Origin of the sequence: Flavobacterium gelidicaeli, assembly GCF_013294005.1 — a bacterium.
GTDB lineage: Bacteria > Bacteroidota > Bacteroidia > Flavobacteriales > Flavobacteriaceae > Flavobacterium.
Window position 1 is genome coordinate 57,672 of the sequence record NZ_JABSNK010000010.1, and the last position, 57,664, is coordinate 115,335.

The following is a 57,664-nucleotide window of genomic DNA, read 5'->3' on the forward strand; positions in this document are numbered from 1 at the left end:
TGTTGTAGGATCGATTAATATGAATTATGCGGTTAATGATAAAATTAATTTTACTGGTAGCTACTCTAATTTTTCAACTTATACTAATAAAAAGTTAGATCAGTTTGAGTTAATTAATAATCCTAATGTTGTGCCTGCTGATACTTTAAATTACAGGCAATTATCTCAAAATGCAAATATGAATGTTTCTTATATATTTGGACAAAAAAAGAATCAAAACTTAAATTTAAACTATAGTATTGCAGGACAAGCAAATGAGCAAGGTGGAATTATTAGAAGGGGTCAAGCCAGTACTATACAAAACTATAATTTAGCTCATTCTATAAATTTTATGGCTATCAAAATTAGTTTAAATAGTTCCCTAAATTACACCAATAATCAAGTAGGTATTGCTAATAACTCTTCGGCTGGGGCATCCGTGGGTGCTTCAAAAAAGTTATTAAAAGACCAACTTAATGTAAACTTTGGCTTACTATACAATAATTCTCAAGGAGACGGAAACTCCAGTTCAGTTTTTGGAATAAAAGCGAATAGTAGTTATCTATTAATCAAGAAACATAGTTTTAATATGAGTGTTATTTCTTTATTTAGAAGTAGCTCAAGTGCTGCAAAAAACAATGATTTAACGGCTAATTTTAACTATGCTTACACTATTGATAAATTAAAGTTACCTGAAAGAAGGCAAAGGGAAAAAGTAGAAAAAATAGCAGCTGATCCCATCTTTAAAATTAGCTATCAAGAACATACTTATGAGGGTACTCGTAATGAAATTTTAAAACAATTAACAACATTGCAAGATGCATTACGACCTATGCCTAAAGAGGATATTGACGAGCTAGCCCATTTGTTATTATTAACATCTTTAACTCCTGATGATAAAAGTTTTAAAGAAAAGGCAATTCTTTACTTAGAAGCATATGATGCAAACAACTCTATTTTAGATAGCTATAATGAATACATTTCTAAAACTTTAAAGAGCTTACAAAAAGAAATGATTCGTAAAGATGAAATTTTTGAAAACGGTTATGTTATTGCTTTAGGGGCTGTTAATAAACATAAAATGCATGGTGTGGCTGAAAATGATGTAACGAATAAGGTGAGTTATAATTCGTACTTAAAATTAGTGGATAGAAAAAACAAAAAATTAGCACCGTTATTAGTTCATAGATGGATGTTAAAAGAGTTATCGGGACTTGCAGCTACGAGTGTTGACGAATTTCATTTAAATGAAAACCTTTCTAATTTTAATAAACAAGAGTTGAGCACATTCTTTAAATTAATAAAAGAGAAAAAGACGGAGGGTGAAATAATTGAAAAATTAAAAATAAAATTGATTCCTTTTTACCATACTCTAGCAACTAATAATGTGACAGGTGATGAAGTTGAATTTAAATTTTTGAGATATAATTAATAAAAAACTGCAAATTCTTTAATTATCACTTAGAATATTGCTTTCAATAATATTTAGAGAAGTTTAGCTGATACTATCCTTCACAAACAATAAAGGTTATGCTTATGAAAAAGTTTTCTAGAATACATTTATCAATATTATTTTTCCTTTTTAATATTGCTTTCTTTTATGGACAAGAAGATACTCCTAAAGAAGTTGGAGCGGCTTCTAGCGCTATTGAAAAGATTCAGGCTGCTGATCGATGGGTAGATAAGTTTTCAAATCAGGATTTGGTTGAGTTACCTATTGGAGTTCGCAATACAGTGAATAATGTTCAGTATTCTATAGGAATTACAAAAGCTGTTTTTTCGGCTGAGTATACTACTTTGACTGTTTTTTGTAGGGTAGATATTCCGCAAAAAGATAAAAACGGACAACCGATGCAACTGTTTTTTGGTGCAGATAATATTAAATTATCACATTCAGGAGGTATTATTGGCGAAGCTAAATTAGTATTACTAGGTAATGTTGATATCCCTTTTAGCGAGAATAAATGGCAATTATCTTTATATGGTGGTTTTGATATGGCAACTGGCAATATAAATGATTTGACTTATGTTAAAATTGACTGTGATGGTTTCAAAGAAATGAAAATTTCTGGTGCTGTTGAATTTTCTAGAGATTTAATACTACCAATTGATCCTATAAGTAAAACAGTAAATGAAGGGCAAACGACTGTAAGTAAAACATTTTATAATGGTAAAACAAAGCAAATTCCTAATAGAGTAAGAGGAGAATTTAGTTTTACTGCAAGTAGCTGGAATGATATTTTAGTGAATGTTAGTTTGCAACCTTTTGTCTTAAAGGACAAACGAAATGGTAAAGATTTTGAAGGGAATTTTCAGTTTTTAGTAAGTAACGCTGTACTTGATTTAAGTGATTTAAAGAACGATCCTTCGGTGATTTTCCCGGAATATTATGCTAAAAATGCTCTTTTAGTACCTAGTGAACAATCTTGGAAAGGAGTATTTGTACAGGCATTTGATGTAGGTTTACCCAAGGAATTTCAAACTACAGATACCGCTTCAAAAAACGAACGACTTCATGTAGGTGCCCAAAATCTTATTATTGATAAATTTGGTGTGTCAGGAACTTTTTATGCTGATAATGTTTTTCCATTAGATAGAGGTATTACTAGTAAAGAGAAAGCTTGGGCTTATTCATTAGATCATATAGATGTAACTATTGCGGCTAATACTTTTGTAAAGGCTAATCTGAGTGGACAAATACTTTTACCTATCAGTAAAGCTGCTCCAGAAAAAAAGGAAGCTCCAGCAACAGTAACTCCGGCAACAACTCCGTCAGGAACAACAGCTGTAGTCAAAACACCAGAAACCAATAGAGCGGGTTTGTATTACAATGGGTTTATCTCTATGAAAGAACAACAGTTAATTGTTGTGACCAAAGATTCAATTGCATTTGATATATGGAAAGCAAAAGCATTGTTACTCCCTAATAGTTCTATTGAATTAACGTTGACAAATGGGAAATTCTTACCTAAAGCAAATTTGAATGGTACGATTTCATTTGGAACTAATAAAGGAGCAACAGATGATAAAGCTGTAGAGGGGAAACAAACTGTTGATTTTAAGGGAATATCTTTTGAAAATTTACAATTACAAACCGTTTCTCCTATTATTTCTGTTCGAAATATGGGGTATAAAGGTACAGTTGCCTTTGGTAATTTTCCCGTTTCAATAGGTAATATTAATGTAGCAATCAATGGAGATGATTCACGTATTGATTTTGATTTAGGAATCAACTTAATGGATGCTATTGGAGCAGGAGCAACCGCTCGAATTGGGATAAAAGGGAAAATGTATGATGATGGTTTTAGGCAAAGGTGTAAGTATGACGGCTTAGATTTATCTGCTATTGCTATTAATTGTAAATTTAGTGGATTGACCATAAAAGGAAGTCTTATCTTAATGGAAAAAGACCCCATATATGGTAATGGATTTAATGCTGATCTAGAAGTTGATGTAGCTGGTGTAGTTAATGTAAAATCGAAAGCAATATTTGGTCGAACAACCTTCAGATATTGGTATTTTGATGCGGCTGTAAAGTGGCCTCCAGTGCCATCACCATTTATGATTACTGGTTTTGGTGGAGGAGCCTATTACAAAATGCATCGAAATGAAGATATAGCCATTGGAGATTTTTCTCCGTCAGGATTGAGTTATACTCCTGATGAAAAAGTTAGTCTAGGAGTAAAAGCATTAATTTACTTTAATATTGGTTCAGAAGCAGTATGTGATGGTGAGGCTGGATTTGAAATTGCTTTTAATTCTAAAGGAGGTATAAATAGGTTAGCAATTTTTGGAAAAGCAAATGTTATATCTAAGATTCCAGGAGTAAAAAATATAGGAGGCTTAATGGCAAAAGTTGCATCCAATGCTGAAGCAAAGAAAAGTTTTATGGGGGTAAAAGATACTGACCTTGAAGGATCTTTTGCTAGTAAATATATTCCTAAAGCTAAAGAATCCATTCCTGGAGACTTGTCCGCTGAAGTAGGAATTAAAATGGCAGCAGCTATTGAATTTGATTTTCAGAATAATTCGATACACGCCACTACAGATGTTTATATTAATACGCCAGGGAACTTTTTATCAGGTATAGGACCGGGTGGACGAGCAGTTTGGGGAGTTTTTCACAAAGATTCAAAGGATTGGTACATGTACATGGGAACACCAGATGATAGATGTGGAATAAAAATAGGAGTAGCTGGAGTATTTTTAAAAACTACAAGTTATTTTATGGCTGGTACATTACTTCCTGGAAGTCCACCACCACCAGCAGTAGTGGCACAAATTTTAGGTGTAGATGCTAAAGAATTAGATTACATGCGTGACGAGAACGAGTTAGCAAATGGAGGAGGTCTAGCCTTTGGAGCGAGCTTAGAATTTGATACAGGTGACTTAAGTTTCTTACTTTTTTATGCCCGTTTTCAAGCAGGTATGGGATTTGATATTATGCTAAAAGATTATCAAGAAGCAAGATGTTCAAATACAGGAGATCAAGTGGGGATAAATGGATGGTATGCTAACGGACAATCTTATGCCTACTTGCAAGGAGAATTAGGTATTAGGGTTAAATTATCTTTTTTGAAATTTAAGATTCCAATTATATCTGGTGCAGCTGCAGTATTGTTGCAAGCTAAGTTACCAAACCCAGTATGGATGCGTGGCTATGTTGGAGGGAATATGAACGTTTTAGGCGGATTAATAAAGGGTAAATTTCGTTTTAAATTTGAAATTGGAGAAGAATGTGTGTTTGAAAATGCTTCACCTCTAGGAGGACTCAAATTAATCACAGATCTAACTCCAAAACAAAATGCAACTGATACAGATGTTTTTGTAATCCCACAAGCAGCATTTTCTATGAAAGTAAATGAAGCGTTTATAATTCCTGAAGACCAAGGTGATGTTACCTACAAAGTTATTTTAGAACGTTTTAAAGTTTTAGATGGTACAGTTGAAATACCTGGTGTTTTAAAATGGAATTTAACTAAAGATAAAGCGAACTTTGTATCAACTGACATCTTACCTCCAAATAAAGAGTTTAAAGTACAAGTTGAAGTTAGTTTTCAAAAGATGACTAACGGTGTTTTTCAACCTATCAAAGTTGATGGGCAAATAGCGAAAGAGTTTGAAGAAAGGTCTTTTACTACAGGTGGTGCCCCTAGTTATATTCCGCTTAGTAATATTCAATATTCGTATCCTGTTGTGGAGCAGAAATACTTTTTAGAGGAAGAATATCCAAAAGGATATATTCAGTTAACGCGTGGTCAAGATTATTTATTTGATGATAATAATTGGGAAACGAAGATCAAGTTAAATGAAGAAGGTTCTAATAATTCAAAAGAGACTGCTTTTAACTACGATAAAAGTTCAAACGAGGTTTATTACGAATTACCAAATATTAGTCAAGAAAAAAAGTATGGTTTTACTATTTTTAGTAGTTTAAAACAAATAGCAGAAGATAAAAATAATACAACAGCTGCAAAAGTGAACACAATTAATAATGATGAAAATGATATTCAAATTAAAGAAAATCAAGCAGACGATCTTTCAAAAGACAATGGAACTATTGAACGATTATCGTATTCATTTAGTACAAGTAAATACAAAACATTTGCATCAAAAATGAATTCGATAAACACTCAAAGTTATAATTTTGGAGTGCTGTATTCAGATGTAATTTACCTAACTAATACAATTTCTAGTCAAGAAGCTTTTGATGTGGTTGAACTTCAAGGAGTGAATTATAGTGATAATAAACCTATTGTTACAGCTAAGTCAAAATTAAATGATGATTATTATTTAAAAGATATTTATCCTTATTTATATAAAAACTACCCTATAAATAATGTTTATTCTATCAAATCGAGAGATACAGATGAGTTAGGAGTGATCCCATCAAAGGCAATACCTCTAAATGCATATTACATGACAAGTATTGAAAATGATATAAACCAATCTTGGACTAAAAGTAATTTTCCTTTTAAGTATAATATGCCTTTGGTTTACAAATCGGATTGGGTTGATTTAAATAATCAAATAGTTAATGACTATATTAATGGTATTACACAGAGTTATGAACTAGCTCAGTTTTTTATAAAAAACAACTATCTATTTATGAGATATGGAGATTATGAAATAACAATGCAGTATCAATTACCAGGAGATAAAAAGACAACTGATTATACTTATAAGTTTAGGAATAATAATAAGTTTAGATAAATTGTTATATTATAAAAATAGCTTTAATCATTTTAAAAAGACAGTTTACTAAATTTGTTTCGTCTTAAATTATTGAATAAAAAAATTATTAAACACTTGCAAAATATTTTTGCAAGTGTTTTTTATTGGTCATAGATTTGGATTTAAAACTTTGCAAATTATTGTACAAGTTTAGTAATTTGATAAATCTAGAACTGTATTAAATGGATGCAGTTTTAAGGTAGGGTTTAGATAAAATGAATAAATTAATAAGTCTATTTTTAATGCCATTGTTCCAGATTAAATCAATCGCAGGTTCTAGTACTTCGACTTCATTGTATCTTCTCTTTTTAGTCGTAAAATTAAATCACAAATGAATTATTTTTATTACCAATAACGAGTCTCAATTTAGTTTTTGGTACATGGAACGAAGCCGAGCTGTAATAGGAGGGGCTTAGCTTAGATCGAACTAATCATTGGATTTTTTATAAATTGTATTGACTTAAATTATGGATGCAATTTTTTAGATGAAAAACAGCTTTGAAAGTGACTTTATGATAAATTAATCTTAAAATAAGGTAAAATACCTTCATAAAAGGATTAAATTGTACCTTTCTTAAAATTTAAAAGAATTTGGTATGATCACATTAGTAGTTAATAAAAAGAAACACAGTCTAGACGCATCGCCAGAGATGCCCTTATTATGGGCATTACGCGATACATTGGGACTTACAGGAACTAAATATGGCTGTGGAGTAGGAGCTTGCGGTGCATGTAAAATCTTAGTTAATGACGAAGTTACCTACTCTTGTTTGACACCAGTTTCGGCTGCCGTTGGCAAAGAAATAACCACGGTAGAAGGAGCTACGCCTAACTTACAATTACTCCAAAAAGCATGGATCGAATTTAATGTCCCGCAGTGCGGATTTTGTCAGCCGGGTCAATTAATCGCTGCCACTTCCTTATTAAATTCCAATAGCAACCCTACTGATGAAGAAATCGATGACGCCATGAGTGGAAATATTTGCCGTTGCGGAACCTACCAACGCATCAAAAAAGCCATTCATCATACGGTTGAACTTAAAAAACAACAGAAATAATGAGGGATATTCAAAACATAAGCAGGAGATCATTTATCAAGAATATAGGATTAACTTCGGGTGCATTGATCATTGGCTCTCATTTGTCTTTGTTTGCCAGTGAAACAGAATCCGTTTTGGCAGGTGCTTTTCAACCCAATTTATTTGTTGAACTACTACCCAACGGTGACTTAATTTTAGTTGCTTCTCGTTCTGAAATGGGAAATGGCGTTCGTACTTCCCTAACCTCTGTCATTGCTGACGAAATGGAAGCAGATTGGAATAGAGTGAGTGTTGAGCAAGCCATTGGACACAAAAAATACGGTGATCAAAATACTGATGGATCTCGTTCTGTGCGTTATTTATACGAAGCCATGCGAAAAATGGGAGCGACGACTCGAATGATTTTGATCTCGGCAGCCGCTCAAAAATGGAAGGTTCCAGAATCAGAATGTCATGCAGAAAACCATTTTATAGTCCATAAAAACGGTAAAAAAATTGGCTTTGGAGTTTTGGTCGAAATAGCCAAAACCATTGAAGCACCAAAAGATATTATTCTAAAAGATCCAAAAGACTTTAAATACATCGGTAAAAACTTAAAAAGTATCGATGTCGAAAAATATGCCAACGGAAGCGCTGTCTTTGGACTCGATTTCCGTTTGCCAAATATGAAATTTGCTGCCATTGCGAGATGTCCAGTAACTTTTGGAACGGTAAAGTCCTTTGATAAAACCGAAGCCATGAAAATTCCGGGTGTCGAAGCTGTTTTTGAAATTGAACGCATTAAGACTCCTTTTGGCGCACTTGGCGGTGTTGCAGTTGTAGCAACCAACACTTGGGCTGCGTTTAAAGGAAAAGAAGCTTTGATTATCGAATGGGATAATGGTAAAAATGGCAGTTATGATTCGGTTAAATACATGGAAATGTTAACCGAAAACGTCCACAAACCTGGTGTGGTGAGTAAAACCAGAGGTAATATCGAAGCCGCTTTTACCGCTTCCGCGAAAGTGATCGAGAGTACCTACCAATTGCCGCATTTGTCACACGCACCCATGGAAGTGCCCAACACTGTGGCTTGGGTCAAGGAAAACAGCTGTGAAGTTTGGTGCCCAACGCAAAACCCACAAGCAGCACACGAAGAAGTAAAAAACTATTTGGGATTTGATGATGAAAAAGTAATCATCAACGTTACCTTACTAGGTGGTGGTTTTGGCCGAAAATCAAAACCTGATTATGTGGTTGAAGCAGCTATAATATCCAAATCCATAAAAGCCCCCGTTCAAGTAGTTTGGACTAGAGAAGATGAAACGCAACACGGTTATTATCACACCGTAAGTGCACAATATATGAAAGCGTCGCTGGACGAAAAAGGAAATGTAACCGGTTGGTTGCATCGTTTTGCTTTTCCACCTATCAAATCAACTTTTGATCCTACGGCAGATTATCCAAATGGTTGGGAAATCGAATCGGCTTCTGAAGTTCCTTTCGGTATTAAAAACTTTCAAATCGAAGTAGGTCAAGCGCCTGCCATGGTACGAATTGGATGGTTGCGCTCAGTAATTAACATTCCGCACGGATTTTCGATCAATGTTTTCACAGATGAGTTGGCCCATGCCGCAAACCAAGATCCTTTGGCTTTTAATCTAAAATTATTAGGCGAAGACAACACTCCAGAAAACGATAAAAGCAATAAATTCAGTGCTACTCGATTGAAGAATGTGTTGAAAAAAGCAGCAGAAAATGCGGGTTGGGGCAAGCCGCTTCCAGAAGGGCACGCTCAAGGATTGGCCGTTCATTATAGTTTCATGTCTTATGTAGCCTCAGTTGTTGAAGTTTCTATGGTAGAGGGTATTGTAAAAATTCACAAAGTGAATACCGTCATTGATTGCGGAATAGTAGTCAACAAAAACACGGTTATCGCACAAATGGAAGGTGCTGCTATTTTTGGAATGTCACTCGCTTTTTACGGAAAAATAACCGCCAAAGACGGTGCGATTGAGCAAAGTAATTTTGGTGATTATCGAATGGTTCGAATGAATGAAGCTCCTAAAATCGAGGTCGAAATTGTAGAAAGTACTGCACCACCAACAGGAGTGGGTGAGCCGGGTGTTCCTGTGATTGCTCCTGCAATTGTAAATGCTATTTTTAAATTGACTGGTAAACGTTATCGCAATTTACCCTTGGCTGATTATGAATTGGTTTAGATCGTCAAACCTTTATACTATTAACTAGTAAAAATGGTAGTAAAATCAAACTATTGACAATTTTGCAGCAAGTAAGTTGTATACTATTTTTCAATTGCCTCCAGCTTTAGCTGGAGCAAAAATGAAGAACACAAAAAAGGCTTTAGCCCAAAGCATTGTTTTATTTGGCTAAAGCCAATTTTAAATAATACCAATTTCACCCCAGCTAAAGCTGGAGGCAATTAATTTTAAAGAAACATCAGTACTGAACAGTTACTCAGTAGGACTTTGAAATCATAAACCATTAAGAAATAAAGATTCATTAAACCTGATTTTCTTAATTGTTAAAATAATCATTTTATACCAAACAAGATTTAAATGAACAATTGGCTTGCCTTATTACAAGATTTCAAAACCAAAAATACTCCGGTAGCTTTGGTAACTGTCACTCATATTTTGGGTTCAGCACCTTGTAGATTAGGTGCAAAGATGATTGTCGTAAATCATAAAGAATTTTACGGCACTATAGGCGGCGGAAAACTAGAATTTCAAGTTATAGCTGAAGCTGTAACAGCGATAAAAGAGAATAAAACAAAATATTTTAGTTATACTTTAGGCCCCGAATTTGAACAATGTTGTGGTGGAAAAGTAGCCTTATTAATTGAACCTATGAATCAATCTCCTCAGTTGCATTTATTTGGCGCAGGCCACATTGGCGTTGCTCTTTGCGACATTATGAAAGACACCCCTTTTGGGATTCATCTGTATGATACTAGAGAAAACTGGCAAGAAATCATTGCCATTGATTCTTCAATAGCATACCACAATGAACCGTTTGATTTATACAAACAAACCGTGGGCTGGGGCGATAACTGCTATGCGGTAATTATGACCCACGACCACAAATTGGATTTTGAAATAACCGCTTTGGCTTTGGCTTCCCAAACTAAATACATTGGTTTGATTGGCAGCAAGACCAAGAAAAATAGATTCAATGCTATGTTGATAAAAGAATTGGGAATGGCAGAAGGTATTGCGCCAGTACATTGTCCAATTGGACTAGACTTGGGGGGAAATACCCCCAAAGAAATTGCCATTAGCATTGCTTCTGAATTATTGAAGGTTTATTATGGAAAATGAAACTGCTTATATACTGTTGGCAGGAGGGAAGTCAGAAAGAATGGGTTTTCCCAAAGGTTTATTGGTGTATAATAAAACGATTTGGATTTTAGAACAGCTCAATCGAATTGCTAATTCATCTATTACAACAGTATATATTGGTCTAGGTTATTATCACGAAGATTATTTTAGCGTAGTTCCCTGGTTCAAAGAGGCACAACACCGTTTTGTAAAATACAATAATTTAAAAGTCAAAGTTATTGTAAACATTACTCCAGAAAAAGGCTCTTTTTCGACTTTACAAGCCGTTTTGGCACAAATTCCCGAAAATCAAACTGTTTTAATTCAGCCGATTGATGTTCCTATTTTGAACATCGCAGAGCTAGAACAAATAATTAGTACTACCAATACGATTGTCCAACCGCAATTCGAAGGAAAAAATGGGCATCCCATTCAGTTATCAGCTCTGTTTTGGAACCCGTTGTTGCAATTAAATACAACAGACGAACATTCTCGATTGGATTTTCAAATAAAAAAAAAGAATCCTGAACAGTGTACCGTAGTTGCTGTTCAGGATTCTTCTATAATTCGTAATCTCAATACGCCTGCAGATTGGGAAAATTATACTCAAAATGTAGAAGCTTCTATATAATAACTATCTTAATTTTTTTACCATTTCTGGCGTTACCACTGATTTGTTATTACCCCAGCTCGCGTATACATACGTAAGCACATCTGCGACTTGCTGGTCTGACAATTCTTGCTTTGGCATTGGCGTAGTGTATTTTTTACCGTTGACAGTTATGGGACCATTCGAACCATTCAAAATTTGTTTGATCGCTCTGTTGACATCGGCGTTTAAGTAATCTGACTTTGCCAAAGGTGGAAAAGCACCTGTGATTCCGGTACCATTCATTTGATGGCACGACATACAGACTTTGTTGTAAATCGATTTTCCGTTGTTTGCTTGTTCTGGACTTACTTTAATATCTTGGTAAGTAGGAACCGAACTGAAACTAAACAACATAAAAGCGGCAACGGCCATTCCTGCGATATATTTTTTCATATTCTAATGCGTTTTTAATTTAATTTTTCATTTATAGTAAAAACTACTCAAAAACCAAGCCATCGGTAGGGTATGTCATAGGATTGATAATTTTCAGTTAGTAACGGGTAAACAAAACAACTTATATCAACCAAGCCGATTAAAAGCAAAGAACTGGATTTTTATAAAAACACCACCGAAGAAGAATGTTGTTCTTGGTGGCATTTCCCTTTTTTATTTTTTATAAAAAACATTTTCAATTCCTTGTCTGAAAGCTTCGTCACCTACTTCGTTTCGCTGCGCGTACATTGCTTTTGCATCAGCGCCAGCAACATAGCGTAAGGTTGATTTTCCGTCAGTTGCGGCTTCATAAACGACAGCTGCAATTTGTTCCGGTGTTGAATAATCTTTGGCTCTTTCTGGATCCATAAAAACGGATAGGACTTTGTGCATCTGTTCTTGGTAAGCAGGATGTTGTGTCATCACTAAGGAACGACCCGCAAAATCAGTAGCAATTCCGCCTGGTGAAACTGTTTTTACTGTGATTCCAAATTCTTTTAATTCGAATGCCAAACTTTCACTCCAACCTTCCAACGCCCATTTTGTAGCGTGATAAACCGAATTAAAAGGCAACGTAATCAAACCGCCAATAGAAGTTGTTGTTATAAATGTACCCGCTTTGTTTTCTCTAAAATGTGGTAAAAACTGTTGTGTTACTCTCATTACACCCAAAAGATTGGTGTTCAATTGATTTGTTAATTGGTCATCTGTTGCTCCTTCAAATGGGCCAGCCAGTCCGTAGCCTGCATTGTTAAAAACCACATTTATTTTGCCAAATGATAAGGCCTTTTTTACCGTTTCCTCGATTTGCTCCACATTGGTAACATCCAATGGCAAAAGCGTTATGTTTGCTACTTCAGCGAGTGCTGTTTCGTTTTCTGGTTTTCTCATGGTAGCGATAACATTCCAGTTATTTTTTGCAAAAAGTAAAGCTGCAGCTTTTCCTAAACCAGAAGAAGCTCCGGTTATAAAAATTGTCTTTTTCATACTAATATTATTTTATGTTTTAATTGCTAAGGATTTGTGGTTCTTATTTGGCAATAACCAGCTATACTGATGCCTATTTTTAAAAGGCAAAAGCATAAATTAATTACAGTAAAAACCGGATTATTTGGGTGTAGCCAAACAGAACGTTGCTTAATTCAAGCTTTGCCTATACTCGTTCGGGCTCATAGCCGTTTTCTTTTTGAACATTTTACTAAAGTATTGCGGGTATTCAAATCCCAATGCATGGGCGATTTCGCTAGCGCTTTCTTTGGAATTGAGCAACTGGTTTTTGGCTTTTTCGATTATAAATTGATGAATATGATCTTGCGTGCTTTGGCCGGTTTCTTTTCGCAACAAATCACTTAAATATTTGGGCGACATATTCATCGCTTCGCCGCAATATTGGACTGTTGGGATTCCCAATTCAATTTGTTTATTGGTTTTATAATATTCCTTTATTACTTGCTCAAATTGACTCACAAAATCCTGATTCAGATTGGTACGGGTAAAAAACTGACGGTCGTAGAATCGCAAACAGTAATTGAGTAACAGCTCTATATTCGAAATGATTAAAGTCTGACTGTGCGCATCGATGTTGCTGTTGTATTCGCGTTCAATTTTCAAGGCAATTTCAGTTACCGTTTGTCGCTCTTCGTCTGAAAGATGCAGCGCTTCATTCGATGAATACTCAAAAAAAGAATACTTTTCGATTTGCTTTCCCAATTCTGATTTTCGAATTAAATCCGGGTGAAAAACAATACTCCAGCCGGTGTCTTCGCGATTTACATTTTGTTTTTCTACTTCCAAAACTTGATTTGGCCCCATAAAAACCATTGAACCTTCTTGGTAATCATAAGAGTTTCTGCCATAATTGGTGATGGTAAAAGGGCAATTATCTTTTAGACTAATTTGGTACAAACCTACCGAATATTTGAATTTTTCAATTTCTAAATCTTTCAACTCTTTGGCCAAGCGAACCACCGAAACGAGTGGATGCTTTGGCTTTTCTAAACCAAAAAAGTCATGCAGTTCAGAGATGGTGTTTATCGTGATGATTTCCTTCATAGATTTCGAATAAAATTAAATGACTGTTTCTTTGTAGCAACATTGAGCAAAAATGGAACGCGGATTAAACGGATTTTCAAACGCTGATAAAAACGGATTTTTTAACAAATGCAATATAATTTTGTCAAATCGAGCGCAGTTGAGATGCAATGCGTGGTTCTCGACTTCGCTCGAACTGACAATAGGACTGTTTAAAAGCATAATACTATTAATTAGAAATCTGTCTTTATCTGTGTCTTCGCGATAGTGAATCAGCGTCATCTGCGTACCTAATTCATTGTGTATTATAAATTTTGCCACCAATTGCTGTAGGTACTGTTTCCTTGTACTAAAATTTCTTGTCCAATTTTTGGCGTGATTACTTCTAGATTTAGCTCTTTGGCTTTGGCTTGTACTCGGTTGATTGGGTCTTTCCAATCGTGCATTGCCAGTTTGAAACCTGCCCAATGTATCGGCATGATTTTTTTAGCTTGAACATCAACACCTGCTTGAGCGGTTTCTTCGGGCATCATGTGTATGTCGGACCATTTGTCGTTGTACTGCCCACATTCCATTAAAGCCAAATCGAAAGGGCCGTATTTATCGCCAATTTCTTTGAAATGCGATGCGTAGCCGCTGTCACCACTAAAAAATAATTTCTCCTCTTTGGACTGAATCACCCACGAACACCACAGCGTACTCTGCCCATTGTTTAACTTTCGACCTGAAAAATGTTGGGCTGGTGTACAACTCAAAGTTAAGCTATCAAATTGAATATCATGCCACCAATCGAGTTCGGATATTTTGGAAGTTTCAATTCCCCAGGCTTTTAGGTGCTCGCCAACGCCAAGCGGTGTGTAAAAGTGTTTCGTTTTATCTTTTATCTTCATAACCGTTTCATAATCGAGATGATCGTAATGGTCGTGTGAGAAGATCACGGCGTCAATATGCGGTAATTTTTCGATAGCGATAGGCAATTCGGCATTAAAACGGTCGGCACCTAGCATTGGGTGCGGTGCTGCGACTTTACCAAACATCGGGTCTAGCAAAATCGTTTTGCCATCCATTTGTAATAAGAAAGCCGAATGTCCAAACCACACCAATCGTGCTTTTCCTTTGTAATCGGCTACATCAATCGAATCGATTTTTTGGACTTTTAAATCTTCTTTTGGTCGGCCATTTTTTACTTTGTTAGTAAAAAAATAATAAGCCACATCTAACTTTTCCGAAAAGCTAAGTTCTTTGGGAACGGCCTTGGTATTATTGAATTTTCCATTTTTGTATTGTGCCGATTTTTGGTACGCAAGTTGTTTTTCTTTCGAAACATCTCCTCCAAAATTGGGATAGAAATTCGTGAAAGCCAAATAAACAACTACCAAAAGGCTAATTATTAGGAGCGTTAGTATCATGATTCTTTTTATAATTCGTTTCAATTTTCTGTTCTTCATTTATTTAGGACAAAATTAAACGAATTATAGGGTATAGCTGTATACTAATTACTTTTCGTTGTATGCTTATTGCTGAAATTGGTGGTTTTTGAATTTTATACTTTATAGTTTAAACCTATAAGATTATAATAAATAGAAGTATATATAATTTTTAACGCTTAAAAGCACTCAACGGAACGCAAAGCAAATCTACCTAGTTTGTCATTCTGCAAGAATCTCACACACGCATACACAACGAGCATCCGCAATTTGGGTCATTGCGAGGAACGCGGCAATCACGTACAGTGCGTCACTTTTTATTGATTTACAAATTTGATTTTAAAGGATTATTATTGGTGGTTTTTGTTGTCTAGTAACGGACTTGACTACTGTAATTGTCAATAGGAATGGGCGCAAAGTCAGAGACATTTGCGCAGCGTTCACGATGTAATTACTGTTTAAAAATAAAATTGGGAATTACAGTTTGCGGATTGGGGCGAGATTTAGCGTGGGCTCGACATCAGTTTAATTCTATTTTAAGTTCATGAAGTAACTTTAATTGTCTATCTGTTAGTTTATTATCTTTAAAAGCTCTCTTTGTCCTTGATAAGGATTGATAAAGATTACTTTGGAGCCTGTCCTTTCCATTTTTAGGATAGTTATTATTTTTGTTAATAAATTCTGCAATCTCTCTTATCATATTTGCCCATTTTGTAAAACCATCTTTAGAACCAGACTTTAAAGCAATTTCTTCATCAATACCAAAGTCCTTTAGTTTTTGAAGGTATACTGGCAATAAATTTCCGTTTTTATACTCATATTTTTGTTTAGCCCACCAAGCATAAAGTGAATTTCTTTTTCCATTTATCATTGAAGGAATGCTAACACTTCCATTTATTATGTTCAATTGTGAAAATTCCAGAAACCATTCATCCCATGTCTTATCATCTTCTTTATTATTCCAAACAAATTCAATTGATTCAAGTTTGTATACTTGCCATTGTTCTAATGGTTTTCTTTTTCCGCCTGAGTGTGTGCCTGCTTGTGCTTGACGTTGAGCCTGACACCAATTATACATTCGCCCTTCAATTCCATTTACACCAAATTTTGGCCAACTATCTTTTTCTGATTTTAACGATTTTACATTTTCAAACATTTCAATCCACCTAGCACGTTCATTTTCTTTTCCTTTAGCATCTAGATCATATCCGATTGATTGAAGAGCCTTAATCTGTTCATTTGACAACCTCCCATTCTTGTGTACTGACCTTTGAGATCCAAGCCATGAATTATAGTCTTTTTGTGTTGTTCTAGTTGGAAGCTTTCCATTCTTGTTAATCCATTCCTTGATTTTTTCAAAGATTTGTTCCCAAGTCTCAAAGAAACGGTCAAGTTTAAGCTCTTCTATTTTCTTAAACTGATAATGAGTAAGAGTTCCTTCTTCAAATCTCTTTTGATTTCTATAAATCCATGAGTATTCATTTCCTCCAATTTCTTCAATTGAAATGGTATTGCGATTTTCTAGCGTCTCCTTTATTCTATGCCAATATTGAGTCCAATTATCAGTCTTGCCTTAAAAATTGAAATCAATTTCAGCCATTTTTTCAAACCAAAAGTTACCTAAATCATTTTCTCGATATCTGGTTCTCATTGTTTGGCAATAGACATAGAGTTTATTTTCGATAGAGGTGCTATCTTCTCTATTATATTGGGGCCATTTCGAAGGTTTTTCTTGTCTGAATTTTACAAGGTCATTGTATGGCTCAAACCATTTTTTCCTGATTGAAGGACCTTCAAAACTTTTGTCAATTGCAAGAAAACGTTTTTTTTGTTCTTTGGAAATGATTTTGTTTTCTCTTACACAAATTGATTGATACTTACACCATTTAACTAATTCGTCGTCATCTATACCTTGACATGGTGGAAATACATTGTCCTTTGCATATTCTTGAAATTGCGAATACATTTTTTCCCATTTCCATTCTATGATACTCCAAGCAAAATTTATTGAATTTAATTTTCGCAGTTCTTCATTCTTGAGTGTACCGTTTTTCTTTCTATTACGCTGGTTAGCAATCCAATTGTATAAATCTTTATCATCCTTTTTGCTAGGATATTCTTGATTATTACTTCTCAAATAGTTTTTCAGATTCAAGAACCATAAATCCCAATTATTAGAAGACTTCTCTATAATTTGATCAAAAAGAGATTTTCTTAACTTTTCTTCAAATCCTTCTAATATAATTTTGTCTTGTTGTTCCAAAAAGCTTGAACCGATAATGTCAATCTTATTTATCTTTCTAGTGCCTTTTCCGTAGGCAATAAGATTAATTTCATCTTGAAGCCTTTCATCTTGGTCGCACAAAGACCGAATAACTTGCAGCAAATTTTTAAATGAACTTGTACTTATTGCGTTTTCTAGGCTGTCATTTTTGGAATGATAGATTGGAACAACTATTAGACCTAATTTCTTTCCTTCTTTCTTGCGCAGTGCTCTTCCGACCGCTTGCACAATATCAACTTTGGAGTTTTTTGGGTCACAGAAGTAAACTAAGTCAATGGTAGGTACATCAACACCTTCTGTTAAACATCTCGCATTAGAAACTATTGCTTTTTTTGAATTTTTAAATTCTTCAAGTACTAAGTTTCTAAAACTTGTTGGCTGTTCACCGCTAACCGAAAACGTTTTTGTGTCTGGAAATAACTGCCCGTGTCTCATCGCAAATTCTTGAGCTAGTTTTACTCTTGAGTGGAAAGTTAAACCATGATTTGCATTGTACTTTTCCATTATATGTTCAAGAGCATAATTATTTGCTAATTCATCAATGGAAATATTTTTATCAATAAATTTTCTTTGTTCAATATATTCTTTAACCTCATCACTATTTACACCGATTGCTACAATTTTGTAATCCACAAGAATTTCTTGTTCTATAGCATCCTTAAACGTCATTCTATGAAACTCATAACCAAATATTTCTGGGTCGTTCATATCATAAGCATACTTTAAATCCTCTCCGAGTTTCTTTTTCAATGACTCTTTTACAATTCTAGGTGTAGCAGTTGCATATAATCTGTATTTTGAAGGAATACGATTGTTATTATGAACTAGGCTGAATTTATTATTTCCAAGACCTGCCGTTTTATGAGCTTCATCACAAAAGGTAAAATCAAACTCAAAGTCTATCTCTTTGATTGCGTCAGCAATAACTTGAAGGGAATGATAAGTTGAGAAAATTACTTTCTCATCAAATGGTTTTAGAAGAAAGGATTTAATATGTTCAGAATCAGTAGTAACTCTTGTATCAATTTCATAGGTATGAGTAACAACAGTATCTGTTGTGTCCTTGTCAATGTCTGTTTCAGAACATACACATAGATACTGATAAACTATTTTCCGCTGTTTTGACCACTCATTTTTTATTTGTCTAAGCAGAGCGAGAGAAGGCACAAGCACCAATGTGTTTTTACTTTGTAGTTTTTCCTTAATCCAAAGTGCTGTAAAGGTTTTACCCGCTCCACATGGTAGAATCAACTGACCCCTTGGTTCATCACCTTCTGTGAACCATTGTGTACACTCTTGTATTGCAATCTTTTGGTGCGGAAGTGGGTCGAATAACTTTCTTTCTGTTAAATGATTTTTGGTGAGTAAACTATTAATAGAGTTGAATGTCTCTATATCGATTTCATTTAAGTTGGCAACTCCGTAAAAAGTAAAATTGTCATGCCTTGTTTTTGAAACATTGTCTAGGTCAATTGCATTGGAAAAAACGATGTATCCATCTGCACTAGGACAAAAAGCAAAAAGGTTAGCGATTTTATCGGCTGACCAATTTAATTTGCTGGATTCGTCATTTTTGTACTTGCATTGAACAACAAAATACTTGTCTTCTAAATCTTGTAGAACCAAGTCAACCCCATAATCCTGATTGCCTAAATTGAGTTTGTTTCGGACTTCAAGCGGAGTTTCTTCAAAAAGCCAAACATTTTTAAAATTGTCTTTTTCGGTTGGAGAAACAAGAAAGTAGTTTTTTGTGAAAACTTCGAAAATTTTACCTGCCCTTGTGTCTTTCTTGGCTGTCTCTGTTGAATGTACATTGTACTTTGAGAGCTCAGTTTTTAGTTCTCTCCATGTTTCTTTGTTCTTGATAAGTTCTGTCAGTATGTTCTTGTACTCTGTCATTTTCTTTTTTTGTGCGTTGGCAAAAAAAACAGCTCTTTTGGTTTTTTAGCGTTGGTTTTCGTGTCGGTTAAAACCAAATTTTCTGTTTGTGCGGTTGGATTTTACAGTGAACGATAACTCCTTTATATTTGTGACAAAATCATACAAAGCCACCCAGTTCTGTGTGTAAGAGTATCACACCTATGATACTTTAATCATTATGCTAATGTAAGATAAAACAATGAAAATTTTCACATACATATTGTGTAAAACAAAGTTATGTTAAAAAAAAATTTCTTTAATCCCAAAATCCCTAGCCCAGATAGCAGTGGAAATCCTTTTGGAAAGGCGTTTTTTAGCCTTGCCAAAAGATTGTAACGCATAGCTGGAATTAGCTCCAAAAAAAAGAACAAAATGAATACCAATTTCGAATTGGAATTATCTTCAAGTAGCCTTAATTTTGTAGTAATTGCCAAAAGAGTTAGACGGCTCGAATTTATCTGTAGCCAGCTGGCGAAATTTATTCCGCGCCCATTACAGCTGGAATGCTGTAAATTAGCGCCCAATGGAGTAAAAACCAGTCAACCGCTAAAACAATTGTTTCACCAATTAATTACTATGAAAAGCTTTATTTGTATGATGACACTATTTTCTTCTATGCCTCCACAGCTACTTTTTGATTTTACAAAAAAATCTAACATTGAAGATTGGCGCGTTGTCGATGATGTGGTGATGGGAGGCGTTTCGGCGGGTAGTTTTACATTAGATTCGGATGGATTTGGTGTGTTTGAAGGTGCTATTTCACTGGAGAACAATGGTGGTTTTTCGTCTGTTCGTTATCGATTTCCAAAGGTGAAAACAGCAGGATATAGCAAGATCGTCATCAAACTTAAAGGTGATGGCAAAAAATATCAATTTAGGATAAAAACTAATTCGGGAGATTCGCATTCGTTTATAGCTCCTTTTTCGACTTCGGGAGAGTGGGAAGAAATCGAAATTTCGCTTCAAGATATGTACCCTGCCTTTAGAGGTAGAACACTGGAACAGCCCAATTTTTCGGATGCTTATTTTGAAGAAATTGCTTTTTTGATTGGCAACAAGAAAAAGGAACAATTTAAACTCCTCATTGACCGAATAGAATTGAAATAAAGGAGTTGATCGCAAAAATAACTTCGCTTACATGGATTTTACCTGTCTAAAAAAGAAACAAAGTTGAGATAAACCTTGGCTTGAATTCTCATAGCATGAGGAATTATGATAGTTTAATTCGCTTTTAAACAATTATATAGTAAATAAAATTGAACATTAACAACTCTATCGCGCAGATTTGCAAGAAATTATAGTTTGGAAATTTTTCTGTGCCTTCAACAATTAGAATGCACCCGAATTGCAATTCTGAAATAGTCAACAGCACACGAATAACAAGTTCGTTTGCTTAATAAAACAGTGTATTAGTAACTGCTTTAGAAATTTTATTCCATAAAATAAGGAATGCCAGAGTTAACACTGCCGTCATAATTAAAGTAGATTGTGCCATGAATAAGGTTAGTTCTGGGGAAGGTAAATTAGCTACTTCCATTTGCTTTTCAATTATAGTTTGTAAAGGCTCAGTAAGTGTTAATGACCCAAAAAGTAACATAAATACAGCTGTAGTTCCGGTTAGAAATCCGTTTGATTTTTTCATTTTATAAAGTCAGCTGCAAATAATCCAATCCCAATTGTGTTACCAATCCATATAGAAATAAGGAACTTACAAACTCAAATGATTTCTTTTTTACGTTTAGGTCCGTGAAATAGTAGTTGAAGTAGATGCTTTTTGAAAGCACATCATAAGACTCACAAAATGCTTGGGCATCAATTTGTTCTTTGTACAGTCCTTGTTGTTTGCCGTTTTCGATATTACCGACAATAAACTGCAAAATGATAGTGTCACTATAATTTATGGCATTAAAAAAGCTATTAGCAGGCCCTTTTTTAATTTCGTTTTTGACCATTGGATAAACTCGATGCATTTTTTTGTTGATGTAGGTAATAAAATACATCAATTCTTCTAAGGCATTGTGCCCTTTCTGCTGAATTTTACTGATATTTTTCTTGAGTATTTTGGCTTGTTTTTGGATCGTTTTAAGGACTAAATCTTCTTTATTTTCGAAATATTTATAGATTGTTTTTTTCGAAATCCCACATTTTGAAGCAATATCATCTAGGGTTACATGGTTGATTGCGCTGCTGTAAAAAAGTACAGCAGCGTTTTTCAATATTAGGTTTTTGGTTTGGTTTTTCATTCCAATTATTTTTATGTTATTCTAAACTTGAAGTCGCTTTCTTGTAATTGGCTTCGCTAATTTTGAATACTGCTTTGGCGTCAATCACATCAGAGAAAGCGGTTTGCCACATCACTTGTGCTTCTAGAACATCTTTTCCTATCACCGTTCCGGCATCAAAACGGTCATTGTTTAAGCGTAAGTTTTCATCTGCTTGTGCCAATGATTTTTGAGTGATTTCTATACGCTCTTTGGCACGAAGCATGTCAAGTTTTGCATTTGCAATTTCGATAGCTACTAATTCTTGGGTTTGTTCCAATTCAAATTTTTGTGCTTCTACTTTATAATCCTGTTCTTTTACTTTTTGTTTGCGTCCTCCCCAATCAAAAACGGGAACTTTCACGCTCAACATGGCATAGTACGAACTAAAATTATTATCGCCTGTAGCAAAATTAATTCCTTTGCCCAGACCGTATAATCCGCTTACGTTCATTGCTACTGTTGGTTTTCTGTCTGCTTCAAGTAATTTTGATTTTAATTCTTCGATAGAAACCGCTTTTTCAATTATTTTAATTTCAGGACGATTTGCGATCGCGTTTTCCTGTGAAATCTGACTTTCGATTGCATTAATCTCGATCTCAGCATCTTCAATGGTGAATTCTGTTTCTTTCGAACCAATTAATTGCGCCATTTTTAAATTTAAAATGGTCAAAGCATCTTTGGCTTTCGATAAATTCAATTGCGCTTGATTGAGTTGCACTTGTACACGCAAAACATCATTTTTGTAGATGATTCCGGCATTGTACGAATTGTTTAAATCCTTCAATAATTGACTCAACATTGCATTGGACTTAGTTGCCAAATCGATTTTACCTTTGACATTGATAATTTGCCAATAAGTGGTCTCTACATCAAGAAGCACTTCGTTATTGGTCAATGTTTTTTGTGACGTATAAAGCGCCACTGCGGCAGTACTAATTTGTTTGGCGGTATTAATTTTGCCACCTGCATAAATGACTTGTGTTACACCCAAGGTTACACTAGCATTGTACTCTGGTAACAATGCGCTCAACGGTTTACCCACATTTAGACCAGTTGCACTCGCTTCTACACTTGGTTTGTTAGCTGTAAAAGCACCTACTTCAGCGGCAGTGGCTGCATCGATTGAAGCAGTAGCTTTTTTGATTTTTTTATTGTTCGATAAAGCCTCTTTTTTAGCAGTGTCAAGGGAGAGATTTCTCCCCTGAGCAAAGCTGTTTGTGGTAAGGCTGGCAGCCAATAGCGTGAAAGCTACTATTGCCATCTTTATATTTTTTGCAGACATATGATTATTTCCTTTTTTTTAATTTGTATTTAAAGATGTTTATTCTACGCACTAAATAGTTTTTCTTAGGTTTTGGTTTGTATAGAATGGGTTCAAAAGTTTCAGCATTAGGATGCGGATGTTTTTCTGGTGACACCTCAATGTCTACATATTTGTAATAAAGTACAGGAACAATAAACAAGGTCATTACCATAGAAACTAGTAATCCAACAGCTAAAACACTACCCAAAGGTGCCCATAGCGGTGATTTTCCGGCAATCATAGGCACAACACCTATCGCTGCTGCAACAGAAGTCAAGAAAATAGGACGCATACGTCTTTTTCCGGCTGCTTTGGCGGCTTCAAATTTAGAATAGCCATGTTCTAAGATTAGTTCATCGGCATAATCGACTAGTATGATTCCGTTACGAACCACAATACCAATCAAACTAATCACTCCCATAAATGCTGTAAATCCAAAAGGGTTTCCTGTAAGATACAATCCTAAAAAGGCACCTAATAAACTTAACGGGAACGTAGCAAGAACGATTAATACCTTTGTAAAGTTTTTGAATTGAAATAAGAGCACTAAGAAAATAAGAATCAAACTTATTCCCATTGAAGAAGCCATTCCAGGACCCGTTTCATTAATGTTTTCAAATTCACCACCGTAATTAATACTGATTCCGTCAGGCAATTTAAGGGCCTCTATTTTCGGCATAATTTCAGCTTGAATAGTTGCTGCTTTCACACCCAATTGTGCTTCTGCTCGTACTGCTAGTGTACGTAAACCGTTTCTGTGCGCAATAACTCCTGTATGCCATTCTGGAGTAATAGTAGCAACTTCTCTTAGCGGAACTTTAGTCCCCAAAGCGGTCGAAATATTTAAAGCACCAAGTTCACCAACATTTTTTCGATCATTTTCATCATAACGCATTACAATATCAATCGGTTTATCACCTTCATAAATAGTGCTCACCGGATATCCTTTTAATCCTGCTCCTAAAGTTTGAGAAACAGCAGTATTGGTAACTCCTAATCTATTGGCAACATCGTCTTTTAATGCTACTTTGGCACCCAGATAATCGTCTTGATAAGTGGTTCTAATCCAATTAAGCCCTTTGGTACCGGCAAGAATTTCTTCTATTTGTGAAGCGACTTGCTTTTGTTTAATCATGTCATCGCCAACGATTCTCACTTCAATTGGTGAAGGCGCTTCGTTCAAAGATAATTGACGCACTCTTATGTAACCATCTGGTACAAAGTTTTTAAACTTATCCATATATTCTGCGGCTAGTTCAGTCGTAGCATCTTTACCTGTTGTGGTAATGAATATTTGAGCAAAGTTTTTTCGTGGAAATTCTGGTGCATACGTAGAATGAAAACGAGGAGAACTTGTCCCTACAAAACTGGCTACATTTACCACTCTGTCGTCTCCCTTAATTTTTTCTTCCACACGTTTTACAACGGCTTCTGTTTGTTCTAAAGTCCCTCCATTTGGCAACCAAACCTCTATGTTAAATTGGTTTCTCTCGGCTGTTGGGAATAATTCTTGTTCTAATTGTGAAGCGACTCCAAATCCTAAGAAAATAGACAAAAGCCCCATTAGCATGGTTACATTTGGTCTTTCGAAACAAATATCTAATATGCGGTTGAATACATTTTGCAAGCGATCCAACATGCTTTCTTTCTTATTAGGATCTTTTTCTTTGTCCTTTAATCCTTTTTTAATGAAGATGTAACACAAATAAGGTGTTAATAAAAGTGCTACTAATAAGGAAGCAAATAAAGCGACAGCCACCGCAATAGGTAAGGCTTGAATAAATTCTTTCGAAATTCCGTTTAAGAAAAAAGCCAAAGGTAAAAACGAACAAATAATAGCCATAGTTGCTGTAAAAACAGGCACCATTAATTGTGTCGCACTTTGCCAGCCTGCCGTCCACGGATCTTCGCCTTCGTCTAATTTTTCGATATAATTATCAACTACGACAATGGCATCATCAACCACCATTCCTAATACAATAATTAAGGCCGCTAGCGTTACTTGATGGATTTCGATTCCCATCATATTAAGTATTCCAAAAGTGATAAATATAGATACCGGAGCCGCAACGGCCGATACTATTGCAAATCGAAACGGAAGCAATAGGATTACTACTGAAATTACCGCTAAAATGGCAATGGCAAATTCTAGCATAAAGTGACTTATACTTTCTTTTACCACCTCTGGCTGATTTACAATCGTTTGCACTTGTACATCTGGAGGTAACTCTTTTTTTATTTTGTCTAAAGCTAGTTCTACCTTTTCACCAAATTGTACAATATTGTTTCCTGGTTGCATTTCTATCGCAATCATGGTCACTTTATCGTCACCTACTTTTATATAGCTGGCTGTTTCTTCATAACGGCGTTCTATAGTGGCAACATCTTTTAAACGCACTACTTTTCCTCCGGCTGTGCTGTAAACAATTTGATTGCTTAAATCAGCTGCATTTTTATAATGATTTTTTGCAAATACCGAAACCTCCGAGTTTTTTAATGTTATTCCACCAGCAAAACCAGTGTTATTTTGACTTTGAATAACCTGTGCAATCGTAGAAAAATCGAAACCATACTGTCTTAATTTTTCATCTTTTACAGTAACGTATATTTGTTCTTTTTGTCCGCCATATCGTTTAATTTTAGACGTTTCCGGAATGGTTTTAAGTCCGTCTTCTAACTGATCCAAATACGTTTCTAATTCTGCATAACTTCTTCCAGGAGCAGAAACCGTAATCATTTGAGAAACAACATCTCCAAAATCACTATTCACCATCGGCCCAATCATCCCCGGAGGTGTTGGGAAATTTTGTGGAAAAGTAGTACTTAAACCGCGTTGTAAAGTAGACCAAAATCGATCAGTATCTTTTACGTTTTCGTTTAATTCTACAGTAACAACAACCTGACCTTCTTTGGTATCAGAAAATGTTTTTTCTTTTCTAATTTCTTCAAAACTAAATAAGTATTGTTCTAATTGATCGGTCAACTGTTTTTCTACTTGTTCCTCGTCTGCACCAGGAAAAGCAGCGATAACCAACCCTTTACGTACTGTAATTTGAGGATCTTCACTACGCGCCATTGTAGCTAGTGAATAAATTCCCAAAATCATAAGAAGTGCCGTAATTACAAGCGTTACCTGATGGTATTTCATAGAGGCTTCTATGAAATTTATTTTTACTTTTTTCATTTTCATCTTATCTTTCAGTTAAATTAAAGGCTAATGGCCTGACCTTCTTTTACATTCTTTTGGCCTTCAATTAGCACTTTATCGCCTATTTTTAATCCGGAAGTAATGATGATATCATTGTTTTTAAAATCACCAACAGTGACTCTTTTTTTAATCGCTTTTCCGTTTTCTGCTACATAAACAAATAGGATATTGTCTGCATTTCTAACTATAGCTACAGAAGGAATGCTAATCACATCCACAACATTTCCTGTTTCGATTTTGATGGTACTAATCATACCAGGCAAAAGTTGGTTGTCGCTGTTGTTCAAACGCACTTTTACATTAAAGGTTCTCGTTAATTCGTCAGCGCTTGGATTTAAAATATCTACTTTACCGTTGAAAGTTTTGTCTAGTGAAGCAATGCTTACTGTTGCTGCTTTACCAATTTTTAATTTCGCGATTTCTGACTCGGTTATCGAAGCTTTTGCATACACTTTATCCGTTTTCATGATGGTAAATGCAGGAATACTTGGTGCAGCAGTGGCACCAACTTCAGCTGATTTTGTTGTGATGATTCCTGTGAAAGGAGCGTACAATTTGGTATCAGAAAGATTTTTGGCAGCCATACTTTTGTTAGCATTTGCTTGAGCAACAGCTACTTTTACGGCAATAAAATCACGTTCTGGTAAGCTTCCTTTTTGGTACAAACCGTTCAATCTTTTATAATTATCATTATCTTGTTCTGCGCTTGCTTTGGCGATATAAAAGGCATTTTGGTAAGTAGTTGCATCGATTGATGCTAGTAACTGTCCTTTTTGAACTCTTTGTCCTTCATCGACAACTACGCTTGAGATTCGTCCTGCAACGGCAAAGCCTATCGAAACAGTATTGTCTGCTTCGATTGTTCCGCTGTAGTTAAGCGTTTCATTTTCAGATGTAGTAGTGATTTCTTTTACGCTAACCTTTGCAGCGATTTCTTCTTGTTTTGTTTCTTTTTTATCGGCACAACTATTTAGTAAAAAAATAAAAGTGGCTAAGAGAGCTAATTGTTTCATAGTGGCAATTATGTGAGTATTTATTTTAAAAAAATTTACTCTGCAAAATTGCTACAATACTAGCTGTTACAAAAGGTCTAAAAAAGGGGAGTTTTGGTCAATATCGATTATTTAAAAAATAATGATAGTAACTTATTTACCATAAATAGGTTTCTACACTTGGTTTATTGGTCTAAATACCGTGTTACGATATGTTTTTATATTTAGAAGGAGAAAAACCGGTTTGCTTTTTGAAATATTTTCCAAAAAACGACTGATCGCTAAACTTCAATTCGTCTGCGACTTGAGCAATCGTTAAAGAAGAGTTTTCCAACAAAAGTCTGGCTTCCATGATTACGGAATCCTCAATTAATTGGCTTGCTGTTTTTCCAGAAACATCTTTCAATACTTTGGATAAATGACCAGTAGTCACTGCAAGTTCATCGGCATAAAATTGCACGGTGCGTTCTTTTTTGAAATTAAGATTCAAAATAGATAGAAAACGTAGTGTAAGATCTTCTTGTCGAGAAAACTCGGCTTCAAGATTAGGATGAGCGGTTCTGAATATTGCTGCTAAATGATACATTAAGGTAATAAATCCATGTCGAATTATTTCTTTTCGAAAAGGCATAGCAATCTCTGTTGTTTGGTTATTTTTTGCCAATAGTTTAGCCAACGAAAGGGTAGCCACTCTTTCTTCCTTAGATAATTTCAATTTCGGAATGTTGCTTGCTGTGAAGAAATTCAAAGCATCATAATCTGTCTTTTTAAAATTATTTTGAAGAATGAATTCATTCGAAAAACAAAAGCCTACCAACTTTAAGTCAATGCTCATTTTTAAGATATGCATTACAGTGTGCGGTTTTATAACCACCATTTCATTCGCACCCAACACATAGTGAATCAGATTCAGCTGAATGTGAACTTCGCCTTTAAGGATTAACATGAAGGTATGATTGTCTGTTCGAAAGGGATAACTAACCGGAATTTCGTTGAATTCGTTTTTCGAAATATACACATGCAGCCCTTCAGATTCTTGAGGTAAGTCCCCAAAAAGCCCAACAATATCATTGGTTGAATGGTGTTTTATTGTAGATGGATGCATATGGTATTTTGTTTTTTTTGATGGTTACAAAGATAATACATTTATCTATAGAACTATTTCTATCGAAAAATCAATTATTGCTTTACTATTGACCGAATAGAATTGAAATGAAATGAAGGAGTTGATAAATCACTAAATTAGCGAAACAGACATCATCTGAGTTTCTACCTTACTAACTGATACAAATACCTTATGGAGGAAGATCACTCTAAGTAACTTGGTAACTATCGTTAATTGAAAAAACAGCCAATTTTAAACCTTCATCTTTTTATTCAAAAGACTGTAAATTAGACAGGCTTACTTTTTATTTTTAAAATCCGTCATCATTTCTAAAGCAGAAATATGGGGTCTTCCCGCTGCTTTCTCATAATCCGAAGGAACATCGTTGGCTCCCATTCTAATTCCTTCATAGATGCCTGCGATTACTGTTCCCATAAAATCGCCTAACTCGGCTTTTCTTTCGGTTGCGTAGTCCGCTACAGAAACGGAATTGTAAACCAAATCAGTTCCAAAAACCGTATTTATGTCGGTTGCCAATTGGGCTTGGTTGATGCCGTTGCCAACCAAATTATATACGTGTCCGTTATGTTGGTCTTCCACTAGCATTTTCGCGTAAGCGTAACCCAGCTCTTGCCTACTCGTATAGGTGCATTTGCCGTCGCTTGCACAATTGCGAATTTCGCCGTCTTTTTTATAGGTGTCTATATATTCCAAATCGGGCTCAATATAGATTCCGTTGCGACCAATAACCCAAGATAATCTAGATTCTTGCACGTCTCTTTCGGATTGTCTGTTGGTTTGAACAATTGGGCTAAAAGCGTTGTTTTCTTCGGCACCTACGATACTGGTGTACACGATTTTTTTGACTCCTGCGCTTTTTGCGGCTTCAATCACATTGCGGTGTTGCTCGATTCTTTTTTGTGGTTCGTCCATGCCCGAAACGAGTAAAACGGTAGTTACGCCTTGTAAGGCTGCATCAAATTCAGAGCGATTGTTGTAATCGCCTTTTCGAACTTCGACGCCTAGGTGGGTTGCTTTTTCGACTGTTCGGGCAATGGCGATGACGTTTTCTTTTCCGATTAAGTTACTGAGGTGTTTGACGATGGAAGCGCCTAAATGTCCACTTGCTGATGTTACTGCTATTTTCATATTATATTGTATTTATTGTCAAAAAGAGACACGGTTTTTATATTGTATTGTGCTGAAAAAGGGGGACACATATTGTTATTACTTTGATTGTGCTGAAAAAGTTAGACACGAATTACACTAATTGTCACGAATTATCAGTACTTAATTTAATTGCACGAATTTTTCCGTTGATTTTATTTGACTAATCGAATTCAAAATTCTATTACAAAGATGACAGTTTTCTACTTAGTGGTTTATATCAATCTTTGGCTAATAATGGTAAATCTGAGACTGTTATTCTGTTTGTGAAATGGCTTGTTCTATTTGAAGTTGTGCCATGTCTATGATTCGGTTATTGTCGGTTGGTTTTAATATCGACAATTCTGTACAGGCGAGTATTACGGGGAAATTTTTGGTGTATTTGTTTAGTATCGAATGGTAGGACGCTATCAAATCTGGGGTTTCAGTTTCGGCATAGGTTAGTTTTCGAACTTCGTCTATAAACAAACGGTCTTCTTTTGACGGAAGTTGGATTTCTATTCCTTTGGCGTTGAAATACGAACGTATGTAATTCGATTCCATAGAATGGAGTGAACCAAATAAAACGATGGTGCTCCAATGGTTTTGCTGGATTTTTTCCACTGCTAAAGTTAGTGGGTGAAGAATTTTTTTCTGAATAGCTAAGCGGTCAATGGTTTCATGCAGCGTTATATTCGGAATCAAAATAGTAGTAATGGCTAACTTTTCGAGCTCATCTATATACGCTTTCAAAACGACATCCAAAGCCTCCGAAGTATTGGGCAAAAGCGGATTGATTGTATCAAAATCGGCATTAATCATCACAAACGGAAAAGTGCTGTATCCGCCTTTTTTTTGATTATACAATCGGTTTAACTCCTTGATGTAGTACAAAGTAGAGTGACTGCCCAATCCCAATAGTCCAACGGTTGCTTTGCTCATTTTTTTTATTTATTTAAGATGTAGTACCGTTATTATTTAGGTAAAATACATATCTTGTTTATCCGATAAATTTAAAATTTAATTTCTGTTAGTTCTAAAATGCATAATTTTATTTTTCACGAATGGCAAACGAAGAATAAATCCAATACCTACTATTATTCCATAAATAAGCCAAGTTTTTTTGAGAAGTAGTACGTGTAACAAACTCAAAACAATAGCTCCGTAAGCATAAGTTTGAATTTTTTTCCAGTTCTTTTTTAATTTCTTCATTGCTTTTCTATTTGAAGTAAAAAACAACGGAATTAAAATTAATACAGCTATAAAACCTGCAATATAATTGGCTTCGGTAAAGGTTTCTGCAAATCCTTCGGCAGCAATAAAGATTATATAATGAACAAAACTCCACACGGCTGCTGCGATACCCATGGCTTGACGCACAAATAAGTTGTTGACCCCAAACAGTATAAAAAAGGGCGTACAGCTAAGCACAGCTGTCATCCACCTTATGGCAAACTCGCCCGAGATATGGTACAGCATTTCTAGGGAAGACTTGCCTTCGCCAGCAGTTCCTTCTGACAAACTAATCGAAAAACCATTGGAAAAATTTAGGGTAACCAAATTTAAAAGTGGGATGATCGGCAAGACAGCAATTAATGCGACTAGCATCCAACCGTAATTTTTTTTAATAAAACTCATTTGCTATTTTGATTTAAAAGCTGCTAATTCTTTTTCTAAAGCTTCTGCTTTTAATTTGAATTTTTCCATCGCATTTTTTAATTGACCAACTTTTTTTAGTAATTCATCATTTTGAATAGCTTGATAAGTTATTTCTCCGTTGGCTTCTTTAATTTTTGAATTTCCTCCACATGTTGGGCAAACTGCTACTTGACTCATAATTTTTAATTTATTTTATACAAAATTGCATCTATATAATCATTTTATAAAGGTAAATCCTCGGTTAAAAATGGTAAATATAAGCCTTTACTTTTTTTACTGTAATAATTTCTATTTATCAGGAAAGACGCCTCAGACTAAAAATAGGCAGGAAGATTTTTAAAATTGCAGTAGAATAGGGTGGGGGGGACTGATTTGCTGAAATCAGTAAAATCTACGGGCTAATTTTTAAGCAAACGACACACAAATTGGTGAAATTGGGCTATGATAAAGTTTTGAATTCTTTAGGAGTGAGATCTGTATGTTTTTTGAAGAATTTAGTAAAATTGGTTACCTCATCAAAACCAACTGCAAAGGCGATTTCTTTAAGACTAGTATTGGAACTCACCATCGCTCTTTTGGTTTCGAGAATTACAAAATCGTCTATGAAATGTTTGGCGGTGTTCAAGGTGAATTCTTTGACTACTTGGTTTAAATGTTTGGTCGAAATAAATAATTTATTGGCGTAGTCTTTTACGTTGCGAGTGCTTGTATAATGGGCTTCAACCAAGTTTTTGAACTGAATAAAAATAGCGTAATGGTTTAAATTGTTATTTTCTAAGGTATCATTGAATTCTCGTTCCAATCGCAATAAATACAAGTTGAGCAAAGCGGCAACAATATTTTCTTTGGCGTACTTATTTTCGTTTTTTAGCTCTACGATTAATTGGTCCAAAAAGATTCTATTTCCCGCTTCATTACTAAATATAGGCGACGAAATATGGTAATTGTACAAATGCGAAATCATATTTATCGAAGATTTCGAGAAGTGACTCACCACAAAATCTTCGGTAAAAATGATCAAATAGCCCTCATATTTTGCGTTTTTCTGAAAAGCATGTACTTGTCCTTTCGCAATTTTAAGGGCTGTGCCTGCTTTTAAATCGTATTCTTTTAAATCTATTTGATGGGTACCAAATCCTTTAGTTACTAATAATAAAGCAAAAAAGGATATGCGGTGCGGTTGCGTAGGATTGTGATCGACAATATCGGGCATTCTGGCAAATAAATCGGATAGATTCAAAAACTCAAAATCTTTTGATTTCTCGACACTATGAAATGATATATTGGGAATATTTTTCAACCGCTATTTTTTTTGCAAATTACTAAAAATTTTTGCGTTTTGGAATAGTGGAAAAAGAAGAATTCATAAAAGGTTTTGAAAGTTGCTATTCGAAAAGATAATTGACTACTTCCTATATCAACAATAGACTTTTGGCCTTTTCGATCCCATAAAATGAATTAAAAGGAGGTGGTTTGATGGATTTTGCTAAATTGTGCCCAAATTGAAAAGAGAATCAACAGTTCTGTTACATTCGATTGGGAAAAACATAAAAAAACAAGGCTTAAAATGGAAGAGTATCTACAAAAATTTAATCTATTTACCAGTCAAGAAATAACACAATTCTTAGCTCTTTGTGAATACAAAACGATAAAAAAGAATGATTATTTCTTGCAACAAGACGAAATTTGCGACAATCTATCTTATGTGGTTTCGGGAATTTTTCGGTCTTTTTATTATTCGAATGCTGACGACCAAATTACCTATTGTTTTACTTTTCAAAATAGTTTACTAATGGCGTACTCTTCGTTTATATCTGGAAACAAATCTCAGGAAAACTTGCAAGCTATTTCCAATTCTGAGATTATTTCGATCCCAAAAAAGAAGTTGGAAGAGTTAGCTAAGTCAAATACTAAATGGTTGGAATTTTTAAGAATCATTGCAGAAAATGAGTATGTTGATCTTGAGAGTTGGATTTTTAACCATCAAAAAGATAAGGCACAGCAACGTTACTTAGATTTATTGAACAAGCAACCCAAATTAATACAAGAAATACCTTTGCAACACATTGCTTCCTATTTAGGAATTACCCAAAGACATCTAAGCCGCATTAGGGCCAATATTACTTATTAGACAAATGTCCTAGTCCTATTCTTTACGTCCTTCATAAATTTGCATATAATTTAAAACAAAAAATATATGAAAACAATAATTTTAATAGGAGCAAAAGGAAAAATGGGTCAAGCAGCTTTAAGCGGCTTAGGAAAACACAAAGTAATCACTGCAGGACGTTCGGCTGCTGATTACGATTTTCAAGTAGACATCACAAGTGAGGAATCTTTAAGAAAGTTATACAAAGATGTAGGCCATTTTGACGCCGTAGTAAATACTGTTGGAGTTTGTGAATATGCTAATTTCACTGAAATGACCGAAGAACAATGGATGACTACCATTATGAGCAAAATGATGGGGCAAATTAATCTTGTACGTATTGGTCAAGAATACATTGCTGATAAAGGTTCGTTTACGCTAATTACAGGGATTTTAAATACAAAACCAATTCCGTTTGCAATTGCCGATGCAACTACAAGTGGCGCAATAGATACGTTTGTTAAATGTGTTGCTTTTGAAATGCCTCGTGGTATTCGTATCAACTCTATAAATCCAACGGTTCTAGAAGAAGCTTGGGATGTATATGGTGAAATGATGCCTGGATTTGAACCCGTTCCTGGTAGATTAGTAGGGAAAGCTTTTGAGCGTTCAGTTGATGGTTTCATCACTGGTCAAGTACTTTTTGTTGATGCTTATTAATCAATATTGAAAATAGAAAAAGGCGTTTGATATTTTAATCAAACGCCTTTTTTTTGTTTATTTTAAATTTTAGGATCAATTCAACTGCTTGCGATACGCCACAGGAGTTTGTCCTGTTTTGCTTTTGAATAATCGGCTAAAGTATTGCGGATATTCGAAACCTAAATTAAATGCTATCTCCGAAACGGAATTATTCGTATTAATCAATAAATTTTTAGCCTTTTCGATCATATAAAAATGAATATGGTCTTGGGTATTTTTACCAGTTTCCTTTTTCAATAAATCACTCAAATAACTGTCCGAAAGATGCAATTTTTTAGCAAAATAATGCACCTTAGGCAAGCCATTCAAACGAATGTCTTCCGACTCAAAATAGCTCTTTAGTAAACCATTGAACTGACTAAGAACCGTTGTGTTTTGGGACTTTCGAGTCAAAAACTGCCTGTTGTAAAAACGTTTTATATAATTGAATAACAGTTCGATATTCGAAACCAAAACATCTTGACTAAACTCATCTAGGTTTGCGCTATACTCTTCTTGGATTTTTAGAACAATACCATTTAGCGTTTGCTTTTCTTTATCCGAAATATGAAGCGCTTCGTTGGTGTCATAGCCAAAAAAACCATAGTCTGTCAATTTTTCCATTAATCCAGAACCACGTATTATATCCGGATGAAAATAAAGTGACCAGCCTTCCATTTCGCCTTTCTCGGATATATAATCGATCTCAATTACTTGATCTGGTCCTACTCCAAATAGTGCTCCTTCGGTAAAGTCAAAATAGTCTCGACCGTACTTAAATGCGTTCGAAGTTTTTGTTTTTAAAGTAATATTATAAAAAGGGACACTCACTTTTTTATGCACCACTTCATCAGTAAAAGCAACTTTGGACAAATCTAAAACAGTAATTAAAGGATGACATGGTTTTTCATATTCTAAAACATCATGCAATTGACTAATCGTTTTAATCTTAAAAAATGTGCTTTTACTTTCTTCCTTTTTGTTTTCCATTTTTACATTGTATAAAGTTAAAGCCTTTGGGGCTATAAGGTATTTGCGTTAACAGCAATTAATGATTCTCGGTTTATAAACAAATATAGAAGAAAAGAACAAAATTGTAAAACTTGCTCTAAACTGCTATTTTCATATGTAGTTGTAAGCTGTTATTTTCAATTATAACAGAAAAGCTTAAACTAAAATCTAGATTTATCTTTTTATTTATTTAGTGTTTTTTTATACCAATCTACAATACCTTCTCCAATTTCGTGTGGATGCGATTCTTGTAGATAATGCTTTCCTTCACCTAAATCTACTGCCGTAATATTTTTCCAAGTTGCAGCTATATGCTCACCTAATTCTCGATTAATTATTAGACCTGGTTCTGCATAGAATAACAACTTAGGAACGTCAGAATTTTTGTGGTATTCATTGTATGAATTAACAATGTCTGTAGTGAATTTTGGAACACCATCAAACGAAATTTGACTAGGCCACATAAACAGTGGTTTACGGCTCTTTTCTTCCAAATAAGGCGCTCGGTAATGGTCCATTTCTTCTTGAGTTAATTCTCTGCCCGCCATCATGGGTAGCATAGCTTCAATAAAGAAGTTGTTTTTAACGATCATATCATGTCCTTCTACAGGGTCACGAAATTTTTTGAATAGTGCTTCGGTCTCTTTAGTCGTATTTTTCCAATAAGAAACTTGAACCATAGCTTCAAAAAACACAATTCCTTTTACATTTTCTCTATGCTGATTGGCATAATTGAAACCTAAACCAGAACCCCAATCTTGTATTACTAGAATGACGTTTTTTAGCCCTAACTTTTCAACAAATGCATCTAAATAAGCAATATGATCTTTTAATGTATAGTCTATATCTGGCTTGTCAGATTTACCCATTCCAATAAGATCTGGAACAACTACACGACCTAAGGCACTTACATACGGAATAATATTACGCCATAAATAACTTGATGTAGGATTACCGTGTATTAGTAAAAAAGTATGTTCTGAATTTTTATCTCCTTCATCTACATAATGCATTTTAGAATCTAATACTTCTTGAAATTTAGACTCAAAAGGAAACGCTGCTGATATCTGTTTTTTGTTTGTCATATTTTTTTACTTTTTAAATTTTTAAATTGAACTTTTGCGGTTTAAAACTCTTCCCACTTTTCTAATTTCCTTCAGTTTTTCTCGTTTTGTTTTATCCCATTTTTCCGTACCTGCACTATATCCATAAGCACAAATTTTAGTTGCATTTTCAAATAGAAATTCTTCCTGCTCTTTAGGATATATATTTCCTATTTCTCTAAGTGTCCAACCTACTCCTTTCTCTACATAATAAGCTTTGTCAGAAATTAAAGGTGCTACCAAATCTATAAGTACTTGAAAAGGTAAATAGTGTTTTCTATGTACGCTATAATAAAGTAAACCTACTATGCTTTGTCTTCTATGCCATGGGTTTTTAGAAGTATTCCATTTTTTATACGTTGGCAAAATTAGTGCTGCATCATATTCTACTAATTGCGCATATATTTTTGAAATACTATCACTAGTTTCCCAACGATTAATTTTGTCTTGCCATACTTTAATCGTCGACCAAGAAGCAAACATTTCTTCTTTGTTTCTAATATGCTCCTCCAAGAAATACAAACAAAACATTTCTGTTCTGTACTCTTGAGTATTTTTCCAAATAAAATCCCATATCTCTAGTTGTTCACTAAAAGTTAAAAGGCTAAAACTAAAGCCGGCATTAAAAGCTTTCCTTTGTAAAGGAACGGTTTCACCTGCTTTAGAAGTGATTGTTTCTATTTCTTGAAGATAGTTTTGCATATTATTATAAAATTCTTGTAGGAATGGCTTCTTTCGCTAATGTAGATTTAAAGAAATGACCAACCGTTTGTGATTTTATATTTTAAATTCCCCAACAGCTTTTTCACAACCATTCCAATTGATAGCTACATTAGATTCATCAAAAAGTAGTTCTTCTGGTTCTAACAAATTAGGAAAACCACTTACACCTTCAGTTGGTCCATAAAAATCACCAGATTTCGCTTCTTTATCCATAGCCGCTCTAATAATTCCAGCCGCACCATCTTCTGCAGACTGTGCTTGGCTCATAACTCCTCCGTTAACATCCATTCCACCTGTTTTAGATGAAGTTGATTGAAGGTTGGTTATTGCTACTCCAGGATGCGCTAATAATGAAATAATATTTTTAACGTTAGCTTCTGAAAGTTTCTTTTTTAAACCATATGTAAAAGTTGCGTTTGCCAATTTACTTTGGTGATAACGCTCCCATCTAGCACCTTGAAAACTTGCATTTTCTTCCTGTGTGCCATTGCCTCCTAAATTACCTCCATTTTTTTCAAAATATGCAGATTCTAATGGTCCACCTAATCTAGATATCGACGATTGGTTTATAATTCTAGCTTCACTACTGTTTTTAAGCAAAGGATATAATTCTTTGGTTAAAAGAAAGTGTGATATGGCATTTGTTTGCATCTGAACATCATACCCATCTTTAGTCGCTTCATCTTTTACAGCCATAATACCTGCATTATTGACTAAAACATCAAGAACATTATATTCCGATTTAATTTTTTCTGCTGCTTGTTTCACACTTTCTAAATCTTGCAAATCGCAAGCTATAGCTTCAAATTTACCGTTTGGAACTGCTTCGGTTAACTGCTTATACGAATTTTCTGATCTTGCACTTGTGCGATTAAGCAATAGGACTGTAGCCCCTTTTTTAGCAACTTCTCTTGCGAATACAAATCCGGTACCACTTGTTGTGCCTGTAATGGCAACCACCTTATTTGTCATATCTTGAGCATGTTCTTCAAGTACTTTATTAAGGTGTATTGTTTTATTTTGAGTCATAATTTTTTATTATTTTTAATTCTTATTTTTAATTCTTATTATTAAGCTCCAAGTACATTAGCCACGTTGAGTCTTAAACTTTTAATACGCCATCCATTTTTTGTTCTAACATAGTCATTATCATAACTAGCAAGCATACAAATTACTTTTTCACCATCAATAGCTGGAGAAAAAAGTATCCATTTTGCAGTAGCTTTATCTTCATTAATTTCAATAATGGGGTTCGTAAAACTATGAATGAAAAATTTATTTTCTGCATCAAAAGATGTAAAGGATTCCATTATTTCTTTGTGTCCATTAGCTAGCACTCCAGCTTCTGGGGCTTCCCATAAAGCATCTTCCGTAAATATTTCAGCAAGCTTCTCAATATACATTTCCTTTCCATTCCAACCTTTATCTACATAATGACCGTAGGTAGCCTGTAGTGTTCTTATAGCTTCTAAATCTTCTAATTTTTGAATTCTTTGTTCTAATGTATTTTCCATTATTGTATTTTTTTATGAATTCCACAGGTACTAAACTCTTGTTTTGTACCCAAGGAAATACTAGTTCATTAACTTAGAGATTCTCTAATAGATTCTTCTCCGCTAAATAACTCAACTGTTTTGCCTTTTGTAGCGTTATTTTCTAGACAATACGCAATTACATTAGCGACATCTTCTCTAGGAATGACTAGCTCTTTAAAATTTTCAGATCTTGTAGTTCTAATTAAACCCGTTGCTTTTTCATTGATTAAACTACCAGGTTGTAAAATCGTATACGCTAAACCACTTTCTAATAAATAATAATCGGCAAAATACTTCGCTACTAAATATGGTTTTAAGTCAGATACAAACTCGTTAGGATCACCAGCACCCAGACCACTTACCATAATAAAATGCTGTATATCATTTTTTATAGCATAATCAACAGCCTTTTTGGCTGCCCATAGATCTATTAAAAGTGTTTTATCGTAACCTGTATTACCTCCAGAACCAGCACTAAATACTACTTTATCGCAATCTTTAAAAGCGTGTTCAAAATCGTTTTCAAGGTCTCCAACTACAATTTCTGCACCTAGTTTTTCAAGTTCTTGCCCCTTCTGTTCATTACGAACCAAGGCAACTACAGGATTTTCTTCTTTGAGCAATTTTTCAACAAGCATTTTGCCTATTTGCCCACTTGCTCCTATAACTAAGGTTTTTTTCATAATAGATTTTATATCATTAAAATTCCTGTACTGTTGGACGAATTACCAACTCATTAATATCTACATCATCAGGTTGCTCAATAGCATAAGCCACTGCTTTAGCAATAGAAATAGCAGGAATAGCATCTTTATATACTTGTTGAACAAACTGAGATGTAGCCTCGTCTGAGCTTCCTAGTTGCAATTCAGAATCTATTAGACCTGGTGTAAGTATAGTGGTTCTAATGTCCTTACCTACTTCTTTTCGTAAGCCTTCACTAATCGCTCTTACGGCAAATTTAGTCCCACTATATACGGCTCCACCTGGGCTCACATTTAATCCGGCTACGGAAGCAAGATTTATAAAATGACCTGATTTTTGTTTCTGAAATTCTGGTAATGCTGCAGCAATTCCGTATAACACCCCTTTGATATTTACGTCAATCATGCTGTCCCATTCGTCTACTTTAAGAGCAGCTAATGGTGCTAATGGCATAATACCCGCATTATTTATCATTACATCAATTTTACCAAAACTATCAATTGCCATTTTAACCAATGCTTTTACATCATTAGCTTTGGTAACGTCTGTTTTTAAAACTTCAATCGCTCCTCCGCTTTTTCTTATTTCATCAGCTATTACTTCTAATTTATTTAATCTACGAGCACCTAAAACTATTTTGGCTCCTTTTTCTGCTAAATAACGAGCTGTAGCTTCTCCTAATCCACTACTTCCTCCTGTAATTACTACTACTTTACCTTCTATATTATTTTTCATCGTATTTGATTTTTAAGTTTTTTTTAATTTGTTTTTCCTACTATTAATTTTGAAAATGGTATTCCAGTAACTTTTACACTACCAATTATGAAGACAATTGCTAATACTAAATCCATAAATGAGATAGCCACCATTTCTGTAGCGACTCCCTCAAAATTTGCGGAAGCATATTGCACCAACGAAAACCCTATAAGTCGAACTAAACCATTCCAAACAATAATAGACGCTCTATTTTGAATATCATTTGAAGCCCAAACAAGTGCTGCTCCAGCAAAAAGGATAAAAGAACCTGTTACAGCCCCCGTAATAAAAGTGTCTGCTGTGGTATTTGACAGCGCCTGATAGAACATTCCAAGACCAATTGGAAAATTAAAAATACCTGTAATAAGGACTAATTTTTTAAACATGTTGTTTGAATTTTTCATTTTATTTTATTACTTTTTTGCTAATTCATTAACCTGTTCATTTTCTAAAAGTTTGTTGTCGGTTCCAAAAAGAACGCTATTAATCATAGCGAGACCAACGTTGACACTTGTGGTGTTATTTTTCTTTTTTTCTAAAAGTCCAAAAAACGGACGAGCGATAAAATAGAATGCATTTACCCAAGCAGTTTTGGATTTCACCCCTTTCAAAGGAAGAATTACTTGAAGTCGAAACATATAAGCATCTTTAAAGCCCATATTCAGAATCATATTCTCGGTTTTTCCTTTTACACGGGCCCACATCAATTTTCCTTTTTCGGTACTATCGGTTCCTTCACCAGAAACATAATTGAATACCATTTGTGGATTACTAGCATAAAGCGTTTTAGCCAAAGCTTGGGTAATTCCATAAGTAAATTGATAGTAATCTTCCTCTTTCATTCCAATTGAGGAAACGCCCATGCAATGAAAACAAGCATCATACCCTTGCAATTGATCCTTAATAGCTTTGAAATCGAAGAAGTTTTTATGAATAACTTCTTTCAATTTTGGATGCTGCATTTGCAAAGAGCTTCGGTTTATGACCAATACTTCTTGAACATTTGGAGATTCTAAACATTCTATTAAAACGCCTCGTCCCACCATACCCGTGGTTCCTGTTATAATTACTTTCATTTATTATTTTTATTTTTTTGAATTTCTAAAGAGACTTTAGCCCAAGCAATAACTTGGTTAGCATCTTCCAGAATTTCGATAGGAACTTCATAAAAAGAAGCGACCACACTGTTATTTTTAAAAAGTTTTAAAGCTTCAGAACCAGCTGCTAGATAGTCCGCTTTATTGTTTTCATCTACTTTGAAATAGAGTACTTCTTTTGAAACAATTCCGAACATCAATTCGTCTGCATACAGACCTATACAACCGAACATTCGTTTGCAATGAATCATTTTCCAATTGGACAATTGATCCAAAATAAAGTCTAAATAATCAGTTGAAGCAGCCATTTGTATTTATTTTGATTCTAAATTTTTCAGCATTCTTCGTAAAGATAACACAAAACTCTCGGGACTATCTTCTTGTGTAAAATGACCCGCTTCAGGAAGTAATTGCACGGCTGCATCAGGAAAAATAGAACGCCATTTATCTTGAATCTCTTTAGAAGCAACAACGTCATCTTTTAATCCGAAAATAAGTTCAACAGGCTTTTCTTGAAGTGTGCTTAATTTCCCTTCTAATTCTTCAAGCCAATCAGCTGCCAAGGTAATTTCTGCCGGAAAAACAGCGGTTCCTTTTCTAGACTCTTTGGTTGGAAAAGCCATTGAATATGCATCTGTAATGGCTTTGTTACTGCTTGATTTGGAATTAATCGAGCCTTGCATTAATGTAGTTGCAAAAAAGTTTTCGTCTATAATTTTTGCTTGCATTTCTGGCGTTCTCATGTACATGGAGAATTCGACCATTTTACCTTCCGCTTTCCAAGCCCAAGTATTGCTTATCACAACTCCCAACACTTTATCAGGATTACTAGTAGCAACAGATAAACCTGTTGGACCTCCCCAATCTTGAACAACAATAATAAACTTATCTAGTTTTAAATGTTCAAAAAGAAGAGCACTAATCCATTGTGCATGCTCTTGTGGCGTAAAACCATAATTTGCTGGTGTGTCCGAAAAACCAAAACCAGGTAAATCATAAGCGATTACTCTAGCTTCACCAGAAAGTTCTTTAATAATATTTCGATTCAAAAAAGACCAATCTGGGTTTCCGTGCGTCAATACAATCGGAATTCCTTCGCCTTCATCAATATAATGCATAGAAACTCCGTCTCTTTCGAACCAATTACTTTGAAAAGGATATTCCGTTTTATCCACTATAAAAGGTCGCTGCTTTTTGTTGTTTCTATCTCTATTGAAAATTACCGGATCAGGTATTTGAGTGTTTATTTTGTTTTCCATGGTATTTTTATTTAATGTAAATGGTTATTTCTTTGCTGATTTTATAATTTAAATCTATAAACAAACGCTAACAATTTGTCTAGCACAAAGATAAGCAACACTATAGACTCAAAATTTATACTAATTCTTGAATGTTGTATACTTTTTAAGGAACGCAGTTGCAACGCTGTAATCTAGATCGTATTTAATTCACTACGAGTTAGTTACTGTATAATAGTAATTCATCATTTACCGATAATAAAAAAGCTGAGACTATTTTTGTAATAATCTCAGTGCTCACGATGTAATTGAATTTTGAAAATCGAATTCGGAATTATACTTTAGGGATTGGGCTATTAAGTTGATTATTTTTTTTGATATAACATTTTTGCACTTCCTAACAGGTAATTTCTCCATCCAAAATTAGGATAGGCTTTATCCATTTTCTGAATGAATTCTTCTTCATTCTTAGCCGAAGAAAGTAGTCCTTTCATTTCTTTAAGATAGTTAATTTTAAGGGTCACATCTCCCGAAGTTTCCGGTGCACTGTGTGAAGAAAAATAGGTGGTATAGCCTTTTTCTTGAAAAGCAGTAAGCTCTTTAATTACCGTATCTATAAATTTAGTATTGAAAATCATAGTATGGTTGTCGTGCCCAACCATATGTAAGTGAACCGCCTTTATTTCTGGCATTTCTACATCAAAACCAAAACCGGTAGGCGTAATAATAAAAGGAATCCCTGAAATCTCTTGAGCTCCCGCCTTTAATAAATCGGTTGGTACAATTGTAGTTTCGTCAAGATCTTGTCCTGAGACTTTTTTCAAGACAGATAGCGATTCATTTCCGGAATTCTTCATATAATCCAAAGATTCTTGATTAGAATAGATATGATTGAATTTTAGCTTGTCAGTATCAAAAAAGTGCTTTCCAATTAAATGATACGAAACCATTACATCAATATCTTTGTAACCCAAGCCAACAATATAATCCACTAGTTCCTTGTAATTATCTTTCATTGGAGGAGTCTCTATTAATACCCCTTTTCCCTTCTTTTCGATAAAAAAAGCGTGAGTATTAAAAAAGCCTTTCGTTTCATAAACGTGAACTTTCGTTTCTCCGTAATCAAAAATTTGCATAGTACCCTTTTTCAATTGCACTGCTTTTATATTTTCATTAAAAGCTCGCATACTTGGTTCTTGAGCTGAAACATTCTGAATTCCAAATGATACTATAAATCCGTAAACTATTGCTGTAATTATATTTTTCATCTTTAACTAAATTATATTTCTGTTACAAAATTCATGTATTGTTTTAAATCTCCATCTACCGCTTCCTCCAATAATTTTCCTGTTTTCATGGCGTACGGTTGATGAAAATGAATGTCCCAAACATCAGATTCTTTTCTCCAATGCTCATAAACAGCCAAAGTATCTTCTTGCCCATCAACAGTGTATAAATCGAACAGGATGTTTCCTTCTTCCTCTTTTCGAGTGTTGGTAATATGATCTTCAAATTGGGCTAGAATTTGCTTTCTATAAGCTGGATCGAACTTAAAGATGAAGAAAATGATGAACAGTTCGTCATCTGCATTTGCAGATTTAGAACGATCTGGTAACGGGTTTGTATCTCCTAAAAAATAAAAATCGGGTGCCGTTGCCAAGGCTGTTTGGCCTATTTGCATTAACTTTTGCGTATGAGGCTCTTTGTCATGAGATTCGATGGCTGCTTTGTCTGCCCAACGTTCGTACACAAAAAACACATTGGAATCAGCTTTCGATACAAAAACTTTAATTTCGTGATTTCCAGCTTCTTTTTGTGTTGCCGCTTGCGCTTCTTTTAAAGTTGCTGCAAAACTAGTTGCGTGTTCTGGTTTTGCGGTGAATTTTACTATGGTGCTTTTCATGATGTTTTTTTTTTGATTTAAAAATTACTTATAAGATGGTGATTACTTCTTCCTCTGAAAATCTAGATTTTGGAAGGCTTGCATTAAAATCAGTATCTTTTCTATATCCCAAAGACACTACAGCTAAAGCAGTATATCCTTTTTCACGTAAACCAAACTCTTCGTCTAAAGCTTTTACATCTACACCTTCCATTGGGCAAGCGTCAATTCCTAATGCAGCAACTCCTAATAAAAGGGAACCCATATTTAAATACACTTGTTTTTCCATCCAATGTGGTGAATCTTTAAGGTCGTATTTATGAATATCTGCAAACAACATACGCCCACCGTGCATTTGGTCTTTAAATTGTTGAGCCGCAAAACGACCGTCTTTATCTTCTTGTTCTAAAATGCTATTCATATAGGCATCGTCTGCATTTGTGCGCGCTGCAATAACAATTACGTGAGACGCATCTAAAACCTTTGGTGTATTAAAATGATAGAAACCTTGAGTTCCTTTTGCAATACGTTCTTTTCCTGCTGCAGTGTCTGCAATTAAAAAATGCCAAGGTTGTAAGTTTACACTTGAAGGGCTCAAACGCAATACATCTTTTACTTGTTGGAAATCTGCCTCTGAGATCTTTTTAGTAGCATCAAATTCTTTTACTGAGTAGCGGTTGTTCAAAATTGTAGTTAAGTTCATGTTTTTATATTTAGTAGATTATTTATACTATCATTTTTATAGTGGCAAAAGTATGTATAGTTTACAATGTACACAATAACGGTCATAAAGTATAGTATAAAATAAATTTTTAACTAGCTATATTTCAATTGTTTAAAAAATAAAAATAAACTATAAAAAATATAGTTGCACACTAATAAATAGCGTTATATATTTGCACATTATAACATATATAAATAAGCAGTTATGGACAGAAAAGAACTTTTCGAAAAAAAGCCAAAAATAAAGATCAACGACAAAATATCGTGGTGTCCTACTAGTGCAGCAATGGAATTAATAGGCGGGAAGTGGAAAAGTGTAATCCTTACTCATTTGATTAGTGGCACGAAACGCTACAACGAATTACGCAAAGAAATTCCGGGAATCACGGAGCGAACCTTGAGTTTGCAACTCAAACAATTGGAAGAAGATGATATCGTGAACAGAAAAGTTTTTACCAAAAAACCACCTTTAAAAGTAGAATATACCTTAACCGAATTTGGTCAAACTCTCGTTCCTATTTTAAACCTTATTATCGAATGGGGCCTTATGGCAGCAGAAACCAAAGGAGAGTTTGTTTTTGACGAAGAGTAACTATTTGGGAAGCGTTAAATATGCTCTTGCCTAACTATTGTAAACAAAAACAAAATATTTAGGATCGCGTACCATCTCATGGCTCGTAAAAAAGATTTGTTGCTGTCTGTGAAAAATGATTTAATCCAACATCTGAGCAAATCTACCTAGTTTGTCATTCTGCAAGAATCTTACACACGCATACACAACGAGCATTCGCAATCAGGGGCATTGCGGGGAACGTGGCAATTACGTACGGTGCGTCAGTTTTTATTGAGTTGCAGATTTGATTTTAAAGGACTATTATTGGTACTTGCTACTATCTAAAAATGGATTTAGCTACTGCAATTGTCAATAGGAATGGGGGGCAAAGTAGGGAACGATTTGCAGTTCATTCGACTCAATGGTGCTGTTGTTGGTGGTTTGGTTGGTATTCTAATTGCTGTTGTTAAACTGGCTTTACGATAAGTTAAAAGCTTGTTGGTACTGTTAAAAGCATGAAAAACACAGTCGGCATTAGGTTTTGCTTTCAATGAACTTCCATCTAGTTTGTCTCGCTGAAAGTGGATATGCAAATAAAAAGTGGAGTTTAAGTTAGGCGAGATTTTTGTAATTATTTGATTGTTAAATTCCTTTATTGTCATATATTCTAAAGCTGAATGTCTTCTTTTTTGATTAAACCATACTTCAATTTATTCAAAAACTTAAAGTTTCATTTGTTCTTTAGATATCAGCTTATTGCCGTAAATTAATTTTGTTTTTAATGATTTAAAGAAATTTTCAGCTACTGCATTGTCTCATCAATTTCGTCTATTAGCAAAAAGTATTATGGTAAAAGATTTTCGCAAATCAATCGCGTTTTAAACCGCTAAGAAATAAAAAATAGAGAAACCTTCTTGTTTTTCATTTGAATAATTTATTAATACCCTTATGTTTAAATTCGATGCAGCCTAAACAATGATTATTCGAGATTAATCGAGTAATGATTTTGTTTTTATTTAGAGTGTTTTAGGGTTGTATTGCTTAAGGATTGTTTTTAATAAAGCATTAATTTCAAATGGTTTTGTTACAAAATCATTCATACCTGCATTCATACATTCCGATAATTCTTTTTCTCCTACATTGGCAGTTAATGCGATAATTGGTATGTTTTTTTTGTTTTCATCTTCAAGCTTTCGCACGTGACTGGTAGCGGTCATACCATCCATAACAGGCATAATAACATCCATTAATATTAAATCATATTGGTTTTCTTTAATTAGATTTAATGCCTCAAGACCGTTTTTTGCAGTAGTAAAATGACAGTTCTTTAATTTGTTCTTTAACTGTTTTTCTAAAACTAATAAGTTTATTTTATTGTCGTCAACCAAAAGAATATGTATTGCCGTGTCTTGAAAACTATTTTCGATTTTTGCTGAATTAGTGGCATTATTTTCTATAACTGGCAATGGGATTGTAATATAAAATGTCGTGCCTTTATTTGGTTTAGAATCAAATTTAATGCTTCCGTTCATCAGGTCAATTAATCCTTTAGAAATGTTTAATCCCAGTCCTACACTGTTTGTGGAAGTATTTGAAGTGGCATATTTTTTAAAAAGTTTTTCGCCTAGTTCTTTATCAAATCCTTTTCCAGTATCAGAAATAGTAATTTGAAGTTCGAATTTATTCTTGTTATCTGGATCGTAATTTCCATTTACCAGCATTTTTACCGATCCTTTTTTAGTGTATTCGATGGCATTATTTAAAAGATTCAAAACAATTTGATTGATTCTGTTTTTATCTCCATAAACAAAATCAGGAATGTTGTTTGCAGTTTGAATTTCAAATGTTAAGCCCTTTTCTAATGCGAGTCTTTCATTCATTTTGAATAATGAATTTAAGGCAATACTTAAATTAAACTCTGAATATTGTAAAGAGAAAACACCGTCGTTTAGTTTGGTAAAATCTAATATGTTATTTACTAAAGCTAATAGATGATTAGAGGAATAGTCCATTAGTTCCAAGAGGTCTTGATCTTCCTCACTTTGTATGTTGTTTTTTAATATATCTGAAATTCCTTTAATTGCGTTTAATGGAGTCCTTATTTCATGACTCATTATTGCAAAAAAAAATTCCTTATTAATTTGTAATTTCTTCAGTTCTACTCGAGATTCTTCTAATTCAAGATTTTTAGCTTTTAAGTCATCTATAACGTATTTTACTATGTTTGTTTTTGCGGTAAGTAAAACAATCATAAAGATCATCATCATTAATACAATAAAATAAAAAAATAGAGTGGTAAAATTATTTTCAAAATATTTTGCATTTCCATAATCGAATCCAAAGAAATCATAATACAATATAATTGATACAATTGCCACTATAAAGAGGCATAAAAATAATAATAATTTATAATGCCGAATTATGATAAGTAAAACGATAGGCATTAAATAGAGTAAAACAATAACACTAAAAGATTTTCCATACAATAAAAAAGAAAATGTATAATAAACTAATATAAAAAAAACGGATACTATCGCTTTTTGATTAAAACTAAGGCTTTTTGAATTTGAAAAGTACAAAAACAAGGCGATAATGACTAAGCTACCCCAAGCAGAATAGGTTAGTTTAAAGTAAAAAAGGAATGTGGTTACAATTAGAAATTGTATCGCAAAAAAAATAAAACTAAATTTATTTATTTTACTAAACTTATACATGTTTTTAGCATTTGTAGAAGAGAGGGTACTGTTCATTTAGAAATATTTAGAATATAGGTGATGTGAATCGGTTAGTACACTTTTTTTTAATTACATTTCTGTCTGTAAGATGCTAAAAAAAAGTGTAAAATAACTACTTTTAATTGTTTTATTTGGGCAATGGGAATTTACCTCTAAAATTATATAAAATATTGGTAAATAAAATCTTATTTTAATAATTATTTCAAAAAACATATCGCTTTAACCAATCCTGTCCGAAATAAAATTAAGGCATACGAAAGCCTACCATTTCATTGAGTTTAGGTGATGAAATGGTAGTTTTCTAAAATTGAACCCCTTGTATGTCATCCTCTAAGATCTTCTTAGTAGCATCAAATTCTTTTACTGAGTAGCGGTTGTTCAAAATTTCGTTTAAAATCATAATTTTAAATTTAGTTGATTATTTATACTATCATTTTTATAGTTGAGAAAGTATGTATAGTTTTCACATTGTGCAATAACGGTCAAGAATTATAGTATAAAATAAATTTATAACTAATTGTAAATAAATTATTTGTAAAATAAAAATAAACTATAAAAAATATAGTTGCGAACTAATAAATAGCGTTATATCTTTTCGCATTATAACATATATAAATGTGAAGTTATGGACAGAAAAGAACTTTTCGAAAAAAAGCCAAGGATAAAAATCAACGACAATATATCGTGGTGTCCTACTAGTGCAGCAATGGAATTAATAGGAGGGAAGTGGAAGAGTGTGATCCTGACCCACTTGATTAGTGGTACCAAGCGCTACAACGAATTACGTAAAGAAATTCCAGGAATCACGGAGCGAACCTTGAGTTTGCAACTCAAACAATTGGAAGAAGATGATATCGTGAACAGGAAAGTATTTACAAAAAAACCACCTTTGCGAGTAGAATATACCTTAACTGAATTTGGTTTAACGTTATCTCCAATTTTAAATTCAATTGTAGAATGGGGACTTATGGCTGCAGAAACCAAAGGATAGTTTGTTTTTGAAGAATAACGATCTAGGAAGCGTTTAAATAGGCACTTCCTTATCATTCTAAACATAAAACAATATATTTAGGATTACATATCATCTCATGCTTCCTAAAAAAAAATATTGATTACTAGGTAAAATGACCTAATCCAACACCTGAGTAAATCCACCCAGTTTGTCATTCTGAAAGAATCTCACACACGCATGCACAACGAGCATAAGCAATTTAGGTCATTGCGAGGAACGCGGCAATCACGTACGCTGCATTACTTTTTATTGATTTACAAATTTGGTTTTGAACAATTGTTATTAGTATTTAATGTAGTCTAGTAACGGATTTAGTTTGCGGGCACAGAATGTAATTCTGCGCTAACAAATTGTTGAAACTGCTATCATATCTATGCAGTCGGGGCCAGAAAAAACCTGAAAGAATTTTCCAAATACACGAGAACCCTGGAATTATATATACATGGTGTTGGCCGCAGTTTCTATTTTTCTAATTATTATTTCTATTAGGCCTTTCTTTCAAATATACTTTTGTTTATGATTTTATTTTTTTAGAATTAAAAAAAATAATCCTTTCATAAAAAATGAAAGGATTATGATCGTAATTGTTTCATTATAATAATCTACTTCTATTAATTTAAATAGACTATTTCGTGTAGGCCATCTGTATGATACGTTTTTGTTTCACCATTTCTTGTTACAATTAACTCTTCTTTTGCAGTATATCTATAAGCATCTTCACCTTTAGCGATTTCAGATTTCTCTATCATTACAATCTTTTCTAGTTTAACATTTGCAATAAAGCTAAAATCCCCTTTAGATCCTTTTAATGTAAAGTCTTTAGCAAAGGTATATCCCATAGTTTCTTCGGTCATAGTCGCATTAATAACACCCTCAGTTTTGCTTATATGGTTTGGGCCATCAAATGCATCTGTAGGTGACATTATTAAACTCTTTTCATCCGTAACTAAGGCCACAGAATTAGCAATTTCACCATCTAAACCTATCATCATTGAATAATCAATTGAGATGGCTGGCGTATGAATTTTTCCCCAATACCAATTCTTAAACGCACCTGCTAAACTTTTCTCACCCCAGTTATGGTCATGATAGCCAATACCCTTAACTTTAATAGCGTCTCCTCCTTTGTATAATTCTCCTTCTATTGGTCCGGAAGGAACAGCTACTGTCCATCCCATTGGAACCGGATATCCTTCTGTTGTAAATGGGTGATTCTTTTTCTTTAATTTTAATTTAGCACCATACCCATCAATCATAGTATAAAGCTCATAATAATCGCCACAATCTTTACAATACTCTTCACCAAGGGTAACATCACACTTTTCATAACTAGTGGATACATCCTCCTCTTGGTATAATTTTATTTTGCTGATTTCTGGTTGCCCGTGCGGATATATATTTAATCTAACAGACGGTTGTCTTGGGTTTAATCGAGTATCTTTAAGAGAATACATGACTACAAAATGATCTCCATTGTCAAAATGTGCATCAAAGTACCACCAATCAAAAGATTCTTCTCTGTTTGTTACTGGAAAAGCAATATGTGTTGCGTCTGCTTTTGTGTAATTAATTTCTTTTTTTTCCATAATATCTAGCTTTTAAATGGTTGTTATAGTTTTATCTTGTTTAAGATATTAATTTTTAGATTTATTGTGTTAAGTTATTGAATAGAAGTAAAAGTCCTATGGTTTTTATACACGGTTTGCAGTCTATTATTTTCCAACAGGATTCCCAAAATACATTAATTCCCAAACTGCTTTATTACTGGTGTACTTCTCTATTAAATTACCTGATTTGAAAACTCTTATTTCTGCTTTTCCAGTAAACCTAAAGTATGCAGGATCGATACTTGTAAGCATTTTTGCAAGTCTATATTTAAGCCCATGACCAACTGATGCCGCAATTAAATCTACTTCAACAATAGTGTTTTTTCTATAAAGTGAATATTCATATCTATATTCACTTTGAGGGTCCTCATAAATAAAAATTAAATCGTCACTTACATCTTTTTTTAATGTTGAATGCTCCTTACCATACGTTCTATATAGGGTTACTAATTCACCATCATCAACAACTGTTTCGCCATCCTTAGAAATATTAAAAGTAATTATATTGTCATTATTAAATTCTTTTTCAGATATCATTTCTGAAGCAATTACGGTATAAGGGCCAACTTCAGCTCTGGACCAATACCAATGGTTGAAAATTTCCATCATAGAGACATTTCCCCAATTATGGTCGTGGTAGGCAGAACCAGCTGTTTTTGTTGTTACACCTTTGTAATTGTATTCCATTTCCATTTCACCTTGAGGTACAGGCACTACCCAATTGAATTCTTTGCTTTCGTCGGCACCAAATACCATATGTCCTGTTTTTGGTCTCCAGCTTTGCGTAGTTCTTTTTATAACGGCTGTTAAGTTTATATCTTCATTTTCTATATGAATTTTATATTCCTTTAAGTTTCCTACTACATAATTATTACCCATCTTAACATTGCACGAATCTTTTGAAGCAAAGAAATCTTCGGGGTCACAGTAAAATTTTTCTGATATTTTACTGCCGTCAGCTTTATCTATACTAACTGTTAAGTATGGATTAAAAGGTTTTTTTATGTCGGTCATAAACTTGGTGTAAAACGTTATGACAACAGTACTGCCATCTTGTAAATGAGCATCAAAATACCACCATTCGTAGCTTCCTTTATCGCCAGAAGTTCTCATTCCGTCTTCCCATTTTTCAGGAATATTACCTTTTATTAAGTTTCGTTTATTATAGTCGTCACTAATTTTTGCTAATTTTTGACTGAATAAAATAGTAGAAAAAAAAAGTATTATAAGTGTAAGGCTAATTTTGATTTTCATATCCATTTGAATCAAGTTGTAATTTATAGTTCTTGTATACCACAAAAATAAATATTACTGATTCGAGTTTTATGAAACTAATTTCATGTTTTAACTAGTACGTTTTATTTTACTTAGCCATTGGGGCGTAACCCCCATAAATTCCGCTATATATTTAGATGGAACATTTTTAGTAATTGGATTGTGTTTTTCTAGAAGGTAGCTGTATAATTTATCTTTTGGTAGACCTATTAGTTTGGACTTTATTTGATTTATAAAAATGAGAGCTTCTATAATATGCGTATTGCAAAATTTATCAAAAGCGTTATGTTTTGAACTCAATCTTTCTATTGTATTTCTATGAAATGCAATTACTTCAGAGTTTTTGAATGCTTTTATTTGCGTATCAGAAGGCTCTTTTAAAAAATAACTTTCTGGTTGAGTAATAAAAGGATGATAATTGTCAATATGGAACGACGTTGTTCTAAAATTTGATTCATTATCATCAAAGTACTGACATACAAATCCACCTTTGATTACTATGTAGATATATTTACTATATTCTCCAACATTTAGAAGATTTTCATTTTTTTTGATTTCAATTTGCTTACCGTTCAAATTGATCTCTTGAATTAAATCTTCTGATAGACCGTATTGAATAGCATGGTTTATAAGGTTTTTCATTTTTCTTTCATTTTCATTTACTTTTTTTATTTCATCATTGCTAATTTCAATCTCCGAAAGAATATTAAGTTGTTTTTGGAATCAAATTTGATAAAATATTGGACTATTACAAAGAAAAGTTATATTTTATTGCAATTTTCCTATATATAGCAATTTTCTCTATTAAAACTTTGAAAAGAGGAAACCACGATGAAACCTAGCTTACTAATCTTACAAAAAAGAAGGCTCTTCGTCCTCTTGAATTACCTAAACTTGTTTATTGATATCCCATATTAGCGAAAGTAGAGCGGGTAATTTATTGCAGCGAATCAAGTAACGCGCTTGGTGTCATTTTGTGAATTTTTACCTCTGAGCAATCATTAAAACTTTTGAATGCTGCTATCTCTTTTGAAAAGGCAACTTTAAACGCATCATTAAAAGAAAAATTTTCTTCAAAAAACAAATGATGTATATGAAGCGTTGCACTCTTTTTATCGGCCTTACAATCCATTCTGGCCACTAATTTACCTTTCCATAATAAGGGTAATGAAAAATAGCCGTATTTACGTTTCGCTTCGGGAGTATAACATTCAATTTTGTATTCAAAATCAAATAAGTGCTGCATGCGTTTACGCTGAATCAATAAATTATCAAAAGGAGATAGAATTTTCAGCTGACTTTTGATAGGGGTATTTACCAAATTCAAAGTATCAGGAAAGGCGTAATAGAGTTGTCCGTTTACATTTAGTTGCACTAATTCATTGTTTGAATGCATCTCCTTTAGTTCGAAAGCGACAACTGTTTTGGTGTTTTTAAGTAAATAAGCAATTTCACTCGCTTGACCAATACCATTGGCCCTTAAATAGCTTGTAATTAAAAACCGGATATATTCTTGCTGACTAGGACTATTAGTATCAATGTTGTTGGGTAGGACGCGTTCCGTTAGGTCATACACTTTATGAAAATTCTTCCGACTCGAAATCATCAAATCGCCTTGCATAAACAAATTCTCTAAAGCTTGTTTTGCGGGTTTGCTTTGCCATTCTCCCAGTTTAGCCTTGTGTTCAAAGTCTTTTGCCATTAAAGGTCCTTCGTTTTCTATGCGTTTTAGTATAGAATCCATTAGTTTGACATCTTTCTGAAACCAGTGGCTTTGTTCGTTTTTTAGAAAAGCCTCTTTACGGGGAAGCGAATACTTATAATCGCGCATGGGCAGATATGCTGCAGCATGCGACCAATATTCGAATAGTTGTTTCGATTCAATTAAGGTATCAATATGAGATAGTTCGTATTCAGGATTTCTATTCCATAACGTATGATGATGGGCACGCTGAATAGCAGATATGGTATCTATTTGCACATAACCAAGATGTTCAATACTGCCCAGCGTAGTATCTATCGCCGTTCCTGTTACTATATCTGGCAAAAAACGTTGAGAAAGCAACACTATCTTTTGTGCTTCTGATAGGGAAAGTATTTCTTTCATAGTAGAATTTTACTTTGTTGTATTTTTTAAATCTTGTAAGATATAGAAAAACATTCTAGTTTTGACTCATAAAAGCACACAACATAAGTCAAAGCAAATCTATCTAGTTTTTCATTCTGCATGAATCTCACATTCGCATACACAACGAGCATCCGCAACCAAGGTCATTACGAGGAACGCGGCAATCACGTACAGTGTGTTACTTTTTATTGAGTTGTAGATTTGATTTTAAAGGTTTATTATTGGTGTTTTCTGTGGTATAGTAACGGATTTAGTTTGCGGGCACAGAATGCAATTCTGCGATAACGAAACCTATGAACTTACGACAAAGCCGCGCAGTTGGGTGCCTATTTTTAAATTAAATCATTTTCTAAAATATATTTAACAAACATTGCACTGCTCCATGCTGCATATGGTTTTGCTCCATCAGTTTTATCTTGAGTATTGTCCATTACAGACTTAATAATTAAAGGTATTGTTCTTCCATTATTAACCAGTTCACAAGCTCGAGCTACGCCATAACTCTCCATTTCTAAAGCAATAGATTTTCTATCTATTACGCTTATTTTCTCATCAAAATAACCTTCAATATTAATAACTTGTCTTACACAAGCAATTGAACCAAAGTGTATATTTATTACCTTTTTATAAATAATATCTTCGTCTCTAATAAAATCAATAATATTTTGTTTTTTACGTTTAAATTCAGTGATTTTTGAACCATCTGTATTTGAACCCTCAATTTCATTTTTAAAACCTAATTTATCAATTTTACCTTTATCGATTGTGAAAACTTTGCTAGCCACAACTACATCTCCAATACTTGTGTTTTTAGGTTTACCACCTAAAACACCTGTCATAATAAGGTATTTTGGATTAAATCTTAAAATCAATTCTGTGGCTAAAATTGAAGCATCGATCATACCCGTTTCTAATTGTGAAGCATATACAATTTTCTTAGATTCTTTCCCTTTAAAATGACCATATTCTATTAAATGTTTTTCATTTTCAATCTTTCCTTCTGTTTTAATAAATGGTAATACCTTTTCCATCTCGTCTTCTTCCAGGGCGGTAATAATTGCATAATCACATTGTGGGTATGTACCACTCTCATTATTCACTACAGCCTTTGAATCCATTTGTATTTTGTTATTTAAACTTAGAAAATCTTTAATTTTAATAGCTTTACATCTATCTGCTTTTAATTCATCTCTAACTTCATGATATTTACATATTTTTTTTGATAGGAAATCAATGTATTTATTTTCGAGCATTAAAGCTTGAATTTGCTCTTTTTTATTACCCTCAGAAATAAACATATAATCTAAATCAGGATGTTTATCAAGAATGCCTGATCCTTTAAATTTAGATATTCCCTTCAAATTATCAGTTTTGCCAAATACGTGTACTACTAAAAAAAAGTATTCGTCATTTTCTAATTGACTCTTTATTACATTTTCAAACGTAATATAATTGTTTACACAAAAAAATCTTTTAATAGTATAACCTTCATCGCCCAAGAGTTCTTTGGAACTTTCAAAATTTATTTGTTCGTCAAAAACGATTAAGTTGATTTTATTTGTTTCCATTTATTTTAAATTTAAGTATTTGTATAAATTGATTTTCAGATTCTTTCTTTATGTATGTGAATCCATAAATACTACTATCAGATAGATTTGAAAGGCATCTTGTTCCTTCTCTAGTGCTATTTGAATAATCTTTTGGTCTAATATCATTTTTTAAGATTACTAAAATATTATCATTCTCATTGTGAATTTCAATTTCAATTTCATTTTCTAAAACACTATGATTAACCATGTTTTTTATAATTTCTTCAATAATCAGATCTTTACTAAATTTTTCAGGAATCGAGCATTCAGAATCTGAAACTAATAACTCATTGTGTCTAGTTTTTAATTTTTCGTTTTTTAGACCCATTATTAAATGGTCTACAAAATCTTTTAAATTTGTAGTACAATTTGATATTAATTCATAAAACAAAGAATCTTCATTTATTTCTTCTTGTATTTGTTTAATGTTCAAATCCATTACTTCTAATACTTCAACTTCTTTAAAATCCACATTTATAAAATAAACAAAATTGTTAATAAATCCGACCCTACTTCTAACAGATAAATTCCCTTCCTCAATCTTTTTTTGAAGTTCAAAATATGGGTATGGTGTTAGAATATCGGGAAATGAACTTGTGAAATTTAATATGGGAGTTGTGAACTCCGTAATATGCATCCACTGCTTTTTCATTTCTTTTATATCTTCATTTAAAAGCTTTTCATTTTTGTTTATGGTTGCAATTAATTTCCCTATTTTACTACTAAACTTACTAACATAATGGCCAAACTGTTGTTTTTTAGAATGTAAATCTGGTTCTTGTTGTTTCTTATAATGAGCTTGTAAGCTTAATAATTGTGACGTAAAATTCCCTCTAGATGGTAACGTTGAAATAAAATTGGAGTATTGCTTTAAAACATCATAATGGGGTGTTTTTAAATCAATTAATTCCGCAATAATTTTTGTTAATTGTAAATCATATTTGGAAGTATTTAATGCGGTTTTATTTAAAGGAAAATATTTAGTTAATTTATATAGTACATAATCAAGTGAAGATTCCTTAGGCTCAGTAAAATCTATTAGTTTAATGAAATTTTCTTTTGTTAATTCCTTTATCAACTTATCATCCTTAAAAACGATAAAAAATAAATGTATAATATCTCTTTTATCCCAATTATAAGCTTTATGTTTTTCATAAGTATTAAAAGAATATAATAAAAATTTTACAAATTTCTCTACTAAAGAAACTACATCTGGCAGTATTAAAGCGAGTTTATCATAAAGATATGGTTCATATACAAAGCAAGCACATATTAGCTCAATTTCCTTATATCTATTTTCTTCTTTAAGTTGTTTATCTTGACTATATTTTTTAATAAACGCATTAAAATATTCAAAACTTTCTTGGTATAATCTATATCCAATTACTTTTCCAATTTCTTCACGCCTCTTTATTAATTCTTTTTTAGGAATTAAATTAGTCCCTTTTATTTTAGGAAGGTATTTGTAGTCTTTGAAGTTTTTATCTTTTGGTTCTATTTCTGCAAGAACCCTTTTAGCAATCCTTTTAATATTGTTGGGTGTATTAGAAATATTGATTAGTTCTTTTAACCAGTATGTTTCTTTGCTAAGTGGATTACTATCTAGATAATATGTTGGGATATGCCAATGTGTAACAAAGTATATCGATAAATCAACTGACGTATTTTTTTGAACATTAATTGAAGAAAGCCTAGAGAAAAATTCTCTTTTATGGTCATTAATTCTTCCAATGAAGCATAACAAGATTATCTCTTTAGCATTGTAGAAAGAAATTTCATCAATCATTTGGATTAAAGAATCTCCTGTAGAGGAACCGTCATCAATTATCAGACATAAATTATTATCAACTTTTGAAGAGAGGTGTTTTGAATTATGTGGAAACCTCCAACCTTCAGCTGTATTTATTCTATCCATTTCGATAACCTCTATTTTATCATTACCTAAACCAGTCTTTAAATTTGTAAAAAAAATGTCAGATTTAATTCCTGATTCTCTTGGATAAAACACTTGAACTTTTTCTGATTTAAGATTAGACCTGTTAATCTTATCAAATGTTTTTTTAAGTAGATCTCACTACTATCCGAAAGTCTGAAATTAAAAATGCCTGAGAATCCCTTATTTTTGTTTTGCGAAAAATAAAATAATTTTATGGGACTCTTCAAGCG

At 33.6% G+C, this 57,664-nt stretch carries 50 protein-coding genes (1 of these 50 running past the window's edge); 11 read left to right on the forward strand and 39 right to left on the reverse strand.

Annotated features, from left to right (window positions below; translation table 11 throughout):
* The 6 genes from HNP99_RS13945 to HNP99_RS13970 form a co-directional block, all read left to right on the forward strand.
* A protein-coding gene (locus tag HNP99_RS13945) for a TonB-dependent receptor (protein ID WP_173854002.1) crosses the window boundary here: on the forward strand, window positions 1–1,411 show its 3' portion. The gene continues 1,049 nt to the left of window position 1, outside the view; the window shows 1,411 of its 2,460 coding nt (coding positions 1,050–2,460); its start codon lies off the left edge, out of view; the stop codon is at window positions 1,409–1,411.
* Between the two features lie 104 nt (window positions 1,412–1,515).
* Window positions 1,516–6,192, forward strand: a complete 4,677-nt coding sequence (locus HNP99_RS13950; protein ID WP_217424426.1) for a hypothetical protein — start codon at window positions 1,516–1,518, stop codon at window positions 6,190–6,192.
* Between the two features lie 617 nt (window positions 6,193–6,809).
* A complete protein-coding gene (locus HNP99_RS13955) occupies window positions 6,810–7,271 on the forward strand; it encodes a (2Fe-2S)-binding protein (RefSeq protein ID WP_173854003.1) in 462 nt (153 codons plus the stop codon).
* Window positions 7,271–9,454, forward strand: a complete 2,184-nt coding sequence (locus HNP99_RS13960) for a xanthine dehydrogenase family protein molybdopterin-binding subunit (protein WP_173854004.1) — start codon at window positions 7,271–7,273, stop codon at window positions 9,452–9,454. The genes HNP99_RS13955 and HNP99_RS13960 overlap by 1 nt, the downstream gene beginning before the upstream one ends.
* Window positions 9,455–9,811: 357 nt before the next feature.
* On the forward strand, window positions 9,812–10,573 hold the full coding sequence (gene xdhC, locus HNP99_RS13965) for a xanthine dehydrogenase accessory protein XdhC (RefSeq protein ID WP_173854005.1): 762 nt from the start codon (window positions 9,812–9,814) through the stop codon (window positions 10,571–10,573).
* Window positions 10,563–11,204 carry a nucleotidyltransferase family protein gene (locus tag HNP99_RS13970; protein WP_173854006.1) on the forward strand — a complete coding sequence of 214 codons (642 nt, stop codon included), beginning with the start codon at window positions 10,563–10,565 and terminating at the stop codon, window positions 11,202–11,204. Before xdhC ends, HNP99_RS13970 begins: the two co-directional genes overlap by 11 nt.
* Window positions 11,205–11,207: 3 nt before the next feature.
* Here HNP99_RS13970 and HNP99_RS13975 read toward each other — a convergent pair whose 3' ends face one another.
* From HNP99_RS13975 to HNP99_RS14000, 6 genes are all read right to left on the reverse strand, one after another.
* On the reverse strand, window positions 11,208–11,618 hold the full coding sequence (locus tag HNP99_RS13975; RefSeq protein ID WP_173854007.1) for a c-type cytochrome: 411 nt from the start codon (window positions 11,616–11,618) through the stop codon (window positions 11,208–11,210).
* A 213-nt stretch (window positions 11,619–11,831) separates the two neighbouring features.
* Window positions 11,832–12,644 carry an SDR family oxidoreductase gene (locus tag HNP99_RS13980; RefSeq protein ID WP_173854008.1) on the reverse strand — a complete coding sequence of 271 codons (813 nt, stop codon included), beginning with the start codon at window positions 12,642–12,644 and terminating at the stop codon, window positions 11,832–11,834.
* Between the two features lie 150 nt (window positions 12,645–12,794).
* A complete protein-coding gene (locus HNP99_RS13985; RefSeq protein ID WP_173854009.1) occupies window positions 12,795–13,709 on the reverse strand; it encodes a helix-turn-helix domain-containing protein in 915 nt (304 codons plus the stop codon).
* A gap of 284 nt (window positions 13,710–13,993) precedes the next feature.
* Complete coding sequence (locus HNP99_RS13990; protein ID WP_254596867.1) at window positions 13,994–15,136, reverse strand: MBL fold metallo-hydrolase; 1,143 nt, start codon at window positions 15,134–15,136, stop codon at window positions 13,994–13,996.
* 499 nt (window positions 15,137–15,635) lie between these two features.
* Window positions 15,636–16,652: a helicase associated domain-containing protein gene (locus HNP99_RS13995; RefSeq protein ID WP_173854049.1), complete on the reverse strand. Its 1,017-nt coding sequence runs from the start codon at window positions 16,650–16,652 to the stop codon at window positions 15,636–15,638.
* Window positions 16,653–16,688: 36 nt separating this feature from the next.
* Window positions 16,689–19,298, reverse strand: coding sequence for a DEAD/DEAH box helicase (locus HNP99_RS14000; protein ID WP_173854010.1), 2,610 nt, complete (start codon window positions 19,296–19,298; stop codon window positions 16,689–16,691).
* 393 nt (window positions 19,299–19,691) lie between these two features.
* Between HNP99_RS14000 and HNP99_RS14005 the strand changes: the two genes are divergently transcribed.
* Window positions 19,692–20,426: a CIA30 family protein gene (locus HNP99_RS14005; protein ID WP_371810473.1), complete on the forward strand. Its 735-nt coding sequence runs from the start codon at window positions 19,692–19,694 to the stop codon at window positions 20,424–20,426.
* A gap of 286 nt (window positions 20,427–20,712) precedes the next feature.
* On the opposite strand, the gene HNP99_RS14010 is transcribed toward HNP99_RS14005, so the two are convergent.
* From HNP99_RS14010 to HNP99_RS14060, 11 genes are all read right to left on the reverse strand, one after another.
* The gene (locus tag HNP99_RS14010; RefSeq protein ID WP_173854011.1) at window positions 20,713–20,961 is read right to left on the reverse strand and encodes a hypothetical protein; all 249 of its coding nucleotides are present in this window, start codon (window positions 20,959–20,961) and stop codon (window positions 20,713–20,715) included.
* 1 nt (window position 20,962) lies between these two features.
* Window positions 20,963–21,562: a TetR/AcrR family transcriptional regulator gene (locus HNP99_RS14015; RefSeq protein WP_173854012.1), complete on the reverse strand. Its 600-nt coding sequence runs from the start codon at window positions 21,560–21,562 to the stop codon at window positions 20,963–20,965.
* A 16-nt stretch (window positions 21,563–21,578) separates the two neighbouring features.
* Window positions 21,579–22,844 carry a TolC family protein gene (locus tag HNP99_RS14020; RefSeq protein WP_173854013.1) on the reverse strand — a complete coding sequence of 422 codons (1,266 nt, stop codon included), beginning with the start codon at window positions 22,842–22,844 and terminating at the stop codon, window positions 21,579–21,581.
* 25 nt (window positions 22,845–22,869) lie between these two features.
* Window positions 22,870–26,070, reverse strand: a complete 3,201-nt coding sequence (locus tag HNP99_RS14025) for an efflux RND transporter permease subunit (protein ID WP_254596869.1) — start codon at window positions 26,068–26,070, stop codon at window positions 22,870–22,872.
* A 23-nt stretch (window positions 26,071–26,093) separates the two neighbouring features.
* Window positions 26,094–27,107: an efflux RND transporter periplasmic adaptor subunit gene (locus tag HNP99_RS14030; RefSeq protein WP_108739709.1), complete on the reverse strand. Its 1,014-nt coding sequence runs from the start codon at window positions 27,105–27,107 to the stop codon at window positions 26,094–26,096.
* 184 nt (window positions 27,108–27,291) lie between these two features.
* Window positions 27,292–28,191 carry a helix-turn-helix domain-containing protein gene (locus tag HNP99_RS14035; protein WP_173854014.1) on the reverse strand — a complete coding sequence of 300 codons (900 nt, stop codon included), beginning with the start codon at window positions 28,189–28,191 and terminating at the stop codon, window positions 27,292–27,294.
* A 297-nt stretch (window positions 28,192–28,488) separates the two neighbouring features.
* Window positions 28,489–29,340: an SDR family oxidoreductase gene (locus tag HNP99_RS14040; RefSeq protein WP_173854015.1), complete on the reverse strand. Its 852-nt coding sequence runs from the start codon at window positions 29,338–29,340 to the stop codon at window positions 28,489–28,491.
* Between the two features lie 273 nt (window positions 29,341–29,613).
* A complete protein-coding gene (locus HNP99_RS14045; RefSeq protein ID WP_173854016.1) occupies window positions 29,614–30,279 on the reverse strand; it encodes an aspartate/glutamate racemase family protein in 666 nt (221 codons plus the stop codon).
* Between the two features lie 78 nt (window positions 30,280–30,357).
* Window positions 30,358–30,975, reverse strand: coding sequence for a ferric reductase-like transmembrane domain-containing protein (locus tag HNP99_RS14050; RefSeq protein WP_173854017.1), 618 nt, complete (start codon window positions 30,973–30,975; stop codon window positions 30,358–30,360).
* 3 nt (window positions 30,976–30,978) lie between these two features.
* Window positions 30,979–31,173 carry a hypothetical protein gene (locus HNP99_RS14055; RefSeq protein WP_173854018.1) on the reverse strand — a complete coding sequence of 65 codons (195 nt, stop codon included), beginning with the start codon at window positions 31,171–31,173 and terminating at the stop codon, window positions 30,979–30,981.
* Between the two features lie 262 nt (window positions 31,174–31,435).
* On the reverse strand, window positions 31,436–32,296 hold the full coding sequence (locus HNP99_RS14060) for a helix-turn-helix domain-containing protein (RefSeq protein ID WP_173854019.1): 861 nt from the start codon (window positions 32,294–32,296) through the stop codon (window positions 31,436–31,438).
* A 267-nt stretch (window positions 32,297–32,563) separates the two neighbouring features.
* Here HNP99_RS14060 and HNP99_RS14065 point away from each other — a divergent pair, with 267 nt between their 5' ends.
* Window positions 32,564–33,127: a Crp/Fnr family transcriptional regulator gene (locus tag HNP99_RS14065; RefSeq protein ID WP_173854020.1), complete on the forward strand. Its 564-nt coding sequence runs from the start codon at window positions 32,564–32,566 to the stop codon at window positions 33,125–33,127.
* Window positions 33,128–33,193: 66 nt separating this feature from the next.
* Entirely contained in the window at window positions 33,194–33,805 is a 612-nt protein-coding gene (locus tag HNP99_RS14070; RefSeq protein WP_173778736.1) for a short chain dehydrogenase, read from the forward strand.
* A 75-nt stretch (window positions 33,806–33,880) separates the two neighbouring features.
* Here HNP99_RS14070 and HNP99_RS14075 read toward each other — a convergent pair whose 3' ends face one another.
* The 14 genes from HNP99_RS14075 to nfsB form a co-directional block, all read right to left on the reverse strand.
* The gene (locus tag HNP99_RS14075; RefSeq protein WP_173854021.1) at window positions 33,881–34,816 is read right to left on the reverse strand and encodes a helix-turn-helix domain-containing protein; all 936 of its coding nucleotides are present in this window, start codon (window positions 34,814–34,816) and stop codon (window positions 33,881–33,883) included.
* A 203-nt stretch (window positions 34,817–35,019) separates the two neighbouring features.
* Window positions 35,020–35,922: a haloalkane dehalogenase gene (locus tag HNP99_RS14080; RefSeq protein ID WP_173854022.1), complete on the reverse strand. Its 903-nt coding sequence runs from the start codon at window positions 35,920–35,922 to the stop codon at window positions 35,020–35,022.
* A gap of 21 nt (window positions 35,923–35,943) precedes the next feature.
* The gene (locus HNP99_RS14085; RefSeq protein WP_173854023.1) at window positions 35,944–36,642 is read right to left on the reverse strand and encodes a DNA alkylation repair protein; all 699 of its coding nucleotides are present in this window, start codon (window positions 36,640–36,642) and stop codon (window positions 35,944–35,946) included.
* A gap of 75 nt (window positions 36,643–36,717) precedes the next feature.
* Window positions 36,718–37,692: an SDR family NAD(P)-dependent oxidoreductase gene (locus HNP99_RS14090; RefSeq protein WP_217424427.1), complete on the reverse strand. Its 975-nt coding sequence runs from the start codon at window positions 37,690–37,692 to the stop codon at window positions 36,718–36,720.
* Window positions 37,693–37,733: 41 nt separating this feature from the next.
* A complete protein-coding gene (locus HNP99_RS14095) occupies window positions 37,734–38,177 on the reverse strand; it encodes a nuclear transport factor 2 family protein (RefSeq protein ID WP_173854024.1) in 444 nt (147 codons plus the stop codon).
* Window positions 38,178–38,245: 68 nt separating this feature from the next.
* On the reverse strand, window positions 38,246–38,881 hold the full coding sequence (locus HNP99_RS14100; RefSeq protein ID WP_173854025.1) for an SDR family oxidoreductase: 636 nt from the start codon (window positions 38,879–38,881) through the stop codon (window positions 38,246–38,248).
* Between the two features lie 16 nt (window positions 38,882–38,897).
* Window positions 38,898–39,638 (reverse strand): SDR family oxidoreductase, encoded by a 741-nt coding sequence (locus tag HNP99_RS14105; RefSeq protein ID WP_173854026.1) that lies wholly within the window; start codon window positions 39,636–39,638, stop codon window positions 38,898–38,900.
* A gap of 23 nt (window positions 39,639–39,661) precedes the next feature.
* A complete protein-coding gene (locus HNP99_RS14110; RefSeq protein ID WP_173854027.1) occupies window positions 39,662–40,063 on the reverse strand; it encodes a hypothetical protein in 402 nt (133 codons plus the stop codon).
* Between the two features lie 9 nt (window positions 40,064–40,072).
* Window positions 40,073–40,735, reverse strand: coding sequence for an NAD-dependent epimerase/dehydratase family protein (locus tag HNP99_RS14115; protein ID WP_173854028.1), 663 nt, complete (start codon window positions 40,733–40,735; stop codon window positions 40,073–40,075).
* On the reverse strand, window positions 40,732–41,064 hold the full coding sequence (locus HNP99_RS14120) for a TfoX/Sxy family protein (RefSeq protein WP_173854029.1): 333 nt from the start codon (window positions 41,062–41,064) through the stop codon (window positions 40,732–40,734). Before HNP99_RS14120 ends, HNP99_RS14115 begins: the two co-directional genes overlap by 4 nt.
* Before the next feature lie 6 nt (window positions 41,065–41,070).
* Complete coding sequence (locus tag HNP99_RS14125) at window positions 41,071–42,015, reverse strand: alpha/beta fold hydrolase (RefSeq protein WP_173854030.1); 945 nt, start codon at window positions 42,013–42,015, stop codon at window positions 41,071–41,073.
* A gap of 344 nt (window positions 42,016–42,359) precedes the next feature.
* The gene (locus tag HNP99_RS14130) at window positions 42,360–43,262 is read right to left on the reverse strand and encodes a hypothetical protein (RefSeq protein ID WP_173854031.1); all 903 of its coding nucleotides are present in this window, start codon (window positions 43,260–43,262) and stop codon (window positions 42,360–42,362) included.
* A gap of 11 nt (window positions 43,263–43,273) precedes the next feature.
* The gene (locus HNP99_RS14135; protein WP_173854032.1) at window positions 43,274–43,897 is read right to left on the reverse strand and encodes a putative quinol monooxygenase; all 624 of its coding nucleotides are present in this window, start codon (window positions 43,895–43,897) and stop codon (window positions 43,274–43,276) included.
* A 28-nt stretch (window positions 43,898–43,925) separates the two neighbouring features.
* Window positions 43,926–44,579 carry an oxygen-insensitive NAD(P)H nitroreductase gene (nfsB, locus tag HNP99_RS14140; protein WP_173854033.1) on the reverse strand — a complete coding sequence of 218 codons (654 nt, stop codon included), beginning with the start codon at window positions 44,577–44,579 and terminating at the stop codon, window positions 43,926–43,928.
* A 225-nt stretch (window positions 44,580–44,804) separates the two neighbouring features.
* On the opposite strand from nfsB, the gene HNP99_RS14145 reads away from it, so the two are divergent.
* Window positions 44,805–45,191, forward strand: a complete 387-nt coding sequence (locus HNP99_RS14145) for a winged helix-turn-helix transcriptional regulator (RefSeq protein ID WP_108739734.1) — start codon at window positions 44,805–44,807, stop codon at window positions 45,189–45,191.
* 314 nt (window positions 45,192–45,505) lie between these two features.
* Here HNP99_RS14145 and HNP99_RS17885 read toward each other — a convergent pair whose 3' ends face one another.
* Both HNP99_RS17885 and HNP99_RS14160 read right to left on the reverse strand, forming a co-directional pair.
* The gene (locus HNP99_RS17885; protein WP_463671062.1) at window positions 45,506–45,814 is read right to left on the reverse strand and encodes a hypothetical protein; all 309 of its coding nucleotides are present in this window, start codon (window positions 45,812–45,814) and stop codon (window positions 45,506–45,508) included.
* Between the two features lie 354 nt (window positions 45,815–46,168).
* Entirely contained in the window at window positions 46,169–47,530 is a 1,362-nt protein-coding gene (locus HNP99_RS14160; RefSeq protein WP_173854035.1) for a response regulator, read from the reverse strand.
* Between the two features lie 982 nt (window positions 47,531–48,512).
* On the opposite strand from HNP99_RS14160, the gene HNP99_RS14165 reads away from it, so the two are divergent.
* Window positions 48,513–48,878 (forward strand): winged helix-turn-helix transcriptional regulator, encoded by a 366-nt coding sequence (locus HNP99_RS14165; RefSeq protein ID WP_371810474.1) that lies wholly within the window; start codon window positions 48,513–48,515, stop codon window positions 48,876–48,878.
* Window positions 48,879–49,510: 632 nt separating this feature from the next.
* Here HNP99_RS14165 and HNP99_RS14170 read toward each other — a convergent pair.
* The 6 genes from HNP99_RS14170 to HNP99_RS14195 form a co-directional block, all read right to left on the reverse strand.
* A complete protein-coding gene (locus HNP99_RS14170; RefSeq protein WP_173854036.1) occupies window positions 49,511–50,485 on the reverse strand; it encodes a hypothetical protein in 975 nt (324 codons plus the stop codon).
* A gap of 126 nt (window positions 50,486–50,611) precedes the next feature.
* Complete coding sequence (locus tag HNP99_RS14175) at window positions 50,612–51,760, reverse strand: hypothetical protein (protein WP_254596870.1); 1,149 nt, start codon at window positions 51,758–51,760, stop codon at window positions 50,612–50,614.
* Between the two features lie 90 nt (window positions 51,761–51,850).
* A complete protein-coding gene (locus HNP99_RS14180; RefSeq protein WP_173854038.1) occupies window positions 51,851–52,423 on the reverse strand; it encodes a Crp/Fnr family transcriptional regulator in 573 nt (190 codons plus the stop codon).
* 295 nt (window positions 52,424–52,718) lie between these two features.
* On the reverse strand, window positions 52,719–53,888 hold the full coding sequence (locus HNP99_RS14185; RefSeq protein WP_173854039.1) for a winged helix-turn-helix domain-containing protein: 1,170 nt from the start codon (window positions 53,886–53,888) through the stop codon (window positions 52,719–52,721).
* Window positions 53,889–54,241: 353 nt separating this feature from the next.
* Window positions 54,242–55,477 (reverse strand): 5'-methylthioadenosine/S-adenosylhomocysteine nucleosidase family protein, encoded by a 1,236-nt coding sequence (locus HNP99_RS14190; protein WP_173854040.1) that lies wholly within the window; start codon window positions 55,475–55,477, stop codon window positions 54,242–54,244.
* Window positions 55,464–57,506, reverse strand: a complete 2,043-nt coding sequence (locus HNP99_RS14195) for a phosphoribosyltransferase (RefSeq protein WP_173854041.1) — start codon at window positions 57,504–57,506, stop codon at window positions 55,464–55,466. Before HNP99_RS14195 ends, HNP99_RS14190 begins: the two co-directional genes overlap by 14 nt.
* Window positions 57,507–57,664: the final 158 nt, after the last annotated feature.

Coding starts and splice junctions, on each gene's coding strand:
- HNP99_RS13950 (WP_217424426.1), top strand. CDS start 1,516: ATGAAAAAGTTTTCTAGAATACATTTATCAATATTATTTTTCCTTTTT.
- HNP99_RS13955 (WP_173854003.1), top strand. CDS start 6,810: ATGATCACATTAGTAGTTAATAAAAAGAAACACAGTCTAGACGCATCG.
- HNP99_RS13960 (WP_173854004.1), top strand. CDS start 7,271: ATGAGGGATATTCAAAACATAAGCAGGAGATCATTTATCAAGAATATA.
- xdhC (WP_173854005.1), top strand. CDS start 9,812: ATGAACAATTGGCTTGCCTTATTACAAGATTTCAAAACCAAAAATACT.
- HNP99_RS13970 (WP_173854006.1), top strand. CDS start 10,563: ATGGAAAATGAAACTGCTTATATACTGTTGGCAGGAGGGAAGTCAGAA.
- HNP99_RS13975 (WP_173854007.1), bottom strand. CDS start 11,618: ATGAAAAAATATATCGCAGGAATGGCCGTTGCCGCTTTTATGTTGTTT.
- HNP99_RS13980 (WP_173854008.1), bottom strand. CDS start 12,644: ATGAAAAAGACAATTTTTATAACCGGAGCTTCTTCTGGTTTAGGAAAA.
- HNP99_RS13985 (WP_173854009.1), bottom strand. CDS start 13,709: ATGAAGGAAATCATCACGATAAACACCATCTCTGAACTGCATGACTTT.
- HNP99_RS13990 (WP_254596867.1), bottom strand. CDS start 15,136: ATGAAGAACAGAAAATTGAAACGAATTATAAAAAGAATCATGATACTA.
- HNP99_RS14000 (WP_173854010.1), bottom strand. CDS start 19,298: ATGACAGAGTACAAGAACATACTGACAGAACTTATCAAGAACAAAGAA.
- HNP99_RS14005 (WP_371810473.1), top strand. CDS start 19,692: ATGAATACCAATTTCGAATTGGAATTATCTTCAAGTAGCCTTAATTTT.
- HNP99_RS14010 (WP_173854011.1), bottom strand. CDS start 20,961: ATGAAAAAATCAAACGGATTTCTAACCGGAACTACAGCTGTATTTATG.
- HNP99_RS14015 (WP_173854012.1), bottom strand. CDS start 21,562: ATGAAAAACCAAACCAAAAACCTAATATTGAAAAACGCTGCTGTACTT.
- HNP99_RS14020 (WP_173854013.1), bottom strand. CDS start 22,844: ATGGCAATAGTAGCTTTCACGCTATTGGCTGCCAGCCTTACCACAAAC.
- HNP99_RS14025 (WP_254596869.1), bottom strand. CDS start 26,070: ATGAAAAAAGTAAAAATAAATTTCATAGAAGCCTCTATGAAATACCAT.
- HNP99_RS14030 (WP_108739709.1), bottom strand. CDS start 27,107: ATGAAACAATTAGCTCTCTTAGCCACTTTTATTTTTTTACTAAATAGT.
- HNP99_RS14035 (WP_173854014.1), bottom strand. CDS start 28,191: ATGCATCCATCTACAATAAAACACCATTCAACCAATGATATTGTTGGG.
- HNP99_RS14040 (WP_173854015.1), bottom strand. CDS start 29,340: ATGAAAATAGCAGTAACATCAGCAAGTGGACATTTAGGCGCTTCCATC.
- HNP99_RS14045 (WP_173854016.1), bottom strand. CDS start 30,279: ATGAGCAAAGCAACCGTTGGACTATTGGGATTGGGCAGTCACTCTACT.
- HNP99_RS14050 (WP_173854017.1), bottom strand. CDS start 30,975: ATGAGTTTTATTAAAAAAAATTACGGTTGGATGCTAGTCGCATTAATT.
- HNP99_RS14055 (WP_173854018.1), bottom strand. CDS start 31,173: ATGAGTCAAGTAGCAGTTTGCCCAACATGTGGAGGAAATTCAAAAATT.
- HNP99_RS14065 (WP_173854020.1), top strand. CDS start 32,564: ATGGAAGAGTATCTACAAAAATTTAATCTATTTACCAGTCAAGAAATA.
- HNP99_RS14070 (WP_173778736.1), top strand. CDS start 33,194: ATGAAAACAATAATTTTAATAGGAGCAAAAGGAAAAATGGGTCAAGCA.
- HNP99_RS14075 (WP_173854021.1), bottom strand. CDS start 34,816: ATGGAAAACAAAAAGGAAGAAAGTAAAAGCACATTTTTTAAGATTAAA.
- HNP99_RS14080 (WP_173854022.1), bottom strand. CDS start 35,922: ATGACAAACAAAAAACAGATATCAGCAGCGTTTCCTTTTGAGTCTAAA.
- HNP99_RS14085 (WP_173854023.1), bottom strand. CDS start 36,642: ATGCAAAACTATCTTCAAGAAATAGAAACAATCACTTCTAAAGCAGGT.
- HNP99_RS14090 (WP_217424427.1), bottom strand. CDS start 37,692: ATGACTCAAAATAAAACAATACACCTTAATAAAGTACTTGAAGAACAT.
- HNP99_RS14095 (WP_173854024.1), bottom strand. CDS start 38,177: ATGGAAAATACATTAGAACAAAGAATTCAAAAATTAGAAGATTTAGAA.
- HNP99_RS14100 (WP_173854025.1), bottom strand. CDS start 38,881: ATGAAAAAAACCTTAGTTATAGGAGCAAGTGGGCAAATAGGCAAAATG.
- HNP99_RS14105 (WP_173854026.1), bottom strand. CDS start 39,638: ATGAAAAATAATATAGAAGGTAAAGTAGTAGTAATTACAGGAGGAAGT.
- HNP99_RS14110 (WP_173854027.1), bottom strand. CDS start 40,063: ATGAAAAATTCAAACAACATGTTTAAAAAATTAGTCCTTATTACAGGT.
- HNP99_RS14115 (WP_173854028.1), bottom strand. CDS start 40,735: ATGAAAGTAATTATAACAGGAACCACGGGTATGGTGGGACGAGGCGTT.
- HNP99_RS14120 (WP_173854029.1), bottom strand. CDS start 41,064: ATGGCTGCTTCAACTGATTATTTAGACTTTATTTTGGATCAATTGTCC.
- HNP99_RS14125 (WP_173854030.1), bottom strand. CDS start 42,015: ATGGAAAACAAAATAAACACTCAAATACCTGATCCGGTAATTTTCAAT.
- HNP99_RS14130 (WP_173854031.1), bottom strand. CDS start 43,262: ATGAAAAATATAATTACAGCAATAGTTTACGGATTTATAGTATCATTT.
- HNP99_RS14135 (WP_173854032.1), bottom strand. CDS start 43,897: ATGAAAAGCACCATAGTAAAATTCACCGCAAAACCAGAACACGCAACT.
- nfsB (WP_173854033.1), bottom strand. CDS start 44,579: ATGAACTTAACTACAATTTTGAACAACCGCTACTCAGTAAAAGAATTT.
- HNP99_RS14145 (WP_108739734.1), top strand. CDS start 44,805: ATGGACAGAAAAGAACTTTTCGAAAAAAAGCCAAAAATAAAGATCAAC.
- HNP99_RS17885 (WP_463671062.1), bottom strand. CDS start 45,814: ATGACAATAAAGGAATTTAACAATCAAATAATTACAAAAATCTCGCCT.
- HNP99_RS14165 (WP_371810474.1), top strand. CDS start 48,513: ATGGACAGAAAAGAACTTTTCGAAAAAAAGCCAAGGATAAAAATCAAC.
- HNP99_RS14170 (WP_173854036.1), bottom strand. CDS start 50,485: ATGGAAAAAAAAGAAATTAATTACACAAAAGCAGACGCAACACATATT.
- HNP99_RS14175 (WP_254596870.1), bottom strand. CDS start 51,760: ATGAAAATCAAAATTAGCCTTACACTTATAATACTTTTTTTTTCTACT.
- HNP99_RS14180 (WP_173854038.1), bottom strand. CDS start 52,423: ATGAAAAACCTTATAAACCATGCTATTCAATACGGTCTATCAGAAGAT.
- HNP99_RS14185 (WP_173854039.1), bottom strand. CDS start 53,888: ATGAAAGAAATACTTTCCCTATCAGAAGCACAAAAGATAGTGTTGCTT.
- HNP99_RS14190 (WP_173854040.1), bottom strand. CDS start 55,477: ATGGAAACAAATAAAATCAACTTAATCGTTTTTGACGAACAAATAAAT.